Here is a 57,671-nt window from a genome sequence, read left to right as displayed (position 1 = left end):
GACCGCCGTACGCGCCCTGGAACGCGCCTGCCGCGCGCCCGGCGCCCTGCGCACGGCTCGTGAGGCGCGCGTACCCGAACTGCTCGCCGTGGCCGCGCATGTGGAACGCGCCCTGCGCCCCCTCTCACTCGACTGGTACACGGACGACGGCCTCGGCTCGGTCGACCTGTGCCACGCCGCTTCCGGCGGCCCCGCGGCCCTGCCCGGGCTGCTCGCGCACCACTTCTTCGACGTGCCCCTGCTCGTGACCGAGTACGGCGTGCGGCTGCGGACGCACTACCTGGCCGCCACGGACTCCTCGCCCGCGGTACGGGCCATGCTCGCCGCCTTCCACGGCCGACTCGCCGCCGAGATCTACGGCCGGGCCACGCTCGTCACCCATGGCAACACCCACGCCCGCCGCTGGCAGGAACGCTGCGGCGCCGACCGGGCGAAACTGCGCACCGTCTACCCGGGCATGGAGGCCGCCCACTTCGCGGAGGTGGGCGAGTCGGCCGAGTCAGCGGACCCCGACACGCTGGTCTGGGCCGGCCGGGTGGAACCCGCCAAGGACCTGGTGTCCCTGCTGCACGCCTTCGCAGACATCCGCAAGGAGGAGCCGAGGACGCGCCTGCGGATCGTCGGCGCCGCCACCGGTTCCGAGGGCGCCGCCTACCTCGGCCACTGCCGGGCCCTGGCCGCGCAGCTCTTCCCCGACGAGGCGGAGGGCCTGCACTCCGTCGGCGACAACCCCGTCTCCTTCGTGGAGATCGGCAGCGCCGAGGTCCCGACCCCGGCCGACGCGTACGCCTCGGGTTCGGTGACCGTCCTGTCCAGCGTCGTCGAGGGCTTCCCGATCAGCTTGGTCGAGGCCATGTTCTGCGGCCGGGCCACGGTGTCCACCGACGTCGGCGCGGTGGTGGAGGTCATCGGCGGCACGGGTCTCGTCGTGCCCCCGCGCAACCCGCGGGCGCTCGCCGAGGCGTGCGTGTCGCTGCTGCGCGACCCCGAACGCCGCGAGCGCCTCGGTGCCGCCGCCCGCGCCCGAGCCCTCGAACTGTTCACCGTCGAGCAGAACACCGCGGCCTTCCACGGCATTTACCTGGAGATCGTGTCGCACTGCCCGGTCCGCCGGGTCGTCCTCGACGACACCGGAGAACCCCTTCCGTTCGCCGCCCCCGCGGAGGCCCACGTGCCGGGCCACTGGACCGATCCCGGCGTACGGGTCGCGGCCCGCGGCGGCTCCGGCTGGCCGCCGGGACCACCGGTACGGGCCACCGGACCCGCACGGGACGCCGGTCCGGTACCCGCCTCGGAGGGAGCGCGATGAGCGGCCTGGAGGAGCTGGACCGCCCGGGGGAGCCGAGCGGCCCCGGTGAGGCCGGTCCCGGGCGCAGGCAGGCCGCTGCCCGCCGTAGCGCCGTCGACCCCGTCAAGGCGTTGATGCATCGTCATCGCGACCTGTGCGAGCGGGCCGTGGACCCCTTGGAGATCGCGGCCGGCCTGGAGGCCCACGGCGTCACCGACCGGACCGCGGCACGCTTCCGCCACCGGGATGTGTTCTCTCTCGCCGAGGAGTTGTACGCCCGCACGTCCCGCGACGGCGAAACGCCCGCGCGCCCTGCCCCCGTCACCGTTCCCCGGGCACGCCCCTACTGGGCGCTCCTCACCCTGCTCCCCGGCGCGCTGGGCGCCGCCGCCGTGGCGGGAGTCCATCTCACCCACGGCCGACTGCGCCTCGTCGCGGCCGCCGTCGGCGTCCTCGCCGTGACGCTCGGACTGCGCGCGGCCCTCGCCCGCGGCCCACTCGGCGCCAAGGACCGCACACCACCCGGCGTGCTCGCGACCGGCATGTGGACCTGCTGCCTGATCGCCTACGCCCTCCTCGGCGACGGCCTGCTCGACGCCGCCGTCGCCGGAGGCCCTGACGAACTGCCCACCGGAGCCCCCGACGGCCCCTGGCCGGTCGCCGTCGCCCCCGTCCTCGCGCTGGCCCTCTCCTGCGCGCCGGCCGCGTGGAGCGCCCACCTGTTCACGGCGCGGGCCCGCCGCAAGCTGACGTCCAGCCGAGGGCTGGAGGACTTCACCGCCTCGGTGCGTCCCCTCCTGCTGAGCACCTTCGCCCTCTACCTCTCCGCCCTTTGGGCACTGCTCGCCCTGTGCGGTGCGGTCCTGGACGAACCTGCCGCCTACGCCCGCGCCACCACCCTGGGCGCCCTGCTGCTCCTGGCCCGCCTCCTGACCATCCACGGCTTCCCCCACGCCCCCGCCGTCGCGCTCACCGCGACGGCCGCCGCCCAGGTCGCCGCTCCGGCCTCGGTCTTCGCGTCCCGTCTCCCCGGCTGCGGCTTCCTGGCGACCCCCGTCGAGACGGTCGTCGGCGCCTGGGGCGCGGGCGCCGTCCCCACACTCACCTGCGGAGCCGCGGCCCTGGCGCTGCTGCTGCACGCGACCCGCACCCTGACGCGAGCGTCGGCCCACGCACCGACGGACCAGCCATGGTGACCCGCCACACCCCTCGGACCTCCGAAATCTCCCGCACTTTCCAGACGCCCCGAGCAGCCCCCGGGAACGCCCACCCCGCGAGGACGCCCCGAGCAGCCCCCGGGAACGCCCACCCCGCGACGAGTCCGCGGGCGAAGCCCGCCGGCAGCGGGCGCGGATCGCTCGTCACACACCGCCAGAACCAGCCGCAGGCGCCCGGCCGAACCGCCGGAGGCAACCCACCACCCCCTCTGAAGGAGAACCCCAGATGATCACCTCCCGACCCGAAGCCTCGGCCGCGGGAGCCGCCCGATGAGAGTCCTGCTGATCGGAGCCAACGGCTACCTCGGCCGCTTCGTCGCCGACCGCCTCCTCGCCGACCCCGCGGTCCAGCTCACCGCACTCGGCCGCGGCGACGACGCCGATGTCCGCTTCGACCTCGCGTCCGGCAGTCCCGGCGCCCTCACCCGCTTTCTCGACGCGGTCCACCCCGGTGTCGTCGTGAACTGCGCGGGCGCCACCCGTGGCGGCGCCCGTGAACTCACCCGCCACAACACCGTCGCCGTCGCCACCGTCTGCGAGGCCCTGCGCCGCAGTGGTTGCGGTGCCCGTCTGGTGCAGATCGGCTGTGGTGCCGAGTACGGTCCCAGCCAGCCCGGCTCCTCCACGGCCGAGGACGCCGTACCCCGCCCCGGCGGCCCGTACGGCGTCAGCAAACTCGCCGCCACCGAACTGGTCCTGGGCTCCGGCCTGGACGCCGTGGTCCTGCGCGTCTTCTCCCCCGCGGGCCCCGGCACCCCCGCCGGTTCCCCCCTCGGCCGCCTCGCCGAGGCCATGCGCCGTGCCATGCAGTCCGGCGACGGCGAACTCAAGCTCGGCGGCCTCGGCGCCCAGCGCGACTTCGTCGACGTGCGCGACGTGGCCCGCGCCGTCCACGCCGCCTCGCTGTCCGCAGCGCAGGGCGTCATCAACATCGGTTCGGGCCGTGCCGTCCGCCTCCGCGACGCCGCCGCCGTCCTCGCCCGCGTGGCCGGCTTCGGCGGTGCCCTCCACGAGCTCGACGGCCCGCCCGGTCCGCTCAGGGCGTCCATCGGCCACCCGCGCACCGACTCCGACCACGCCGCACCGGTCGCGTACCCGTACCCGGACGGCTGCGGCAACTGGCAGCAGGCCGATGTCCGCACCGCACGCGACCGGCTCGGCTGGCGGCCCCGGATCAACCTCGAGGAGTCCCTCGCGGACATCTGGATGGAGGCGGCATGCCGCATCTGAGCAGTACCAGAGCGGGCACCGCGAGTACCGACGTCCGCACCCGCCTGGGCATCCCCGGCTATGCGCATCCCCTCCTCGCCCCCACCGAATGGGGTGAACTCAGCCGCCCCGGCACACCTCTGAACTGGGTCGTCCTGAACGTTTCGGGCGGCGGCCCCGGCACCCGCCCCGACCCGCACTGTCTGGAGGCGGCCGGCCGGCTGCGCAACGCGGGTGTCCGCGTTCTCGGCCACCTCGACATCCGGTACGGCACCCGAGACGTCGGCGAGGTCGTCTCCGACGCGCACCGCTATGCCGACTGGTACCAGGTCGACGGCTTCCTCCTGGACCACTGCCCCACCGAGCGCACCGCGCTTCCCGTGGTCCGACGGACGGTCGCCACGCTCCGTGCGCTCCGCGACCACGCCCACATCGTGCTCGGTCACGGCACCCACCCGCATCCCGGCTTCGCCGAGTGCGCCGACCAGTTGGTCACCTTCTCCGGCTCGTGGGGCGACTACCGCTGGTCGCAGGTGGCCGAGTGGACCGCGGACCACCCGCCCGAGCGTTTCTGCCACTTCGTCCACGGCGTGCCACGGGGGCATCTGGACGAAGCGCTGCGGATCGCGCGCTGGCAGGGCGCCTCCACGATCTGGTTCACCGACCGCACCGACCGTGACGGCCGCACGGATCCCTTCGAGGCCATGCCCGGCTACTGGGACGACATCGTCTCGCGGATCGGAACGGGTGTCTCGGAATGAAGAAGCCCATGGCAGTGTTACGGGGAGAACAACTGTAGTGATTGACCGACCAACGGAGTCCCCGTGTCGCTGCCACCCCTGGTCGAGCCCGCTTCCGAGCTCACCGTAGACGAGGTCCGCAGGTACTCCCGCCACCTGATCATCCCCGACGTGGGGATGGACGGGCAGAAGCGGCTGAAGAACGCCAAGGTGCTCTGTGTGGGCGCCGGCGGCCTGGGCTCGCCGGCGCTGATGTACCTGGCCGCGGCGGGCGTGGGCACGCTCGGCATCGTGGAGTTCGACGAGGTCGACGAGTCGAACCTGCAGCGGCAGATCATTCACAGCCAGGCCGACATCGGCCGCTCCAAGGCCGCGTCCGCCCGCGACTCCGTCCTGGGCATCAACCCGTACGTGAACGTGGTCCTTCACGAGGAACGGCTCGAGGCCGAGAACGTGATGGACATCTTCAGCCAGTACGACCTGATCGTCGACGGCACGGACAACTTCGCGACCCGCTACCTGGTGAACGACGCCTGCGTGCTGCTGAACAAGCCGTACGTGTGGGGCTCGATCTACCGCTTCGACGGCCAGGCCTCCGTCTTCTGGTCCGAGCACGGGCCCTGCTACCGGTGCCTGTACCCGGAGCCCCCGCCGCCCGGCATGGTCCCCTCCTGCGCCGAGGGCGGCGTCCTGGGTGTGCTGTGCGCGTCCATCGGCTCCATTCAGGTCAACGAGGCGATCAAGCTCCTCGCGGGCATCGGTGAGCCGCTCGTCGGCCGCCTGATGATCTACGACGCCCTGGAGATGCAGTACCGCCAGGTCAAGGTCCGCAAGGACCCCGACTGCGCGGTCTGCGGCGAGAACCCGACCGTCACCGAGCTCATCGACTACGAGGCCTTCTGCGGCGTCGTGTCCGAGGAGGCCCAGGAGGCGGCCGCCGGCTCCACGATCACTCCCAAGCAGCTCAAGGAGTGGATCGACGACGGCGAGAACATCGAGATCATCGACGTCCGCGAGATCAACGAGTACGAGATCGTCTCGATCCCCGGCGCCAAGCTGATCCCGAAGAACGAGTTCCTCATGGGCACCGCCCTGGAGACCCTGCCGCAGGACAAGAAGATCGTCCTGCATTGCAAGACGGGTGTCCGCAGTGCGGAAGTCCTCGCCGTGCTGAAGTCCGCGGGCTTCTCGGACGCCGTGCACGTCGGCGGCGGCGTGATCGGCTGGGTCAACCAGATCGAGCCGGAGAAGCCGGTCTACTGACCCGGCGTCCCGTCCTGGACGGCGGGGGCTTCGCGCACCGACGGTGCCCGGAGCCCCCGCCGTCGTCATGAGCAGACCCTGCCGTCCTTCGGCACCGTCCCGTTCAGCAGATACGCGTTCACCGTGGAGTCGACGCAGTCGCTCCCGCTGCCGTACGCCCCGTGGCCCTCGCCCTTCCAGGTGAGTTCCACGCCGACATCGTCGCCCAGCTCGTCGGCCATCCTGCGGGCCCCCTCGTAGGGCGTCGCCGGGTCGCCGGTGTTGCCGACCACCAGGACCGGTGCGGCACCGGGCGCCTTCACCTCCGGGGTGTCGTGCTGTCCGGCCACCGGCCAGTCGTGGCACCAGCCGGCCGTGTCCCAGCCCAGGAAGCCTCCGAACACCGGTGAGATCTTCTCGAACGTCGGCAGCAGCTTCTTCGTCTCGGCGAGCGTCGGCCGCTGCTTGTCGTCCAGGCACGATATGACCCGTTGCGAGTGGGTCGTCGTGCCGTAGTGGCCGGAGGCGTCACGCTCGTTGTATCCGTCGGCGAGTGTCAGCAGCTCCGAACCGTCCCCGGCATCCGCCGAGTCCAGGGCGCTGGTCAGGGACGGCCAGCTGGCCTTGCTGTAGAGCGGCAGGACGATACCGGTGACCGCGAGCGTCTGGGTCAGCTTCCGTCCGGACGACGTGGACAGCGGGTTCGCGTCGAGCCGCTTCAGCAGGCCCGCGATCTTCTGAGAACCCTGCTCGGGGTTCTGACCGGTCGACTTGAGGTAGTCGTTCAGCGCGCGCTGGAAACCCCGGGCCTGGTTCTCCGCGTGGCCCACCGTGTCGGCGCTCGGGTCGACGACCGCGTCGAGGATCAGCCGCCCCACGTTCTTCGGGAACAGGTGGGCGTACACACCGCCGAGCTCCGTGCCGTACGAGATGCCGAAGTAGTGCATCTTCCGGTCACCGAGGACCTGGCGCATCAGGTCCATGTCGCGGGCGGTGTCGGTGGTCGAGACATGCCCCAGCAGCTTCCCGGCTGCCTTCTGGCAGCCCTTGCCGAAGTCGGTGGCGTCCCGGAAGTACGCCCGCTCCTCGGCCGGGGTGTCCGGTGTGGCGTCCACCGCCTCGGCGGCCTGGATCGCCTTGTCACCACGGCAGCGCAGCCCTTCGCTGGCCGCGACCCCGCGCGGGTCCCAGCTCACCAGGTCGTAGCGCTCGCGCAGCCGCGAGACCGTCGCGGAGTACGCCGGCAGGGTGGACACGCCCGAGGCGCCGGGGCCGCCGAAGTTGAACAGCAGCGAGCCGATGCGGTCGTCGCCCCGGGCCTTGCCGCGGATCAGGGCGATGCCGATGGTCTCGCCGCCGGGCTTCGACCAGTCCAGCGGTACCTTGAGCGTCGCGCACTGCCAGTCGCTGCCCGGTGCGGGGGAGTCCGCGGTGGCCCCGCAGCGTCCCCAGCCCAGCTTCTGCGAGGTCAGCGACGAGGGCAGGGGCGCCGCCGCGGAAGTGCCGCTCGACGGCGAGGCGGCCGACGCGCCGTTCCCGCCCGTCTCCTCGCCGCTCTTGCCGTCGTCGGACGAGCCGCCGCTACAGCCCACCGCCAGCAGTGCGGCGGCGGCCGTCAGGGCCGTCCACCGTACGAATCGCGTCATCGCATTCCCCCCTCGCAGGCCGCCCGCATCGTGCCGCGGATGGCGGTCAGGCCATAGTAGGCGGATCACACGACGCCCGTCGGAGCCTGTGGATAACGCTCTGACCTGTGACTTTCATGGATCGGCGGGCCGCCTCCGCCCTCGCCGCCCGCCTCCGCCGTCGCCGGTCATCGGGCCGACCCACCGGCCCCTGCCGGGTGTCAGGTGCAGACGGTGCCGGCCGCCGGCACCTTCCCGTCCAGGAGATAGCCGTTCACCGCGGCCTGCACGCACTTGTTCTTGCTGTCGTACGCCCCGTGCCCCTGCCCCTTGTACGTCAGCTCGACGCCGACGCCCTTGCCCAGCGCGTCCACCATCTTCCGCGCACCCTCGTACGGCGTCGCGGGATCGCCGGTGTTGCCCACGACGAGGATCGGCGCGGCCCCGGGCGCGCTCACGTCGGGATGGTCGGCGGCACCCGCCACGGCCCAGTCGGTGCAGCTGACCAGGCTCCAGGCCAGGAAGTCGCCGAACAGCGGGGAGGCCGCCCGGAACTCGGGCAGCCTTCCTTCCACGAAGTCGGCGGTGTAGCGCGGCTTGTCGTCGGCGCAGTTGATGGAGACGTTGGCGGCGGTGATGTTGCTGTACTCGCCGTTCTCGTTGCGTCCGTTCATCGAGTCGGACAGCAGCATCAGGACTCTGCCGTCGCCGTCGTACGCCTGCTCGAGCCCCTCGGTGAGGTACGCCCAGAAGTCCTTGGAGTACAGGGCCTGTGCGATGCCGCCGGTGGCGGCGGACTCGGTCAGCAGGCGCGGGAAGACGCCCGGGATCGGCTTGCTGTCGAGGTCCTTGAGCAGCTTGGCGATGCGGTCCTTGACGTTCTGCGCGCTGTCGCCGACCGGGCAGTCCTCGGCCTTCGAGGTGCAGTCCTCGGCGAAGTTGTCGAGCGCCAGCTGGAACCCCCTGGCCTGCCCCAGCGAGCCCTGTTCGGGGTTCTGCGTCGGGTCGACGACCGCGTCGAACACGGCGCGGCCGACGTGCCCGGGGAACAGGTGGGCGTACACGCCGCCGAGTTCCGTGCCGTAGGAGATGCCGAAGTAGGACAACTTGGCGTCGCCGAGGACCTGGCGCATCAGGTCCATGTCGCGGGCCACGTCCGTGGTCCGTACGCGCGGCAGCATCTTCGCGGAGTTCTTCTCACAGGCTCCGTTGAACTCCTTGGTGTTGCCCAGGAACTCGGTGCGTTCGGCGGCATCGTCGGGTGTGGCGTCCTGCTGGAAGTAGGCGTCGAGCTGCTGGTCGTCCTCGCACTCCACGGGCGCGCTGCGGCCGACCCCGCGCGGATCGAAGCTCACCAGGTCGTAGCGGGTGCGCAGGGCCGCGTAGTCCTGACCGAAGGCGGGCAGCGTGGTCACGCCCGAGCCGCCGGGTCCGCCGAAGTTGAACACGAGCGAGCCGATGCGCCTGTCGGCGGCCCCGCTCGCCTTCGCCCGGACCAGCGCCAGACCGATGGTGTCGCCCTTGGGGCTGCCCCAGTCCAGAGGCGCCCGCAGAGTCGCGCACTGCCACGCGTCACCGTCCGGCAGCGGCGATGGCGCGTCACCGCCGCCCTCCGCCGCGGACGGGGCCGGGCAGTCCTTCCAGCTCAGCTTCTGGGCCGTCAGATCCTCGTCCTCGTCCTCGGAGTCGTCGCCGCAGCCCGCCAGCAGGGAGGACAGCAGGAGAGCGGTGGCGGCCACGGCCGCGGCGCGCAGTCGGGAGGGGCTCGGCATGGTTCCATCCTGCGCTCGCGCGCGGGGCGACGCTCGGGGCGCGAGCCGTACGAGGTACGCGCGGCACCAGGCGGCCGTGCCCGCGAACGTCGTACTACAGCGAGCCCTTGCGTGACAGATGGTTGAAGGCGAGCCAGCCGGGCAGAACCGGCAGCCACAGTGTCAACAGGCGGAACAGCAGCACCGCCGGAGCGGCGACCTCCTTGGGAAGGCCCACGGCGATCAGACCGACCGTCAGGGTCGCTTCGACCGCGCCCACCCCGCCCGGGGTCGGGGCGGCCGAGCCGAGCGCGTTGCCGGCGAGGAAGACCACCGCGACGCTGGCGATGCTGAGCGAGGTCGACTCGTCGCCGAAGGCGCGGATCGACGCGTCCAGACACATCACGAAGCAGGCGGTCAGCAGGAGCATGCCGCCGACCCCGGTGACCAGCTTCTGGGGCCGCTGCAGCACGTCCAGCATGCGCGGCACGACACCGGCGAACAGTGACCTCACGCGCGTGACGACGAACTTCCGCAGGAACGGCACCGAGGTCACCACGAGCACGAGCACCGCCACCGTCAGCAGACCCGCGATGACCGTCCGGGAGGGCGACAGCGACGGTGTCTTCTCGGTGCCGGTCAGGTAGCCGAACGACAGAAGCATCAGGATGTGGCAGCCGAGACCGAACAGCTGGGACGCGCCGACGCTCGCCACCGCGAGCCCGGGCCGTACCCCCGAGCGCTGCAGGAAGCGCGTGTTGAGGGCGACACCGCCCACCGCGGCCGGTGCGACGATCTTCACGAAGGACCCGGCGACCTGTGCCGCCACGGTCCGCAGGAACGGCACCCGCTCGGGCACGAAGCCCAGTAGGGCCATCGCCGCCGCGAAATAGCTGAGGGCCGAGAACAGCACGGCCGCGGCGACCCAGCCCCACTCCGCGTTGGCCATCAGCGGGCCGAACTCGATGTGGGTGAGCTGCGTCAGCAGGAAGTACGCACCGATGGCACCGGCGATGAAACTGAGCAGCGTGCGCGGCCGCACCCGCTCCAGGCGGGCCGGCTCGACCGGCGCCTGCGGCCTGATCAGCAGTACCTCGTGGCGGATCTGGGTCAGCAGATCCTCCTCGCGTGCCCCGTCCAGGGCCTCGTCGATGGCACGCTTCTCGGCCCGCTGCTCCGCGCGTACGGCCTTCTTGCCGGGCTTTTCGAGTACGACGGGACCGGCGGCGTCCTCGCCCGCGTCCAGTCGGGCCTGCTTGGCCAGCCGCGACGCCTCCAGGACCGCCTCGCGCTCGCGCTGCCCCCGCTCCCGGGCCAGTTTCCGCAGCGTCGCGCGCGTGGAGCGGCTCAGGGCGATGGGCTGCAGCATCGGCAGGCAGTCGGCCACGGCGTCGGGGCCGAGCATGCTGACCGCCGAGGCGACCGCGCGCTCCGCGCCCACCCGCAGGCCGAGTGTCACCAGCAGCTGGGAGACGTCCATGCGCAGCAGCAGGTCGCCGGTCGCGATCTCGCCGACCCGCAGGTCGGTGAGAATCACCGTGCCGGAACGATCCACCAGAATCGCGTCGCCGACCAGCCTGCGGTGCGCGATGCGCCGCGACTGGAGCGCCCTCACCTGGTGCCAGGTGTCGCGCAGCAGATCGTCGGTGATGGCCTCGTCCGGCAGGGAGTCGAGGGTGCGCCCGCCGGTGTGCTCGTAGACGAGCATGACGGCGTCGGGGCCCAGCTCGGAGGTCGCGATCAGCTTGGGGGCGTTGGCACCGGCCGCGATGGCCGCGTACGCCAGGAGCGCTTCCTGTTCCAGTGCCTGACGCAGCGACTGCAGGCTGCTGCGGGTGGCGAAGCCGCGGAGTGTCAGGTTGCGCCACGTCCGGTAGAAGAAGCCCTGTGCCTGCTGTTCGCGGTCGACGACGGTCACGTCCAGCGGTGGACCGTCCTCGAGCGTCACGAAGTAGCGCCGCCCCCGGTCGCCGGTCTCCGGGGTTTCCGGCACCTCCTCGCGGGCCGCGCTGACGGGGTGGAAGCCGACGGTCCGCAGACCGGCGATCAGGGTTCGTCCGGTGGGACGGACGTTGGGGGAGCCGACCGCGTACAGCGTTCCGTAGGCGACGGTCCAGCCGATCAGCACCGTCAGGATGATCGAGAACGGTGTCGTGTAGCCGGTCACGAGCATCGAGAACGCGTCGAGGAGCAGTACGACCCACAGCACCGAGCGCCAGCGCGGTCGGCGGGACATGCCGACGGCCGTCATGTAGGCGATGACGGGAGCCAGATAGCCGTGCACCGGATCGGTGAGGGCGTGTATGTCGCCGGGCGAGGGCTGGGTGAGTGCTTCCTGGATCGAGCCGGGGGCGCCCTTCGCGACCCACAGGTCGGTGGCGAGCGTCACTCCGTGCGCGAGGACCGCGGCGAGGACTCCGTCGGCGATCCGCAGACCGTCGCGTTTGATCAGCCGTTCGATCGCGAACGCGACCGGCACCAGGAGGATGGCGATGCTGGACGCCAGGCCGGCGATCTTGATCAGGAGGTCGGGCGCCTGCCCGGTGCCCTTGTTGATGTCCTGTTCGAGGCCCGAGGTGGTGCCGTGCGCGAACGCGGCGATCGCGAGGAGCAGCACGACGGCCAGCACACCGACCATGAGCCGCATCAGGTCGGACGGGCGGTGCACGCGCGCGGGGAGCAGCGGTTCGTCGCCCTCGACCTCCTCGACGTGCGTCGTCTCCTCGCACGCGATCTGGTCGGCGGCCGTCTCGTCGGCACGGCCGGCGTCCGGGCGCGACGAAGCGTCAGAGGTGCTTTCAGCGCCCTCGGGCTGCTGCGCGCCCTGCTGCTTCATCGTCTCTTCTTGATCTCGTATCACCGGTCACCGCCCGCACGATGGTGGCATGCCCCACCGACACAGGGGGGCATCAGGGTGCAAATGCGGGGGCGCACAGTCTGCCCGAAGCGCCGCTCGGGGGCGAGGAGTACGCACAGTGGCGACGGCGTCACGCTGTCGGTGGGGTGGGGCAGGATGGGGCGGATGAGCGAGGAGAGCCTTCCGCGGGACGCCCGCGAGGAGCACGTGGACGCCCGCGAGGGGTATGCGGACACCCACCCGGACCGTGCGGACGCCCTGCCGGAGTATGCCGAGCGGGTGCTCGAGGTGGCCGAGCTGATTCCGCCGGGACGCGTCATGACGTACGGGGACGTCGCCGAGTGGCTCGCGGAGGGCGGCCCCCGCCAGGTCGGCCGCGTGATGGCCCTCTACGGGGCCGCCGTCGCGTGGTGGCGCGTGGTCCGGGCGGACGGCGTCCTGCTGCCGGGCCACGAACTGCGGGCGCTCGCCCACTACCGGGCCGAGGGCACGCCCCTGAAGCAGGCGAGCCGGGCCGCCGAGGGCCATGTGCCGCGGCTGGACATGCCACGGGCGCGGTGGGACGGCGGCGAACGCGCGGAGGGTCACACCTGACAGCTTCCGCCATCCGACGGTCCCAGGGGCACCCCGTGATCCGTACGGGGGAATCGGGGCACGACCGTGGCATGACGTACGTTCGTGGGGCGAGGGACGCATGTGTCGTGAGCGTCGCGGGGGAAGAAGAGGAAGCGCTGCTTCCGCACGATCCGGCGGCGTAGCGTCGGCTGCACGTGTCTCTCTCACCCCGCGGCCACCGCCCTCCACGCACGGTGGCCGGCCCGCTCGTGACCCGACCACCACTCTTCGACGACGGCGCTCCGCGCCGGCAGTGACAGATCGCACACCCACCAGGACCGGCGAACCACGTGAGCTCCTCTTCCTCCACCAGGCGCCCGTCGCACCCCGCGGTGCGACGGGGGAACCGTGGCGCTTACCGGCTGGTACGTACCCCGCCGACTCCTGTGAATCCCCCTCGTCTGGACGCCGCACAGCGCACCGTGGTTGAGCACGTGTCCGGTCCGATGCTCGTGCTCGCAGGTCCGGGCACCGGAAAGACCACCACGCTCGTCGAGTCGGTGGCGGCGCGGATCGCCCGGGGCGCGGACCCCGCGCGCATCCTTGTGCTGACGTTCAGCCGCAGGGCGGCCGTCGAACTGCGCGACCGCATGGCGTTGCGCACGGGGGCGGCCCGCGCTCCCCGCGCGACCACGTTCCACTCCTTCTGCTACGCCCTGGTCCGCGCCCACCAGGACGCCGCCCTGTTCGTCGAGCCGCTGCGGCTGCTGTCCGGACCCGAACAGGACGTCACCGTCCGCGGACTCCTCGCGGGCCAGCCCGACCTGGAGCGACTCGGCCTCGCGCACGTGCGCTGGCCGGACGACCTGCGCGCCTGCCTGACCACCCGCGGATTCGCCGACGAGGTCCGCGCGGTCCTCGCCCGCAGCCGTGAACTGGGCCTGGGCCCCGGAGCCCTGGACGCCTTCGCCCGCCGTATCGGCCGCCCCGACTGGCGGGCCGCGGCCGCCTTCCTCGCCGAGTACCTCGACGTGCTCGACATGCAGGGCGTCCTCGACTACGCCGAACTCGTCCACCGCGCGGTGCTCCTCGCCCGTCGCCCCGAGGTCGCCGAGCGGCTCGCCGCGCAGTACGACGCCGTCTTCGTCGACGAGTACCAGGACACCGACCCGGCTCAGGTACGGCTCCTGCACGCACTCGCCGGCGGTGGCCGCACCCTGGTCGCCTTCGGCGACCCCGACCAGTCGATCTACGCGTTCCGGGGCGCGGACGTGAACGGCATCCTCGACTTCCCGGACGCCTTCCCGCGCGTGGACGGCCGTCCGGCCCCCGTCGAGGTCCTCAGGACCTCCCGCCGCTCCGGTGCCGGCGTGCTGACCGCGACCCGGCTGCTGACCCAGCGCATGCCACTGACCCGGCTCCCGGCCGAGAAGGTGCGCGCCCACCGGAACCTCGCGCCGGTCCGGGACGGAGGCCGCGTCGAGGTCTTCACCTACCCGACACCGGGCACCGAACTGGACAACATCGCCGACATCCTGCGCCGGGCGCACCTGGAGGACGGTGTCCCCTGGCGCGAGATGGCCGTCCTGGTACGCGCCGGATCCCGCACGATCCCCACGGTCCGCCGTGCCCTGACCGCGGCCGGCGTCCCCCTGGACATCGACGGCGACGACCTGCCCCTGCGCCACGAACCGGCGGTGGCGCCGTTGCTGACGGCACTGCGGACCGTGGCCAGGGCCGAGGCGTCGGCACGCCCGGAGAGGACCGCTGACGGCGGCCGGGCGGCGGGCGACGCCGATGCCGTGGAGGCCACGGAGGACGACGTCGTACGGGCGGTCGACGAGGGCGGCACCGACGAGGGCGGCACCGACGAGGACGGCACCGACGAGGGCGGCGTCGACGAGGACGGCACCGACGAGGACGGCGTCCACCAGGCGCGGCCCCGCGAGGACGCCGACGGTGCTCAGGTCGGGGCGGAAGCCGAGTCCGGCGTCCATGAGCCGGCGCCCCGGACCTCCTGGCTGGACACCGAGACCGCGCTGACCCTGCTCTCCTCACCCCTGGCCGGCATGGACGCCGCCGACCTTCGCCGCCTCGGCCGCGCCCTGCGCGACGAGGAGCGGGCCGCGGGCAACCCCCTCCCACCGCCCTCGGACGACCTCCTCGCGCGCGCGCTCGCCGAGCCGGAGCGCCTGGTCGCGCACGACCCCACGTACGCGCGCGGTGCCCAGCGCCTCGGCGTGCTGCTCAGGAAGGCCCGTGAGCGTCTCGCGGGCGGCGGCACGGCCGAGGAGGCGCTCTGGGACCTGTGGCAGGGCACGCCCTGGCCCACGCGACTGGAACGCGCGGCGCGGCGCGGCGGCGCGGCGGGCCGCAACGCCGACCGCGACCTGGACGCCGTGTGCGCGCTGTTCGCCACCGCGGCCCGCGCGGAGGAACGCACCGGCGGCCGGGGCGCACTCAACTTCCTGGAGGAGATCGAGGCGGAGGACATCGCCGCCGACACCCTCACCCGGCGCGCGGTACGCCCCGACGCCGTCCGTCTGATGACCGCGCACCGCTCCAAGGGCCTGGAATGGCGCCTGGTCGTCGTCGCGGGTGTCCAGGAGGGACTGTGGCCGGACCTGCGCCGCCGCGGCTCCCTGCTGGAAGCCGACCGCATCGGCCGCGACGGCCTCGCCGAACCGCTCACCCCGGGCGCGCTGCTCGCCGAGGAGCGCCGACTCTTCTACGTGGCCGCCACGCGCGCGCGTGAGCGCCTGGTCGTGACCGCCGTGAAGGCACCCGCGGACGACGGCGACCAGCCCTCCCGCTTCCTCACCGAACTCGGCGTCGAACCGAAGGACGTCACAGGCCGGCCGCGCCGCCCGCTGTCCGTCGCGGCCCTCGTGGCAGAACTGCGCGCCACGACGGTCGACCCGCGCGTGTCCGACCCTCTCAGGGAGGCGGCCGCCCGTCGCCTGGCCCGGCTGGCGGCACTCGCCGACGAGGACGGCCGCCCGCTGGTCCCCGCCGCGCACCCCTACCGCTGGTGGGGCATGTTCGAGTCGACCGAGAACAAGGTGCCGCTGCGCGACCGCGATCAGCCCGTCGTGCTCTCCGGCAGCGCCCTCGACCAGCTCGCCAACACCTGCGCCCTCCAGTGGTTCCTGGGCCGCGAGGTGAAGGCCGACGCGCCCGCCACGGTCGCCCAGGGCTTCGGCAACGTCGTGCACGTCCTCGCCGACGAGGTCGCCTCCGGACACACCCCGGCCGACCTCGCCGTCCTCATGGAACGCCTCGACTCCGTGTGGAACGCCCTCGCCTTCGACGCGCCCTGGAAGTCGGCGCAGGAGAAGGACAACGCGCGCGTGGCCCTCGAACGCTTCCTGAAGTGGCACGTCGACTCCGGTGGGGCCCGCGGCGGGCGGACGCCGGTGGCAGGCGAGCACGGCTTCGACGTCACCCTCGAGGCGGGCGACTTCGAGGTGCGCATCCGCGGCTCGATGGACCGCGTCGAGGCCGACGCCGAGGGCCGCGCCTACGTCGTCGACTTCAAGACCGGCAAACAGGCCCCCAGCGCGGCCGAGGTGGCCCGCCACCCACAGCTCGCCGTCTACCAGCTCGCCGTCCGCGAGGGCGCCGTCGACGAGCTCTTCGACGGTGTACGTCCCGAACCGGGCGGCGCCGAACTCGTCCAGCTGCGCCAGGGCGCCGCCCGGCGTGACGGCGGCGAGGCGTTGCCCAAGGTGCAGGCGCAGGAGCCGATCGACGGAGAGGCGGGGGAGTGGGCCGGCGACCTGCTGGCCACGGCCGCCGGCAAGGTCCTCGACGAACGGTTCACGCCGAGCGTGGGCCAGCACTGCACCCACTGCGCCTTCCGGGCCTCGTGCGGCGCACGCCCCGAGGGACGCCACGTCGTGGAGTGAGACGTCCCGGGCAGCGCGTGCTCGGACGACGCGCCCCTGGAGGGCGCGTGGATCCGCAGCACCTGTGTGATGGACCGCACCACGTGTGTTGACCAGCGTTTCCTCCCGCCCGGCGGCCGATCGGTCCGCCGCTGTCAGTGGTCGCCGCTAGCCTCTGCGACATGCCCGCCCGTATCACCCATCCCGATCAGCTCAAGGAGCTCCTCGGTATCCCGTTCACCCCGGAGCAGACGGCCTGCATCACCGCGCCGCCGGCCCCGCAGGTGATCGTGGCCGGAGCCGGGTCGGGCAAGACGACGGTGATGGCGGCCCGCGTGGTCTGGCTGGTCGGCACCGGTCGGGTCGCCCCGGAACAGGTGCTCGGTCTCACCTTCACCAACAAGGCCGCCGGTGAACTCGCCGAGCGCGTCCGCAAGGCGCTGGTCAGGGCCGGCGTCACCGACCCGGACGTCATCGACCCGGACAACCCGCCCGGCGAGCCGGTGATCTCCACCTATCACGCCTTCGCGGGCCGCCTGCTGACCGACCACGGCCTGCGCATCGGGCTCGAGCCCACGGCCCGCCTGCTCGCCGACGCCACCCGCTACCAGCTCGCGGCCCGCGTACTGCGCGAAGCGCCCGGACCCTACCCGGCCCTGACCCGCTCCTTCGCGGACCTGGTCAGCGACCTGCTCACCCTCGACGCCGAACTGTCCGAGCACCTCGTACGACCCGAGGACCTGCGCGCGTACGACGCCGGACTGCTGCGCGATCTGGAGGGCGCCAAACTCACCAACGCCGACCTGCGCAAGGTCCCCGACACGGCCGCCGCCCGTCGTGAACTCGCCGAGCTCGTGGTCCGCTACCGCGCCGCCAAACGGGACCGCGACCTGCTCGACTTCGGCGACCAGATCGCCCTGTCGGCAACCCTCGCCCGCACCCGCCCCGAGGTCGGCGACATCCTGCGCGAGGAGTTCCGCGTCGTCCTGCTCGACGAGTACCAGGACACGTCGGTGGCCCAGCGCATCCTGCTCGCCGGCCTGTTCGGCGGCGGCACCGGCCACCCGGTGACCGCCGTCGGCGACCCCTGCCAGGCGATCTACGGCTGGCGCGGCGCCTCGGTCGCCAACCTCGACGACTTCCCCGAGCACTTCGCCCACGCCGACGGTCGCCCCGCCGCCCGCCAGGCACTCAGCGAGAACCGACGCAGCGGTGGCCGGCTGCTCGACCTCGCCAACGGCCTGGCGGAGCCGCTGCGCGCCATGCACGCGGGCGTGGAGGCCCTCCGCCCGGCCCCCGGCGCCGAACGCGACGGCATGGTGCGTTGCGCCCTGCTGCCCACCCACGGCGAGGAGATCGGCTGGCTCGCCGACTCCATCGCCCACCTGGTGAACACCGGGAAGGCACCCGCCGAGATCGCCGTCCTGTGCCGTACGGCGACCGACTTCGCCGAGATCCAGGGCGCGCTCGTCGCCCGGGACGTCCCCGTGGAGGTGGTCGGTCTCTCGGGACTGCTGCACCTGCCGGAGGTCGCCGACCTCGTCGCCGTCTGCGAGGTCCTCCAGGACCCCGGCGCCAACGCCTCGCTGGTCCGCCTGCTGACCGGCCCCCGCTGGCGCATCGGCCCGCGTGACCTCGCCCTCCTGGGACGCCGCGCCAGGCTTCTGGTGTCCCACGCGCGCGTGGGCGGCGACGACGACCCGGACCGTCGGCTCGCCGAGGCCGTCGAGGGCGTCGATCCGTCCGAGGTGATCTCCCTCGCGGACGCACTCGACACCTTCCTGGAGACACCGTTCGACGGCCGTGGGGACGACGACGGACTGCCCTTCTCACCGGACGCGCGCGTGCGCTTCGCGCGCCTGGCCACCGAACTGCGCGACCTGCGCCGCTCGCTCTCCGATCCCCTGATGGACGTCCTGCACCGCGTCCTGGCCGTCACCGGCCTCGAGGTGGAGCTCTCGGCGTCCCCGCACGCCCTGGCCGCCCGCCGCCGCGAGACCCTGTCGAACTTCCTGGACGTCGCCGCCTCGTTCGCGGCGGGTGACGGCGAGGCGACCCTGCTGGCCTTCCTGGGCTTCCTGCGTACCGCCGCCCAGTACGAGAAGGGCCTCGACAACGCCCTCCCCGGCGGCGAGAACACCGTGAAGGTGCTCACCGCGCACAGGTCCAAGGGCCTGGAGTGGGATGTGGTGGCCGTTCCCGGCCTGGTCACGGGCACGTTCCCCAGCACCCAGGGCCGTGAGAAGTGGACGTCCCAGGGCAAGGTGCTGCCGCACGAACTGCGCGGCGACACCGCCACCCTGCCCGACGTCGAATCCTGGGACTCCCGCGGCCTGAAGGCCTTCCACGAGGCCATGAAGGAGCACCAGCACACCGAGGAACTCCGGCTCGGCTACGTCACCTTCACCCGCCCGCGCTCCCTGCTCCTCGGCTCCGGCCACTGGTGGGGCCCGAGCCAGAAGAAGCCCCGCGGACCGTCCGACTTCCTGCAGGCACTCCACGACCACTGCGCCGCCGGACACGGCGAGATCGAGGCGTGGGCCGACGAACCCGCCGAGGAGGAGGAGAACCCGGCCCTGCACCGGCAGACCGCCGACGAGGTGTGGCCCCTGCCGCTGGACGAGGCGGCCCTGGTCCGGCGCCGGGCGGCCGCCGAGACGGTCCTCGCCCACCTGGAACACCTCGCCTCCCACCCGGACGACCCTCCCGCGGCCACGCACGACCCGGACACCTACGACGCCCCGGACTGGCCCCTGCCACCTCCGGACGACGAGGCAGCCGCCGAGGAGGACGCCTTCCCAGACGGCGACCCGGCCGACTGGGACACCTGGACCACGGACCGCCCGACCGTCCCGCACCAGGCAACGCCCCCGGACGCCGCGGCGCACTCGGGGACGCCCCCGGGCGCGCGTCCCCACCCCACGGAACCCGAGCGCACCCCCCTCACCCCCGAGGAGGCCCGCACCCTCGCCTCCTGGGACCGCGACCTCGACGCCCTCACCGGCGAGCTCCTGCGCGCGCGCCGGCAGGTCACCGACGTGCCCCTGCCCGCCTCGCTGACCGCCTCCCAACTGCTGCGCCTGGCCGAGGACCCGGACGCGTTCGCGCAGGAACTGGCCCGCCCCATGCCTCGCCCACCGCAGCCCGCCGCCCGCCGCGGCACCCGCTTCCACGCCTGGGTCGAGGCCCGCTTCGAAGAGCTGACGCTTCCGATGCTGGAGCCGGACGATCTGCCCGGCGGTGAGGCGGAGATCGCCGACGAGCGCGATCTCGAGGCGCTCAAGGACGCCTTCGAGCGCACCGAGTACGCCCACCGCACCCCCTACCGCGTCGAGACCTCCTTCCAACTGGCCATCGCGGGACGCGTCGTACGGGGCCGTATCGACGCCGTCTACAAACAAGGGGACGGCGCGGCAGCGACGTACGAGATCGTCGACTGGAAGACCAGCCGCACGTACGCCGCCGACCCGCTCCAGCTCGCCGTGTACCGGCTCGCCTGGGCCGAGCAGCAGGGCGTGCCACTGGAATCGGTCACGGCCGCGTTCGTGTACGTCCGCAGTGGCGAGGTCGTCCGGCCGGACGACCTGCCGGGCCGGTCCGGGCTGGAACGACTGCTTCTGGAGGAGCCGTCGTGTGACGAACCGCCCAACGAGGATGTCGGTGCGGGCCGATAGGCTCGTGACCATGAGCCATCCCGTTGACAGTGCCGTCAGCGCCGTCCGTACGTACGTCGACCAGCACCGCGCCGCCTTCCTCGACGACCTCGCCGAGTGGCTGCGCATCCCGTCCGTGTCGGCCCAGCCCGACCACGCGCCCGACGTACGCCGCAGCGCCGACTGGCTCGCCGCACGGCTCAAGGAGACCGGGTTCACCACGGTCGAGGTCTGGGAGACGGCGGGCGCGCCCGCCGTCTTCGCCGAATGGCCCTCCGACCGGCCCGGCGCACCCACCGTGCTCGTCTACGGCCACCACGACGTGCAGCCCGCCGCCCGCGAGGACGGCTGGGACAGCGACCCCTTCGAGCCCGTGATCCGCGGAAATCGCCTCCACGCGCGCGGGGCGGCCGACGACAAGGGCCAGGTGTTCTTCCACACACTCGGTGTCCGCGCCCACCTCGCGGCCACCGGCCGCACCACCCCGGCCGTCAACCTCAAGCTGCTCGTCGAAGGCGAGGAGGAGTCCGGCTCCCCGCACTTCCGGGCGCTCGTCGAGGAGCACGCCGAGCGTCTCGCAGCCGACGCCGTGATCGTCTCCGACACCGGCATGTGGTCCGAGGACACTCCCACCGTGTGTACCGGCATGCGCGGCCTGGCCGAGTGCGAGATCCGGCTGCACGGCCCCGACCAGGACGTCCACTCCGGATCCTTCGGCGGCGCCGTACCCAATCCGGCCACGGCGGTCGCCCGCCTCGTCGCCGCCCTGCACGACGAGCACGCGCGCGTGACGGTCCCCGGCTTCTACGACGGCATCGTCGAGCTCACCGACCGCGAGCGCGAACTCTTCGCCGAGCTGCCCTTCGACGAGCAGCAGTGGCTGCGCACGGCCACGTCGTACGCCACCTCGGGCGAGGCCGGGCACACCACCCTGGAGCGCGTCTGGGCCCGCCCCACCGCCGAGGTCAACGGCATCGGCGGCGGCTACCAGGGCCCCGGCAGCAAGACGATCATCCCGTCCTCCGCCATGGTCAAGCTCTCCTTCCGGCTGGTCGCAGGCCAGGACCCCGACCACATCGAGAAGGCCGTCCGGGACTGGGCCGCCGAGCAGGTGCCCGCCGGGATCCGGGCCGAGATCGTCTTCGGCGCGGCCACGCGCCCGTGTCTGACGCCGCTGGACCACCCCGCCCTGCGGTCCCTCGTCCGCGCCATGGGCCGCGCCTTCGACAAACCCGTCCGCTACACGCGCGAGGGCGGCTCCGGACCGGCCGCCGACCTCCAGGACGTCCTCGGCGCACCCGTGCTCTTCCTGGGCATCTCCGTCCCGTCCGACGGCTGGCACGCACCGAACGAGAAGGTCGAGCTCGACCTGCTCCTCAAGGGCGTCGAGACCACCGCCTACCTGTGGAGCGACCTGGCGGAGAACTGGCGTCATGCGCCCTGATCGTCCCGTGCCGTCCGGATCCGCGTCGCGCGCGGGGGACACTGAGAGGACCGCCCCGCACCCAGGCTCCGCCGGACCCGGCGCCCTCCTGCCCTACGTCCCGCCGAACCGCAGTCCGAAACGCCCGTTCCACCGGGGGAGTTGGAAGCACCCGTGACCACCTGGACCGACCACACCGCCGACCGACCCATCTCGCTCACCGCCCCGAGCGGCATCGACCGAGCCGCCCACCACCGGCTCGACGAGGCCTGGCTCGCGGCGGCCTGGAGCCACCCCACCACCCGCTGCTTCGTGGTCTCCGGCGGTCAGGTCCTCATAGACGAGACGCCTGACGGGCGCACCGAACTCGTCATGACCCCCTCCTTCGAAGCCCCCCTCACCGAGGCACACCGTTACTTCCTCGGCTCCGACGAGGACGGCGTCAGCTACTTCGCCCTCCAGAAGGACGCGCTGCCCGGCCGCATCGACCAGTCCGCGCGCCCGGCCGGACTGCGCGAGGCCGGCCTGCTCCTGTCACCCCGTGACGCGGGTCTGATGGTGCACGCGGTCGCCCTGGAGAACTGGCAGCGCCTGCACCGCTTCTGCTCCCGCTGCGGCGAGCGCACGGTCATCGCCGCGGCCGGTCACATCCGCCGCTGCCCCGCGTGCGGCGCCGAGCACTACCCGCGCACCGATCCCGCCGTGATCATGGCCGTCACCGACGAGGACGACCGCATCCTCCTCGGCCGCCAGGTCCACTGGCCCGAAGGACGCTTCTCCACGCTCGCCGGCTTCGTCGAGCCCGGCGAGTCCATCGAGCAGTCCGTGCGCCGCGAGGTCTTCGAGGAGGCCGGCGTCACCGTCGGCCGGGTCGAGTACGTCGCCAGCCAGCCCTGGCCCTTCCCGTCCAGCCTCATGCTGGGCTTCATGGCCCGCGCCACCTCGACCGACATCAACGTGGACGGCGACGAGATCCACGAGGCCCGTTGGTTCTCCCGCGACGACCTGGGCGCAGCCTTCGAGTCGGGCGAGGTCCTGCCGCCGTACGGCATCTCCATCGCGGCCCGGCTGATCGAGCTCTGGTACGGCAAGCCCCTGCCGACACGCGGTTTCGTCTGAGGCACGACAGCAGGAAGGGCGGCCCCTGAGACACCTCAGGGGCCGCCCTTTCCGCGAACCGCGCGGCGGTTCAGACGCTGATCTTCTGCTTGACCTGGGCCAGCGAAGGGTTCGTGAGCGTCGAGCCGTCCGGGAACAGCACGGTCGGAACCGTCTGGTTTCCGCCATTCGCCTTCTCCACGAACGCCGCGGAATCCGGGTCCTGCTCGATGTTGATCTCGTTGTACGTGATGCCCTCGCGGTCCATCTGGCTCTTCAGCCGACGGCAGTAGCCGCACCACGTGGTGCTGTACATCGTCACAGTGCCCGGCATGTCGCTCGCGCTCCTTTGCGGCTTGGGGTGTGGGGTCGCAGTCAGGGAACGTATGTGAAAGTGCCACCATTCCCGCGCGCGGGACCGGGGCACGTGACGCCGGCCGCATCGGCGGACCCGGTGGCACGTGACGCCGGCCGCATCGGCGGACCCGGTGGCACGTGACGCCTGCCGCATTAGTACGACTACGGGGGTCCGCCTGTGGACAACCGGCTCACCTGTCTCCGTCGACCTGGCAGCATGGCGGTGTGACAGCAGCAACGCACTCCACGCTCTTCCCGCAGGTACCGGACTCGGCCGACGCGGTGCTCGAAGGGCTCGACCCCGAGCAGCGCGAGGTGGCCACCGCCCTGCGCGGCCCGGTGTGCGTGCTGGCGGGCGCCGGCACGGGCAAGACGAGGGCGATCACCCATCGCATCGCCTACGGGGTGCGGTCCGGCATCCTGCAGCCCTCCAGCGTGCTCGCCGTCACCTTCACCAACCGCGCGGCCGGAGAGATGCGCGGCCGGCTGCGCCAACTCGGCACCGCCGGCGTCCAGGCCCGCACCTTCCACTCGGCCGCACTGCGCCAGCTCCAGTACTTCTGGCCGAAAGCCATCGGCGGCTCCATGCCCCGGCTCGTCGACCGCAAGATCCAGCTCGTCGCGGACGCGGCCGCCGCCTGCCGCATCCGCCTGGACCGGGGCGAGCTGCGCGATGTGACGGGCGAGATCGAATGGTCGAAGGTCACCCAGACCGTCCCCGCCGACTATCCGCTCGCGGCCGTCAAAGCCGGCCGAGAGGTCCCGCGCGACCCGGCCGAGATCTCCCAGCTCTACTCCGCCTACGAGGACCTCAAGCGGGACCGCGCCGTCATCGACTTCGAGGACGTCCTGCTGCTGACCGTCGCGGTTCTCCAGGACCGGCACGACATCGCCGAGCAGGTCCGTTCCCAGTACCAGCACTTCGTGGTCGACGAGTACCAGGACGTCAGCCCGCTCCAGCAGCGTCTGCTGGACCTGTGGCTCGGCGACCGGGACAACCTGTGTGTGGTCGGCGACGCCAGTCAGACCATCTACTCGTTCACGGGAGCAACTCCCGACCACCTGCTCGACTTCCGTGCCCGCCATCCCGGCGCCACCGTCGTCAAGCTGGTCCGCGACTACCGCTCCACCCCCCAGGTCGTCCACCTGGCCAACGGTCTCCTCGCCCAGGCCCGGGGCCGCGCCGCCGACCACCGCCTGGAGCTGGTCTCCCAGCGCGCCGCCGGGCCCGAGCCCGTCTACTGCGAGTACCCCGACGAACCCGCCGAGGCCGAAGGTGCGGCCCGCCGTATCCGCGAGCTCATCGACTCCGGGGTCCCGGCGAGCGAGATCGCCGTCCTCTTCCGCACCAACTCCCAGTCCGAGACCTACGAGCAGGCCCTCGCCGATGCCGGGGTGGCCTACCAGCTGCGTGGCGCCGAGCGGTTCTTCGACCGGCCCGAGGTGCGCAAGGCCGGTGTCGCGCTGCGCGGCGCGGCCCGCTTCGGCGCCAACGACTCCCTGCTCGACGACGCCGTCGACCTGCCCTCCGAGGTGCGCGCCGTGCTGTCGGGCGAGGGCTGGACCACCTCGCCCCCGGCCGGCTCCGGCGCCGTGCGCGAGCGCTGGGAGTCGCTGGCCGCCCTGGTGCACCTCGCGCAGGACTTCGCCGCCGCCAAACCCGGCGCCACCCTGAGTGACCTGGTCGCAGAGCTGGACGAACGGGCGAACGCCCAGCACGCCCCGACCGTCCAGGGCGTCACGCTCGCCTCTTTGCACTCGGCCAAGGGCTTGGAGTGGGACGTCGTCTTCCTGGTCGGCGTGGCCGAGGGCATGATGCCGATCACCTACGCAAAGACCGACGAGCAGATCGAGGAGGAGCGCCGGCTCCTCTATGTCGGCGTCACCCGGGCCCGGGAGCGACTCCACGTCTCCTGGGCCCTCGCCCGCTCGCCCGGCGGCCGCGCCAGCCGCCGCCCCAGCCGCTTCCTCGACGGGCTGCGCCCCGGTTCGACCGCCGCTGCCGGACGGACCGGCGCGCTCGGCACCGGAGGCGTCGAGCGCGGCTTCCCGAGCAGACCGGGCGCCGTTCCGCGCCGGACCCAGCGCAGACCGGCCCGCTGCCGGGTGTGCGGGCGCACCCTCACCGACGCCGGTGAGCTGAAGCTGATGCGCTGCGAGGACTGTCCCACCGACATGGACGAGGGACTCTACGAGCGGCTGCGCGAGTGGCGCGCGGTGATGGCGCAGCGCAGCGGACAGCCGGCCTTCTGCGTCTTCACCGACAAGACCCTGATGGCGATCGCCGAGGCGGCCCCCGACGAGGAGGGGGAACTGGCGCGGATCCCCGGTGTCGGCGTCCGCAAGCTCAACCGCTACGGAGCCGATGTGCTGGCCCTCTGCGCCGGTCAGGAGCCCGCGGAACAGGACGAAGGGGACTGACGCGAACTCGTCGAAAAAATAGTTTGCGCATGCCCCGGCAATCCCCATAGGTTCTTAGCCACGGGGACGGAGGCCTTCTCGAAGGCCCCGATTCCGTGCTGTACTTGCATATCCGTCGGACTGGCTCACCCCCAGTCCCCCGATACGCCGAGAGGAGGCGATTCCAGTGATCACCATCAACACCAGCTCCGCCAGTGTCGTCAAAATGACCGATCGCTCGGTCGCCTCCGTGTGCCTGCTCGGCGTTTCGAGCCTGGGCACCAGTGTGTCCGGCATCCCCGCCGGCCGTCTGGCGTCCTCCGTGTCTCTGGCGGGTCTTCCCGTCCGTGAGCGCAATGAGCGACCGACCAAGGCACTGGAAGCAGTAGCGGCCAAGGCGCATGCCTATGCCTTTACGGCAGTCGGTGCCGGAAACCGGGAGCAGACGCAGCACCACCTGATGTGGGCCTTCCGTGGGCCAGAACCCTGGAGTGATCCAGCCTGATCTTGATCAGGCCGGCGCCTTCAGGGCCGCGGAACCCCACCCGGGATCCGCGGCCCTTCTGTTTTCCCCGAACGGGGACGACGGAGCGAAGGGGCTTCGGAACAAGAAAAGAACCCGGTACCACGCCGCCAACCGGCCCAACAGGGCCGGCACGACCAGACGAGGAAAACCAACCGTGCAACTCGAAGCGCACGCCCCGTCCGTACCGCCTTCCGAAACGATCCCCCCGCCCGGCCTCACGGAGGACTGCACCTTGATCCCGCTCACGGCGCTCACCGCGCTCGACGACGCCATCGAGAACCTCGGCGTACCCGTCCCCTGCCGTTCCTACGACCCGGAGGTCTTCTTCGCCGAGTCGCCGGCCGACGTCGAGTACGCCAAGTCCCTCTGCCGTACCTGCCCGCTGGTCGAGGCGTGCCTCGCCGGTGCCAAGGAGCGGCGCGAGCCCTGGGGTGTCTGGGGTGGCGAGCTGTTCGTCCAGGGTGTCGTCGTCGCCCGGAAGCGGCCGCGTGGCCGCCCGCGCAAGAACCCGGTCACGGCATGAACACCGCAGGAACGATCGACCGTCCCTTCACGCACGACCCCAAGAAGCAGGCCCCGATGAAGCCGTTCACCCACGAGCCCGCAGGCTTCGCGCCTGAAGACCTCACCACCAGGGGCGCGAACGACTCGCGCCAGAACAGGACCCGAGAGATGCAACTCATTCCAGAAGCCCTGGCTCGTGCGCATATGCACGACCGGCTGCACGAGGCCGAGCAGGAACGCCGGGCCATCCGCCTGGTGACCGCTCGCCGGATGCAGCGCCGGGCCGAGCGCGCCTCGCTGCGTGCCCGTCGCGCGCTCGCGATCGCGGTCATGCAGTAACAGAGCCACAGAAGTGGCGGCCTCCCGGTCGGTAGGCCCAACACCTCTCCCGCGGGGGCCGGTCCGTACACACGGACCGGCCCCCGCGGGGCGTTGTGCCCGCGGATCGGCGAGATCCGGCGTTATCGTCGCCGGGTGACGAGTCCTCCCGGAGGCAGTGACGAAGGCGGCCGTGTCGCGCAGCCGCAGCTCCTCGTGTGCGCCCGCTGCGGCATCACGGCCGAGGCTCCGCGGCCCACCTGGGTCTGTTCCGTGGAGAACGGCAGCCGCCAGTACTTCTGCGACGCCTGCTCCCGGGAGAACCTCAGGGCGATCGAGGGGCGGCTCGACTCGGCCTGGTGGTAGGCACGGCAACACCGGACGCACGCGATGCGGTGGATCGCGCGCGCCCCGCCGGTGTCACGCCTCCACGGCCGACTCCCCTGCCGTCTCCACTTCGGTTTCCTCCGGCACGAATCCCGGCAGCCACTCCTCCAGCTCCTCACGAAGACGCACCGTGGCGCCCAGCTGGCACAGCACGCCGATCGTGCTCAGCGTCACGCGGTGAATGAGGAGGTAGGACGGCGGCAGGTTGAGCTGCTTGCCCAGTTGGTGGGCGGGGGAGCGGGGGTCCGCGATGCGGCCCGCCTGGCTGCGCATCCAGCCGCGGGTGAAGGTGAACTCGTCCGCCTGCGCCGGTTCGATGATCGGCAGGAGGTAGTCGAGGACCGCGTCGGGGTCCAGCTTTATGGATTCCTTGACGAACCCCTCCGCGCGGAGAAGGTCGTAGACCGCCTCCGCCTCGCCGTCGAGGGTCATGCGCAGGGAGGCGCCGATGGTGGCCGGCAGGCCGCCCGGGAGGCGGTCGACCGTGCCGAAGTCCAGGACGCCCAGACGCCAGTCGTCCTTTCCCGCCGGGCCGCCGGGCAGGAGCCGGAAGTTGCCGGGATGCGGATCGGCATGGAGGAGCCCGGTGCGGGCCGGGCCCGAGAAGAGGAAGCGGGCCAGAAGCTGGCCGGCGCGGTCGCGCTGTTCCTGGGTGCCGTCGGCGATCACCTCCGACAGCGGGGTGCCGTCGATCCACTCGGTGACCAGGATCTGGTCGCACTGGTGGACCACGCCGGGCACGACGACGTCGGGGTCGTCCGTGAACTCCTCGGCGTGGGCTTGCTGGGCCTGGGCCTCCAGGCCGTAGTCCAGTTCCTCCGAGACCCGGTCACGCAGCTCCGCGATCAGCGGCTTGATGTCCATACCGGGGATGAGGGGGCCCAACAGCCGGGCGAAACGACCCAACTGGTTCAGGTCGGAGAGCAAGGCCTCGCCCGCTCCCGGGTACTGCACCTTGACCGCCACCTCGCGGCCGTCGTGCCACACCCCGCGGTGCACCTGTCCGATCGACGCGGCCGCGGACGGCTTGTCCTGGAACTCCAGGAACAGGTCCTGCCAGTCCGCGCCGAGCCGCTCGCGCAGCACGGTGTGCACGGTGCGCGTCGGCATCGGAGGGGCCGCCTCCTGCAACTTCGTCAGCGCCGCCCGGTAGGGCCCCGCGACCTCTTCGGGAAGCGCCGACTCGAAGACGGACAGGGCCTGGCCGAACTTCATCGCCCCGCCCTTGAGCTCGCCGAGCACCTTGAACAGCTGCTCCGCCGTGCGCTGTTGCAGCTCCCGGCCGACGATCTCCGCGGACTCCCCGACGATTCTCTTGCCGAGCCCCCAGGTGGCCCGCCCGGCGAAACCGAGCGGGAGCGCGGCGAGCTTGGCGGTCCGGGTGACCGCCTTCCGGGGAAGATCAGACATGCGCCCTCCAAGTCCCAGCCGACCGCACCGAGTGTGCCTTACGGCGAGACCCCGTCGACGGCCGTTGCTCCGCCATTGTCTCGTGCGATCCCCCCTCCATGGCGGTGTGTTTCCCCTTACCTTTCTGCGCCGCCCCGCACGGGCACGCGGAGTGCGGCCGGACCGGGCGCGCATGCCAGTGCAGAGCGGGCAGGGAGACCTCCCAGCACACGCCCGCGCTGGACGGAACCCGACCGTCGAGAAAGGCGAGCGCGTGGGCCGCGGCCAGCCCCGCGACCGTCGTGGCCAACGCCACATCGCAGGGCCGTACCGGGCGGGGTCCGCCGGAGTTCCACTGCGCGACCAGGCGGGGCCAGGCGGGATCCCGGTCGGTGCGCTCCTCATGCAGACAGCCCGCGCAACCCGTCTCGCCGGGCAGGACGAACGGACCCACCATCCCGGTGGCCTCCACGACGCCGGCGTACAGGTGGGGGGTGCCGGCGGCGATGAGGGATTCGGCGGCGGAAGGGACGGGCGCGTACACCGCGACGTCGTCGCGTGGGGCGAGGATCACCAGGGACAGACCCGGGTCGTCGTTCCCGGCCGCCGCCCGGGTACCTCGGCGTGGCGGACGGTCGGGCGCCGCCCGGCGTACGGCCTGCCGGGCGGCCTCGTCCCTGCGGTCACCGACGGACTCGGCGGGCAGCCCGCCGGGAGCGACGTCCCACGGTTCGACCCGGCCACCGTCGCGCACCTCGACCTCGCCGATCCCCGCCCCCGACAGCAGCGCGGCCAGGACGGCGCCCACCCGGCCGGCGCCTTGGACCTGTACGCGCAGCGAACGCCGGGCGGCCAGCAGCCTGAGCCCGTCGCCCGGTTCGGAGGTGGTCAGGGACAGTGAGGCCAGATCCGGGCGCAGCCGGTCCATGACTCCCTTCTTCTCGCGCAGGGCGTCGGCGGCCGGTCCGCCGCCCCGGGCGTCGTCGAGCAGCCCGGCTTGCGCCAGCCGCTCGACGAGCCCGTCGACATGGCTGCCGGGCAGGTCCATGCGCCGCCCCTCTTCGCGCAGGAGGGCCGGCGCGCGGGTGCCGTTGAGCAGGTCGAGGAAACTGCCTGTCGCCGTGTCCATCGGGCCCAGCGTCATCGCGTGGGCCGGTGTCATCCCGAACTGCACGGTGTTGAGATCGCGCCAGCCGCGCCGCAGCGCGTTCTTCACCATTGGAACCATCGCATGCATGACAGGCCCCCGTAGCCCTGGTCGCCCACGTTGAAAGGTGCCGTCCGCCGGTGGAGGCGGGACGGAGGCCGGGCGGACGTCGGACGGAGTCGTTCGCAGTTCCGCCGGCCAGAGCCAGCATGCCTGTCCGTGCCGAGGGGTGCCGAAAGTTATCCACAGGCTGTGGGTATTCGTCGTACGAATCAGACGCTGGGTGGCGGATCAGCAGCGAACCGTCCCGGAGTCGGGACTTCTCCCGTGTGCAGAGGGTAACGTCGGGGCGTGTCCGCCGACCCACTGCACCGCGCCGGAACACCCCAGCGCAGCACGACGAGCCAGCCGCCCAGCGGCTCGGGGGCGAGCGCGATCGAGGTACGCAGGAGCGCCCGCCGACGCCGGACGGTCTCCGCGTACCGCGAGGGCGATCGCACCGTCGTACTCATTCCTGCCCGGATGTCCGAGGCGGAGGAGCAACGCTGGGTGAGCGTCATGCTCGACAAGCTGGCCGCGCAGGAGAGCAAGCGGGTCCTCGGGGACGCGGAGCTGGCGGAGCGCGCGCAGCGACTTTCGGCACAGTACTTCGACGGCCGGGCCCGGCCCGCCTCGGTCCGCTGGGTCACCAACCAGAACACGCGCTGGGGCTCGTGCACCCCCTCGGAGGGCAGCATCCGGCTGTCGCACCGACTGCAGGGCATGCCGGAATACGTCGTCGACTACGTTCTCGTCCACGAGCTCGCGCATCTGCTGGTGCCCGGCCACGGGCCCCGGTTCTGGCGGCTGCTGGAGGCTTACCCGCGCACCGAGCGGGCCCGCGGCTACCTTGAGGGCGTGGTCGCCGCCGACCGGCTGCCCCATCCGCCGGGCGCCCGCGGCGAGTGACGGCCGCCGGGCGGGAGCGGCGCCCGGACCCGGCCGGCGGGGGATTGTGTACCGGCTCTGTACCGACCTCGTCCGATGTCCGAGTTTGCCGTTAGCCTGACGCGACGCAATCGCATTCCGGATGGGGGACGGTCGTTACGCATGGCCAGGGAATTCCAACGCGGCCACAAGGCCAAGATCAGTGACCTCACCTCGGGCACGGATCTGTACGTAGGTGTGCAGATCGGCGGCCCCGGGCTGACCTTCGACATCAGCTGCTTCGGCCTCGACGCCGACGAGCGGCTTTCGGACGACCGGTACTTCGTCTTCTTCAACCAGCCGAAGTCCCCCGAGGAGTCCATCCAGCTCCTGGGCGCGCAGGCGGGCGACACGGAGTCCTTCCGGGTCACGCTCGACCGGATCCCGCCGCAGATCCAGAAACTGTCGTTCACGGCGACGCTCGACGGCGCCGGGCAGATGTCGCAGATCGCTCCCGGATACGTCCGCATCGTGGCCGGCGGCGAGGAGGTGGCCCGCTACTCCTTCAACGGGTCGGAGTTCTCCACCGAGCGGGCCGTCATGCTGACCGACCTCTACCTGAAGGACGTGTGGCGGTTCGCCGCGGTCGGACAGGGCTTCGACGGCGGCCTCGACGCGCTGCTGAAGAACTTCGGCGGCGAGGTCGCCGAGGAGGAGACGCCCGCCCCGCAGCAGCAGTCCCAGGCCGGCGCCGCTCCCGGCTTCGCGCCCCCCGCCCAGGCCGCGGCGCCGCCGGCGTTCGGTGCGCCGGCCGCTCCGGCCCCCGCGCCGCAACCGGCCCAGGGCTTCGCGCCGCCTCCGGCCCCGGCACCCTCGGTGCACGCGGCGCCCACGATCATCGCGCCTTTGGCACCGCCCGGCGGCGGCCAGGTGCCGCCCCCCGCTCCGGCGCCCGCGCCCTACGGACAGCAGGGCCACCAGCAGGCCCCGTACGGCCAGGCGCCGGGCCAGACCGCCCCGATGCCGCCCGGCTACGGACAGCCGCCGGCGCCCCACGCACCGACCGCGCCCCCCGGCTACGGCCAGCAGCCGACTCCGCCTCCGGGTTACGGCCAGCAGCCGACCCCGCCTCCGGGTTACGGCCAGCAGCCCCCGTTCGGGCAGGTCCCCGGCCAGCAGGCGGCCCCCTACGGGGCGCCGCAGGGAGTCCCCCAGGGTGCCCCGCAGGGCGCCGGTGTCACGGCCGCGCTCCAGCAGTTCAAGGAGACGCCGACCGGGCAGCGCTGGACGCAGCAGAACAAGAAGCTCGTACGGGTCGACCTGGGCGTCGGCGGCCAGCCCGTGCTCGCCCGGCAGGGCAGCATGGTGCTCTACCAGGGCAAGGTCGACTTCAGCTACAAGGGCGCCGGGTTCTCCGGCCGGATCGTGGGCAACGCGACCGGTCAGGAGATGCAGCTGATGCGCTGCACCGGCCAGGGCCAGGTGTTCCTCGCCGAGAACTCCACCCATCTGCACCCCGTCGAGCTCCAGGGCGACGCGATCTGCGTCTCCGCCGAGAACGTTCTCGCCTTCGACGAGAGCCTCCAGTACGAGGTCCGTCGCGTCGAGGGACACGGCATCCCCGGTGGCGCGCTGTTCACGATGCAGTTCCAGGGCACCGGCACGATCATCGTCAAGACGCACGGCACGCCCGTGGTGCTGCCGGTCACGCCCACGACCTTCGCCGACTGCAACGCCGTGGTCGCCTGGTCTGCCGCCTCGCAGGTGGTGGTCTCCAGCCAGGTACGGATGCGCCGCAACGCCTACCCCGGCGACACCGGAGAGAGCGTCAACCTCCAGTTCCGGGGCGCGCCCGGCAACTTCATCGTCGTCCAGCCGTACGAGGTCTAGGGGAGCCCGTCATGAACCAGCCGCTCGCGGGCTACGCTCCCGCACCCGTCACCGCCCGCATGGAGAACCACGGCAACCACATGCTGAAGGTCGCCATGCAGACCGGAAGCGACCTCCTCGCGCGCGTGGGGTCGATGGTCGCCTACGAGGGTTTCGTCCAGTACGAACCGAACCCGCCGGCCGTCCGCCAGATCGCCCGTGACTGGGTCACCGGCGAGGGCGCGCCGCTGATGAAGTGCTCCGGCGACGGCCTGCTCTACCTTGCCGACTACGGCGCGAACGTCGTCGTGATCAACCTCAACGGCGACGGGATCTCCGTCAACGCCACCAACCTGCTCGCCTTCGACGCGCACCTCACGTGGGGCGTCGAGCGGGTCAAGGGTCTCGCGAAGTTCGCCGGGCAGGGCCTGTGGAACACGAAGATCTCCGGGCAGGGCTGGGTCGCGCTGACCTCCCGGGGCAAGCCGATCGTCGTCGACTGCGGCGGTGGCGACGACGAGACGTACGTCGATCCGGACGCCCTCGTCGCCTGGTCCCCGAACCTCAAGGTGAAGGGCAAGCGCAGCTTCAAGGCGCAGTCGCTCATCGGCCGGGGCAGCGGCGAGGCCTACCAGATGGCCTTCTCCGGTCAGGGCATCGTCGTCGTCCAGCCCAGTGAGGACAGCACCGACCGTCTCCGGCTCCGGGGCTGAGGGGATCACCACCATGCAGAGCCCGCTTTTCGCCTTCAACGACCAGCAGACCCAGGAGCGCTGGAGTCTGCAGAGCAAGCAGATGCTGCGCGTCGTCATGGAGGGCCACGACGACATCCTCGCCCGCAAGGGCACGATGGTCGCCTACCAGGGTCTCGTCGAGTTCGACGCCGAGTACCAGAGCAACAACCAGGGCCGCGCGCGTGCGTACACGGGTGAGGGCCTCGACCTGATGCGCTGCCACGGGCAGGGCACGGTGTACCTCGCCAACCTCGCCCAGCACGTCCACGTGGTGGACGTGGAACAGGACGGGCTGACGGTCGACAGCAGTTACGTGCTGGCGATGGACTCCTCGCTGCACCACGAGGTGATCGCGGTCGACAGCCTGTACGGCATCTCCGGCTCGGGGAAGTACCAGCTCAACATCACCGGCCGGGGCAGGGTCGCCCTGATGACCTCGGGCGCGCCGCTGATGATGCAGGTGACGCCCGACAAGTACGTCAACTGCGACGCCGACGCGATCGTCGCCTGGTCGACCGGCCTGCGTGTACAGATGCAGGCCCAGACGCACACCTCCGGGGTGTGGCGGCGCCGCGGCAACACCGGTGAGGGCTGGGAGCTCAGCTTCATGGGCAGCGGCTATGCGCTGGTCCAGCCCAGTGAGCTGCTGCCGCCGCAGAACGCCCAGGTCGGGCAGGGTGCGGCCGCCCAGTTCGGGATGGGGCAGCACGGGGTCCGGGCACAGAACCAGGGCAACGCCTGGAGCTGACCGTTCAACGGCATGGGTAAGGGGCGACCACCTTGGCGGTCGCCCCTTACCCATACCCGCTCCCCGGACCTGCCCGGGGTTCACAGCCTCGCTCGCGCCGCCTCGAGCAGTCGTACCACCGACTCGTCGGCCACGTCCGCCACCTCGTCGTATGCGAACCAGCGCAGGTCGAGCGACTCGTCACTGATCTCCTGGACCGCTCCGGGCGGGGCCACGACCGCGTACTGGACGTCCAAGTGGCGGTGACAGGGCGGCGGGATCGGGTGCCGGTCCAGGCGCACCGGCCCGCCAGGCAGCAGGGACAGCCCGGCGATGCCCGACTCCTCCGTCGCCTCGCGCAGAGCCGCCGCCGCCAGTGTGGCATCGCCCGGCTCGCAGTGGCCGCCCATCTGGAGCCACATCCGCAGCTTCCGATGGAGGGTGAGCAGCACGCGCCCGCGCTCCGGGTCGAGCACCAGCGCGCTCGCCGTGATGTGCCCGTCCGCGCAGGCCTTCCACAGGCCGTCCGGGTGCGTCTCGAGATGCTCCAGGTAGGCCTGGCGCAGCTCTTCCTGGTCCTCGTAACCCTTCAGCACGAGGACGGTGTCGTCGTACAGGCTCACTCGGTGTCGTCGCCCTTGGCCTCGCCGTCGTCCTTCTTCCTGAGGTCGGGCTTGTCCGCCGCCTCGCCGAGCATCTTGTCCCACTCGGAGAAGTCGGACTGCTCGCGGTGCACGAAGCCGTCCGGGTCGTCCAGGTCGGACGCCGTCGGCAGCATGTCCGGATGGGCCCACAGGCCGTCACGGCCGTCGACACCGCGCGCGTCCGTGAGGGACGCCCACAGGCGCGAGGCGTCGCGCAGCCGGCGCGGGCGCAGCTCCAGACCGATCAGCGTCGCGAACGTCTGCTCGGCCGGGCCGCCCGTGGCACGACGACGGCGCAGCGTCTCGCGCAGCGCGTCGGCGGAGGACAGACGCGGCTTCGCGGCCGCGTGGACCACTGCGTCCACCCAGCCCTCGACGAGCGCCAGAGCCGTCTCCAGACGGGCCAGGGACGCCTTCTGCTCCGGCGTGTCCTCCGGCTGGAACATGCCCTGCTGGAGGGCGTCCTGCAACTGCTCGGGGTTCTGCGGGTCAAACTGACCGACCACGTCCTCCAGCTTGGCCGTGTCGACCTTGATCCCGCGCGCGTAGCCTTCGACCGCGCCGAACAGGTGCGAGCGCAGCCACGGCACGTGCGCGAAGAGGCGCTGGTGGGCGGCCTCGCGCAGGGCGATATACAGCCGCACCTCCTCCTGCGGCACGCCGAGGTCCTTGCCGAACGCCTCGACGTTCAACGGCAGCAGCGCCGCCTTGCCGGCCGGTCCGAGCGGCAGGCCGATGTCGCTGGAGCCGACCACTTCGCCCGCCAGCACGCCGACAGCCTGTCCGATCTGCGTGCCGAACATGGCGCCGCCCATCGACCGCATCATGCCGATCAGCGGGCCGGCCATGGCCTGCATCTCCTCCGGCAGGACATCGCCCATGGCGTTGCCGACGCGCTCGGCGACCGGGTCGACGAGTTCCTTCCACGCGGGAAGGGTCGCCTCGACCCACTCCGCGCGGCTCCACGCCACCGCGGAGCCGGCGCCGGACGGCAGGGAGGTCGCGTCGTCGAGCCACAGGTCGGCCAGGCGGAAGGCCTCCTGGACGGAGTTGCGCTCGGCGGGGCCGACGCTCGCGTCCTTCGTGCCGTCCGCAGTGCCCTGGGAGACGGTCTGACGGGCGATCTGCTTGGCCATGTCCCAGTTCACCGGGCCGCCCTCGTAAGAGAGCATCTGGCCGAGCTGCTGGAAGGCGGCGCCCAGGTCGGTGGGGTTCAGCGAACCGAACATGGCGGCGAGCGGATTGTCCGCACCGGGGCCGCCAAAGCCTCCGGCACCGGGCAGCCCGCCGAAACCGAACGGGTTGGCCGGTCCCTGACCACCACCGCTCTCCTGGTCCTTCTTCTTGCCCTCGTCGCCGTCGTCCGGCTCCTCCGGCGGAAGGCCGAATCCGAATGGGGTGTCACTCACGGGAATCCTCGGCTGGTAAGGCCGCCGGTTCTCTCCGACGGCGCGACTGCCCGACAACACCACCCAGCGTAGACACCGAGAGCGGTTCGGGCCTCGGTGCTTCGCCGACTCTCGGCCTGCGGCAGGATGGATGCCACCTGGTACGTACGCGTCACGCGCGCTCGTACTGAAGACAACCGCTGGAGACGCCCGGTGAGTTCCCCAGATCCGCAGGTTCGCGCAGCGCGAAACCAGTCAACCACTCCCGCCGCGCGCGGGCCTGTCGTCGCGGTCACCGGTGCCGCTTCCGGCGTAGGCGCGCTGCTCACCGAGCGGCTCGCCGCGTCGGACGAGATCAAGCAGGTCATCGCCATCGACGAGCGGCGCGGCGAGTGCGCGGACGCCCAGTGGCACATCCTGGACGTGCGTGATCCCGCCATCGCCGAGAAGCTGCGCGGGGCCGACGTGGTGGTCCATCTGGCGCTCGATCTCGATCTGGAGACCGACGCGGCCGCCCGAACGGCCTACAACGTACGGGGGACACAGACCGTACTGACCGCCGCCGCGGCGGCCGGGGTGCACCGGGCGGTGCTGTGCACCTCCGCGATGGTCTACGGGGCGCTGCCCGACAACGAGCTGCCGCTGTCGGAGGACGCCGAACTGCGGGCCACGGCGGAGGCCACCGGAGTCGGGGACCTGCTGGAGATCGAGCGGCTCGCACGGCGGGCCCCGCGGGCGCATCCGGGCCTCAACGTCACCGTCGTGCGGCCCGGGGTACTCGTGGGTGGCGGCACCGACACCGCGCTGACCAGGTACTTCGAATCGCCTCGGCTGCTCGTGGTGGCCGGGTCGCGGCCGGCTTGGCAGTTCTGCCACGTCGAGGACCTGTGCAGCGCTCTGGAGTACGCCGTCCTCGAGAAGGCGGACGGGGAACTCGCTGTCGGATGCGACGGCTGGCTGGAGCAGGAGGAGGTCGAGGAGCTCAGCGGAATCCGGCGGATGGAGCTGCCGTCGGCCGTCGCGCTGGGGGCCGCGGCCCGGCTGCACCGGATCGGGCTCACGCCCTCTCCTGCCGGGGACCTCGCGTACACGATGTACCCGTGGGTGGTGAGCGGCAGCCGGCTCCACGACGCGGGGTGGCGGCCGCGGTGGACCAACGAGGAGGTCCTCGCGGAGCTGCTGGAGGAGGTCTCCGGCCGGCACACGGTGGCCGGGCGGCGGCTGGGGCGGAAGGACGCGACTGCCGCCGGGGCCGCGGGGGCGACGGTCGCTCTGCTGGGTGCGGCGGCGGTGGTGCGGCGGGCCCGGAAGGCGCGGCGGCGGATCTGACGGGGTGGGTGGCGGCTCCGGGAGGCGATGCCGGGACGGGTTTTTTTGCCCCCGCCGCCCCGCCGCCCCGCCGCCCCCGGGCCCCCGCTTCCCCCCGACGGACCTCGTCCTCGAACGCCGGACGGGCTGGGTGCGGCCGCACGGTCTCGTCGTATGGCATGTAGGAGGCTACAAACCGGTACGCGCGCGTGCCGGGGCATCGTGCCATTTCCCGTGGTTCCCGGTGTGCGGCACGATGGGCGTATGGCACCTACCAACGATCATCCGGGTGAGCAGGGCGCGCAGGATCCCATCAAGCTGCTCGGTATTCGGGAGACGCCCCTCTCCCTGGACGAGGTCTTCCGGGCCGTCGGGGACGACGCTGCCGGGGGGACCGCCCTGTTCGTGGGGACCGTGCGGAATCACGACGGCGGAGTCGACGTCGACGAGCTCGGGTATTCCTGCCATCCCAGTGCCGAGGCCGAGATGCGGCGGATCGCGGAGAAGATCGTCGCGGAGTACCCGGTCCGGGCGCTGGCGGCCGTGCACCGGGTCGGCGATCTCAGGGTCGGCGACCTCGCCGTCGTCGTGGGCGTGTCGTGTCCGCACCGGGGGGAGGCCTTCGAGGCCTGCCGGAAGCTGATCGACGACCTCAAGCACGAGGTGCCCATCTGGAAGCACCAGAAGTTCTCCGACGGCACCGAGGAGTGGGTCGGCGCCTGCTGACCTCCCCCGGCCACCCCTTCCGGTTGCGTAACCGCACCCCTGCCGTGAGCGTTGTCCTTGCGGATGGTTAATCTGCTGATCAGTCAGTTGCGGTGGTTCGTCGGGGTTGGGAGGTCGGCATGGCTGCACTCGCCTGGTTGCTGATTCCGTTCGCGGCCGCGATCGGCGCCGGTCTGTGGGGCAGTTGGGCCAACCGGACGCACAGGGCGCGCGGTGACGGCCCCGAGCTCGACGGCTACGCCCGTTTCCGCGAGGCCATGGAGAAGTCGCACACCGGCACCTGACCGGGCGGCCCTGACGGTGCGCTGACAGGAGCGTCCCGTACTGTCGTGGCATGCCACGCCGCACCGCGACGATGCTCGCCTCCACCCTGATGCTGATCGCGCTTCTGTGCGCTGGAGTGTTCATCCCCGTGCCCTACGCGGAGATGTCTCCGGGGCCGACGGTGAACACGCTGGGCGACCACGCCGGCGAGCCGGTGCTGCAGATCTCCGGACGCAAAACCTACGCGGCGAGCGGACACCTCAACATGACCACCGTCCGGGTCACCAGCGCCGACTACCGGATGAACCCCGTCGAGGCTGTCTACGGGTGGCTCGCGCACGACAGCAAGATCGTCCCGCACGACACGCTCTACCCCAACGGCAAGACCGAGGAGCAGTCCACCCAGGAGAACGCCGAGGAGTTCAGCCAGTCCCAGGAGAGCGCCAAGGTCGCCGCCCTGAAGGAGCTGGACATCCCGGTGCGGTCCTGGGTGATCGTCTCGACGGTCGTCAAGGGAGACCCGGCCGAGGGCCGGCTGCACGCCGGTGACGTGATCAAGGCCGTCGACGGAACAACGGTCAAGGAGCCGACCGACGTCGCCGACCTGGTGACCAAGCACAAGCCCGGCCAGAAGGTCGTCTTCACGGTCGTGCCCGCCAAGGAGCAGGCCGCCGCGGAGAAGGCGAACAAGACGGCCACGAAGACCGAGGACGTCACGATCACCACCGCGGTCTCCGACGACAGCGAGAAGCGCGCCATCGTCGGGATCTCCGCCGGTACCGACCACACGTTCCCGTTCACCATCGACATCAAGCTGGCCGACGTCGGCGGGCCGAGCGCCGGACTGATGTTCGCGCTCGGCATCTACGACAAGCTGACGCCTGGCGACCTGACCGGCGGCAAGTTCGTGGCCGGCACCGGCACGATCGAGGACGACGGCACGGTGGGACCGATCGGTGGCATCGCGCTGAAGACCGTCGGCGCCCGCAACAAGGGCGCCCAGTACTTCCTGACGCCCGCCGACAACTGCGCGGCCGCCGCCAAGGACACCCCCGGGGGACTCACCCTCGTCAAGGTGAAGACCATCGACGACGCGCTGAAGGCCCTCAAGGACATCCGCGGCGGCAACACCTCCGACCTGCCGAAGTGCGGCTGACGCCGGTCCGGACGGCTACTCCTCGAACGTCGCCGACAGTGCCTCGGCCAGGCCCGGGACCAGCGCACCGCCGGTGAGGACCTCCGTCGGGGTGTCCTTCTCGCGCAGGCGCAGGGCCGAGTCGCGGGAGCCGTCGCGCAGCACCGCGACCGTCATACGGACCTCCTGGCGGTCCGGGTGCTCGGCCACCCACTGCGCGAGCTTCTTCTCGTTCAGCCCCTCCGGGACGGACGCCTCGGCGGACGGCGGCAGCATCAGGCGCTCCACGGTGAGCGCGCAGCCGGCCACCGCGTCGGGCCAGGCGATCGTGGCGAGGAACTCGTCCAGCGGCTTTCCGGCCGGGATCTCCTCCTGCTCGATGGGCGTGAGAGCGGCGGCCGCCGGCTCGTCCTGAAGGCCGAGCTGGGCCGCGAGTGCGGGTTCCTGGGTGCGCAGCCGCGCGGTGTCTACGAGGGCGAAGAGGCGGGCGGGCTGGTCCCAGCCGAGGCCGGAGGCGTACTCGTCGATCTCGAGTACGGCCCGGGTGAGCGGGCTCGCCGCCATGGGTGTGTTGGACATGGTCACAATCCTGCCTCGTTCATGGCCGGAATCGGGAACCGAGTAAAGCGTGAGTAAGTTGCATAGGTGTGGGCCTACGATCACGAGGCCCCCCGACGGCCCGCCTGGACAGGGGCCTGACGGACCGACAGCGAACTTCTTGGGGTGCGCACCTTGGCTTTCCAGATGCCGGACCGCGGCGGAGGCCCGACGGGGCCGCGGATGAGAGTGGGCCGCCCGTCCCGGCGCGTCCGGACCCTGCTCATGACACTGGGAGTGCTTGCCGTCCTCGGCATGGCGTTCACCATGTTCGCGGGCTTCTGGACGGACTGGCTCTGGTACCGGTCGGTGAACTACTCGTCCGTGTTCACGACGACTCTGTGGACCAAGATCGGACTCTTCTTCGTCTTCGGTCTGCTGATGGCGCTCGCGGTCGGCTTCAACATCTGGCTGGCGCACCGGCTTCGGCCGCCGCTGAGCGCCATGTCGATGGAGCAGCAGAGCCTCGACCGCTACCGGATGGGCATCGCGCCGTACAAGCGGTGGCTGCTGTTCGGGATCACCGCGCTGGTCGGTCTGATCGCCGGTGCCTCGGCGTCGAGCCAGTGGCGGACCTGGCTGATGTGGGTCAACGGCGTGCCCTTCCACCAGAAGGACCCGCAGTTCCACCTCGACGTGTCCTTCTACGCCTTCGACCTGCCCTGGTACCGCTTCCTGCTGGGCTTCGGCTTCGCCGCCGCGATCCTCTCCCTGATCGCCGCCGCGCTGACCCACTATCTGTACGGCGGGCTGCGCGTCACCAGCCCCGGCGCGCGCGCCACGGCCGCGGCCACCGGACACCTGTCGGTCCTGTTGGGCATCTTCGTCGCGCTGAAGGCGGTCGCGTACTGGCTCGACCGGTACGGTCTCGCGGTCAAGTCCAGCGACTTCAAGGCGACCGACAACTGGACCGGTCTCAGGTACGTCGACGCCAACGCCTACCTGCCGGCCAAGACGATCCTGTTCTGCATCGCCGTCATCTGCGCCCTGCTGTTCTTCGCCACGCTGTGGCGGCGCACCTGGCAGCTGCCCGTGATCGGCTTCGGTCTGATGGTGCTGTCCGCGATCCTCATCGGCGGCCTCTACCCGGCGATCGTGCAGAAGTTCCAGGTGCAGCCGAACGAGCAGGCCAAGGAAGCGCCGTACGTCGAGAAGAACCTCAAGGCGACGCGTGAGGCGTACGGCATCGACGGCGCCAAGGTCACCGAGTACTCGGGCAAGAGCACGACCAGCGACAAGACCGAGCTGCGCGACGACGTCGACTCCACGGCGAGCATCCGCATCATGGACCCGAACGTCGTGTCGCCGACCTTCCAGCAGCTCCAGCAGATCCGGAACTACTACGCGTTCCCGACCAACCTGGACGTCGACCGGTACAGCAAGGACGGCAAGGACCAGGACACGGTCATCGGTCTGCGTGAGCTGAACCTCAACGGCATCCCGAAGAACAACTGGATCAACGACCACTTCCGCTACACCCACGGCTACGGCGCGGTCGCGGCCAAGGGCACCGAGGCCGACGCCGAGGGCCGCCCGGTCTTCACCGAGTCCGACCTGCCGTCCAAGGGCGACCTCGGCTCGTACCAGCAGCGGATCTACTACGGCGAGAAGACCAATACGTACTCGATCGTCGGCGGTCCCCAGAAGGAGATCGACTACTCCGACGACAACGGCGAGAAGACCACCAGCTACGAGGGCACCAGCGGGGTCAACCTCTCCAACCCGATCAACCGGGCCGCGTACGCGGTGGCGTTCAGCGAGCCGCAGATCCTGTACTCCGGGGCGATCGGCGAGGGCTCGCGGATCCTGTACAACCGCACGCCGAAGGAGCGCGTCGAGGCGGTCGCACCCTGGCTGACCATCGACGGTGACGCCTACCCGGCGGTCGTGGACAACAAGATCCAGTGGATCGTCGACGCCTACACGACGACCAACGGATACCCGTACGCCTCCCGTACGACCCTCGGTGACACGACGGCCGACTCGCTGACGGCGACCAACAACAACCGCACGGTGGTCGCCCAGCAGAACCAGGTCAACTACATCCGCAACTCGGTGAAGGCGACCGTCGACGCGTACACCGGCGCCGTCAAGCTCTACCAGTGGGACACCGAGGACCCGGTCCTCAAGACCTGGATGAAGGCGTTCCCGGGCACGGTGGAGTCCCGGAGCGACATCTCGGCCTCGCTGATGGCCCATCTCCGGTACCCGCAGGACCTGTTCAAGGTCCAGCGCGAACTGCTCACCCGCTACCACGTGAAGGACCCGACCACCTTCCTCAGCGGCAGCGAGGTGTGGCAGGTGCCCGACGACCCGGCCACCAAGTCGGGCAACGCGGTGCCGCCGTACTACCTGAGCATGAAGATGCCCGACCAGGCGGCGCAGGCCTTCTCGCTGACGACGACCTTCACGCCCAACGGCCGTGACAACCTGAGCGCGTTCATGTCGGTCGACGCGGAGGCGGGCACACCGGACTACGGCAAGATCAGAATCCTGAAACTGCCGACCAACACGACGGTCAACGGGCCCAAACAGGTCCAGAGCACCTTCAACTCCGAACAGCGGATCGCCGAGGCCATCAAACTGCTGCAGGGCGGCGACTCCGACGTCGAGTACGGAAACCTGCTGACGGTGCCACTCGACGGAGGACTGCTGTACGTGGAGCCGGTCTACGTACGCGGTGGTGGACTCAAGTACCCGCTGCTGCGGAAGGTGTTGGTGACCTACGGCGGTGCCACCGCCTTCGAGAACACCCTCGACGAGGCCCTCAACAAGGTGTTCGGAGCCTCGGGTCCCACCACCCGGCCACCGGACGACACCACCACCAACCCACCACCGACATCGACCAGTCCGACGGTCCAGGACGCGTTGGACGACGCCCAGAAGGCCTTCGACGCCGGCCAGGAAGCTCTCAAGAAGCCCGACTGGGAGGCGTACGCGGCGGCGCAGAAGGATCTCGAGGCGGCGCTCAAGCGGGCCGAGGACGCGCAGGCCAAGGCCGACAAGAGCAGCGGCAGCAGCAAGCCCAGCAGCAGCCCCAGCCCGAGCGGCAGTCCCAGCAGCAGCGCGAGCAGCGGGTGACGCGATAAGCGATCAAGTGCCCACCCCGCGCCGTGATACGGTTGGCTCACAACGGCGCGGGGTGGAGCAGCTCGGTAGCTCGCTGGGCTCATAACCCAGAGGTCGCAGGTTCAAATCCTGTCCCCGCTACTGATTGCGAAGGCCCGGATCCTCCAAGGATCCGGGCCTTCGTGGTGTGCGAACGCATGTGCCGAGGGGTTGGATGGCCGCGCCGCCGTGGGGAGTTGGGCGATCTGTGTTTGACTTGTCTCTCTGTGGGCAAGTCGACAAAACGCTGAAGTGACCTCACTGGCTGCGGTATACCAGGTGTACCCAGGTTGCAGGTGGTGCGACGATGGACGTTATGGGGGACAAGGCAACTCTGTTCGAGACAGGGCGATTTGTGCAGCCTTCCGGACCGGGCGAGGCCGGTGAGGTCGCGGAGGACGCGGCCGAAGAGGTGCGGCAGAGGCTTGCCGCCGAAGCGGGCGACGCCGGGGCGATGAGCGTCCTCGGGGCCCTGCTGCTGCGCCGTGGCGATCTCGACGGAGCCGAGCCCCATCTGCGTGCCGCCACGGCGGCGGGGGACCGCGCGGCCGCCAACAACCTGGGAGTCCTGCTCCACCAGCGGGGATACGCGGACGAGGCCGCGGGATGGTGGCGTATCGCCGCCGTCGCCGGGTCGGCCGCCGCCGCACACGCACTGGGCCGGCACCACCGCGAGCGCGGGGACGAGCCGGCCGCCGAGTACTGGCTGAAGCAGTCCGCCGAGCAGGGACACGCGCTCGGCGCGTACGCGCTCGCCGACCTGCTCGAGCACCGGGGCGATGCCGGGACCGAGCGGTGGATGCGGGCCGCCGCCGAGCGCGGACACCGGGAGGCCGCCTACCGGCTGGCGCGCGCTCTGGACCGGCGCGCCACCCAGGAGGAGGGCCGTGACGGTGACGACAGTGTCGGCGCCGCCGGGACGGAGGCCGAGCAGTGGTACCGGCAGGCCGCCGCGCGTGGGCACCGGCGGGCCGCGCTGCACCTCGGGGCGATCCTGGAGCGGCGCGGTGCGCTCAAGGAGGCCGGGCGCTGGTATCTGACGTCCGCCAAGGACGGAGAGGCGCGCGCCGCGTGCGCGCTCGGGTTCCTGCTGCGGGACGCGGGCGACACCGAGAGCGCCGCCGTGTGGTGGCTGCGCGCCGCGCAGGACGGCGACGGCAACGCCGCCAACGCGCTGGGCGCGCTGCACGCCGAGCGGGGCGAGCCGCAGACCGCCGAGCGGTGGTACCGGGCGGCGATGGACGCGGGTGACGTCAACGGCGCGTACAACCTCGGGCTGCTCTGCGCCGAGCAGGGGCGCACCGCGCAGGCCGAGCAGTGGTACCGGCGCGCGGCGTACGCCGGGCACCGGGAGGCGGCGAACGCGCTGGCGATCCTGCTGTTGCAGGGCGGCGACACGGCGGGAGCCGAGCCGTGGTTCTCCAAGGCGGCCGAGGCGGGGAGCGTGGACGCCGCCTTCAACCTCGGCATCCTGCACGCCGGACGCGGCGAGGAGCGGCCCGCGCTGCGCTGGTACGAGCGGGCCGCGGCCGCCGGGCACACGGAGGCGGCGCTCCAGGTCGGGATCGCGCGGCTGCGGGACGGCGACGAGCCGGCGGCGGAGCGGCATCTGCGGTGCGCGGCGGGCGGCGGGAGCCCCGAGGCGGCGTACCGGCTGGCGACCGTGCTGGACGCGCGGCGACCGCCGGTGCCCGAGCACGAGCTGGGGGAGTCCGTGCACGAGAAGAGCGAGTGCGAGGAGTGGTACGAGCGGGCGGCGTCCCAGGGACACCGGCGGGCGCAGGTGCGGGTCGGGATGCTGGCCGCGGCCCGGGGCGATGTCGTCGAGGCGGCGCGCTGGTACCGGGAGGCGGCCGAGGCGGGGTCCCGCAACGGCGCGTTCAACCTGGGGCTGCTGCTGGCCCGGGAGGGCAGCGAGCCCGAGGCGGCGGTCTGGTGGACGCGTGCGGCCGACGCCGGGCATGGGCGGGCGGCGCTCCGGCTCGCCCTGGTCTACGCGCGTCGCGGCGAACTGGCGGAGGGGCAGCGGTGGGCCGACCGGGCGGTGACGCTCGGACCGGCCGAGGTGTCGGAGCGGGCCACCCGACTGAGGGACGCGCTGCGGCAGGAACTGTCGGCCTGACGCCAGGGCGGCGGGGCCGGGCGGCTGGAACCCGGCCTCGCGCGTCCCGGGCCGCCCGCCCCGGCCCCGCGCGCCCTGGACCGTCCGCCGCTGACTTGTGCGCCTCGGCCCCGCCCGTCCCGGCCTCGCGCGCTCTGGACCGTCCGCCTCGGCCTCGCGCGCCCCGGCCCGCGCGCCCTGGACCGTCCGCCGCTGACCTGTGCGCCCCGGACCGCCCACCTTGGCCCCGGCCCCGCCCGCCCCGGCCCCACCCGTCCCGGACCGCCCGCCCCGGCCCCGTGTCCCCGACCGCCCGCCGCTGACCTGGGCCGGAAGCGATTTGCTTCTGTCGGCGTCCTTGACGTAACGTTGCATTCATCGCCGCGGGGTGGAGCAGCTCGGTAGCTCGCTGGGCTCATAACCCAGAGGTCGCAGGTTCAAATCCTGTCCCCGCTACTGAAGGCCGAGGGCCGGAATCCGAAAGGGTTCCGGCCCTCGGTGCGTTTGGGGGATCGCGTCACGCGCCCGTACCTGTCGCATCACGTGCCCGCCCCTGCCACGACGCGCCCGCCCGCACCTTTCGCGGAGCAGGCAGCGCGAAGCCCCGGCACCCAAGGGGCCGGGGCTTGCGTGGTCGGCTCTGAGGCGGTGCCGGACGATTCGGTGCTTGACGAGTCCGTGCTCTACGCCGCGGCGCAGTTCGGGCACACGCCGCGGTAGGTCACCTCGACGTCCGACACCGTGAAGCCGAAGCGCTCGGAGTCGGGGAGGTCGGACAGCGGGTTGCCCGTGGGGTGGACGTCGCGGATCGCCCCGCACTGGGCGCACACCAGATGGTGGTGCGGGCGGTGTGCGTTGGGGTCGTACCGCTTGGCGCGGCGGTCGGTGGCGACCTCGAGCACCTCACCGAGGGAGACCAGCTCGCCCAGGGTGTTGTAGACGGTCGCCCGGGAGATCTCGGGCAGCCTGACGACAGCCCTCGAGTGGACCTCGTCGGCCGTCAGGTGGACGTGCTCGCCGTCGAGGACCTCGGCCACGACACGTCGCTGCGCGGTCATACGCCATCCGCGTCCGCGCAGCCGTTCCAGAAGGTCGCTCATGGGCTCAGCCTAACAGAAGGGGACCAGAATCCGAACAGGTGTGACTTTGGAGCCTGGCTTGACTTAGATAATGTCTAATATAGGATCGAACTCGACTCTGGTCAGAAAACAGGACTGGCAGGGAATGACGCAGGAGGCGCACGTGACGCAGGGACCGCTTACGACGGAGGCCGGCGCGCCGGTGGCCGACAACCAGAACAGCGAGACCGCGGGCGTCGGCGGCCCGGTTCTCGTCCAGGATCAGCTTCTGCTCGAGAAGCTCGCCCACTTCAACCGTGAGCGCATCCCGGAGCGCGTCGTCCACGCGCGCGGTGCGGGCGCCTACGGCACCTTCACGGTGACCGCCGATGTGACGGCGTACACGCGCGCCGCCTTTCTCTCCGAGGTGGGCAAGCAGACCGAGACCTTCCTGCGGTTCTCGACCGTGGCCGGCAACCTCGGTGCCGCGGACGCCGTCCGTGACCCGCGCGGTTGGGCGCTGAAGTTCTACACCGAGGAGGGCAACTACGACCTCGTCGGCAACAACACCCCGGTGTTCTTCATCAAGGACGCCATCAAGTTCCCCGACTTCATCCACACCCAGAAGCGCGACCCGTACACCGGCTCGCAGGAGGCGGACAACGTCTGGGACTTCTGGGGGCTATCGCCCGAGTCCACCCACCAGGTGACCTGGCTGTTCGGCGACCGCGGCATCCCCGCCTCGTACCGCCACATGAACGGCTACGGCTCGCACACCTACCAGTGGAACAACGAGGCCGGCGAGGTCTTCTGGGTCAAGTACCACTTCAAGACGGACCAGGGCATCAGGAACCTGACCACCGAGGAGGCCGTCCGCCTCTCCGGCGTCGACCCCGACTCGCACCAGCGCGATCTGCGCGAGTCCATCGAGCGCGGTGACTTCCCGACCTGGACCGTGCAGGTGCAGATCATGCCGGCGGGCGACGCGGCCGCCTACCGGTTCAACCCCTTCGACCTCACCAAGGTGTGGCCGCACGAGGACTACCCGCCGGTCGAGATCGGCAGGCTGGAGCTCAACCGCAACCCGGAGAACATCTTCGCCGAGGTCGAGCAGTCGATCTTCAGCCCCGCCCACTTCGTGCCGGGCATCGGCCCCTCCCCGGACAAGATGCTCCAGGGTCGCCTCTTCGCGTACGGCGACGCTCACCGCTACCGCGTCGGCGTCAACGCCGACCACCTGCCGGTGAACCGCCCGCACGCGACCGAGGCGCGCAACAACTCCCGTGACGGCGCCCTCTACGACGGCCGTCACAAGGGCGCGAAGAACTACGAGCCGAACAGCTTCGGCGGCCCCTTCCAGACGGACCGCCCGCTGTGGCAGACGTTCAACGGCTTCACCGGCGCGACCGGCAACCACGAGGCGCCGGTGCACGCCGAGGACAACGACTTCGTGCAGGCGGGCAACCTCTACCGCCTGATGTCCGAGGACGAGAAGGGCCGTCTGATCGAGAACCTGTCCGGCTTCATCGCCAAGGTCACGCGGGACGACATCGCCGAGCGCGCGATCAACAACTTCCGCCAGGCTGACGGAGACTTCGGCAAGCGGCTGGAGGCCGCGGTCCAGGCCCTGCGCGGCTGACACCAGCACTGGACCGCTTGTCGTGGGAGGTGGGCCGGTTCCTCCGGGGACCGGCCCACCGGCGTGCCCGGGGTGCTCAGGCGGGGACCTGCTGTCGCAGCGGTGCCCAGCAGCGGATGATGTCGCGGACCGAGACGATGCCGACGGGCTCGCCGCGGTCGAGGACGATGAGGTGACGGAAGCCGCCGTGAGCCATGGCGGCGGCCGCCTCCTCCAGGGTCCAGGCGGGGGAGGCGAACACGACGTCGTTGGTGGTGTGGTCCTGGGTGCGTTCCGCGTCCGGGCTCTGGCCCAGGCCCACGGAGTTCAGGATGTCGCGTTCGGTGAGGATGCCGACGCCGCCGGCGTCGGGGTCGAGGACCACGGCCGCGCCGACGCGGCGGGCGGACATCAGGGCTGCGGCCTGACGGAGGGTATGGGCGGGGCCGATGGTGAGGACCACCGTGCTCATGGCGTCACGGACGAGCATGGGATGGAGCCACCTCCTAGAGAACCCACTTTGTTCATGTATTCACAAATGCACAAGTGGGTGGACTCTCAGAGTCGCAGGTAAAGCGCGGGTCAACAAGGGGGCGCGTGCGGCCGGAGCACGGCGCGCGCGGTCACCTCGGTGTCCTCAGTAGCGCTGGTTGAGATACCCCAGGAACTCGTCGTGGAGCAGGCCGTTGGAGGCCGCCGCGTTGCCGCCGTGGGGGCCGGGGCGTCCGTCGAGGCCGGTGAAGGTGCCGCCGGCCTCCGTCACGATGATCGCGTTGGCCGCCATGTCCCACAGGGACAGCTCGGGCTCGGCGCAGATGTCCACGGAACCCTCGGCGACCATCATGTAGGGCCAGAAGTCGCCGTACGCGCGGGTGCGCCAGACCTCGCGGCTCAGGTCCAGGAATCCGCCCAGCCGGCCCTGGTCGTCCCAGCCGGTGAGCGAGGAGTAGGCGAAGGAGGCGTCGGAGAGCCGGGAGACGTTGGAGACGCGCAGCCGGCTCGCCGAGGAGAGGCTCCGGCCGGAGAACGCGCCGTGCCCCTTCGCGGCCCACCAGCGGCGGCCCAGGGCCGGGGCGGAGACCACGCCGACGACGGGCTGGAAGCCGCCCTCGGCGGCCTCCATGAGCGAGATCAGGGTCGCCCAGACGGGCACACCGCGGACGTAGTTCTTGGTGCCGTCGATCGGGTCGATGACCCAGCGGCGGGGACCGGTGCCCTCGATGCCGTATTCCTCGCCGAGGATCGCGTCGCGCGGGCGGGCGCGCTGGAGCTGGCCGCGGATGATTTCTTCCGACGCCTTGTCCGCCTCGCTCACCGGGGTCATGTCCGGCTTCGTCTCGACCTTGAGGTCGAGGGCCTTGAAGCGGGCCATCGTCGCGGCGTCGGCGGCGTCCGCGAGGACATGGGCGAGACGCAGGTCGTCGTGGTAGTCGGGCATGTGGTGAACGGTATCTTCCGGGGTCGCGGCGGGGCTACAGCGGACCGGGTCCCTTGTGGGCCGGGGAGTGGGGGGCCGGGGGCACGGGGCTTCGCCGTGAGGGTAGTGCGCGGAGGACGGGGCTTCGTCGTGGGGGCGGTGTGCGGGACACCGGGCTTCGTCGTGGGAGCGCGGTGTGCGGGGCACGGCGAGGGTCAACGCCCCGCGCGCGACGGGCTCCTGGCGCCCCCCGGCACCGCCGCGAACCCTTGACAGTGCTCGTGTGCGCGTCAAATCTGGGGCGAAGCCGCTCGCCCAGGGAGGCGATGATGCCTGCAGCGCGGGAATCCCTGCTGGACTCCGCTTACACGGCGCTGGCGCGCCGGCCGTGGTCCGCCGTGCGGATGGTGGACGTGGCCGCGGCCGCCGGAGTGTCCCGGCAGACGCTGTACAACGAGTTCGGCAGCAAGGAGGGCCTCGCCCGGGCGCTCGTCCGCAGGGAGGCCGACGGTTACCTCGCCGGGATCGACCGCGCGCTCGCCCAGCCGCTGGACGCCCGTGAGCGGCTGACCGCGACCGCCGAGTGGACAGCGTCCGCGGCCCGCGAGAACCCGCTGGTACGGGCCATGGTCACCGGCTGCTGGAGCGAGCGCCTGCCCGCGCCGACGCTGACTGCGGTCCCGTCCTCCTCGGCCGTACCGGCGCAGCGCCGGGCCGACGGGCCGCTGCCGTCACCCGGTGACTTCGTGGCGCTCGTCCGCGAGCGGGCCGTGGCCGCCCTGTCCGGCTCCGGTACGGCCAAGCCGGAGAGCGCCGAGCTGGTCCGTGCCTGTGAACTCGTCGTCCGTCTCGCCCTGTCCTGCGTCGCGGCCCCGCCTGGCGAGGAAGGCGTCGGCGAACTCGTACGGGCGGCTCTCTACCGGCAGTTGACGACCTAGAGATGGTCTGGAGGACGTGCGAGGACTTCGCAGGGCGGCTCAGTGCGCGGAGCCCGAGAGCTGGAGTCCGATGACCCCGGTGATGACCAGGCCGATCGAGACGATCTTCAGCGTCGACACCAGGTCGCCCAGGAAGATCATGCCGTAGATGGCGGTGCCGGCCGCGCCGATGCCGGTCCACACGGCGTAGGCGGGTCCCACGTCCAGTTTGCGCAGGGAGAGGGTCAGCAGCCCGAAGCTGCCGAGGGCGAAGACACAGAAGGCGACGGTCGGCCAGAGTCTGGTGAAGCCGTGCGACAGCTTCAGACAGACGGCGAACCCGGTCTCGAGCATCCCGGCGACGACGACCAGCAGCCACGCCATGTGCTGTCCTCCCGTATGTTCACGTGTCCCGTGTTCACGTGTCCCAGCATCCGGTGACCGTTTCGTCGGGTTGTGGCCGGGCTTGAATCCGGCTCGGTGCGAGTATGCCCTTACCGGACCCGCGTGGGGACAAACAACGCGCAGGTCAGCCGCCCTCCCCAGGTGCCCCTTAGCGTGCGGCCGCCCTCAGTCGCCCTCCGTGCGTTCGCGCGTGGCCAGCAGCCGGCGCAGGGAGTACAGGCGCGCGGGGTCGGCGTGCCCCTCGGCGACCCAGGCGTCCAGCGCGCAGTCCGGCTCGTCGTGGCTGCACGCGCGCGGGCAGCCCTCGGTGCCCGGCTCCAGGTCGGGGAAGGCGAGGATCACCCGGGACGGGTCGATGTGGGCGAGACCGAAGGAGCGGACGCCCGGGGTGTCGACGACCCAGCCGGCGTCCCCGCTCAGCGGCAGGGCCAGGGCGGAGGTCGTGGTGTGGCGGCCGCGGCCGGTCACCGCGTTCACATGACCGGTCAGCCGGCGCCGGTCCTCCGGGACGAGCGCGTTGACCAGGGTCGTCTTGCCGACGCCCGAGTGCCCGACGAAGGCCGTGATCTTGCCGTCGAGCTGCTCGCGCACCCGGGCCGCCGCGTCGCCGTTCTCCAGTTCCTCGCGGCTGGTCACGACGTACGGGATGTCCAGGTGGCCGTACAGCTCCAGCAGCTTGTCGGGCTGCGTCAGGTCCGACTTGGTCATGACCAGGAGGGGTTCCAGGCCGGCGTCGAACGCCGCCACCAGGCAGCGGTCTATGAGGCGCGGGCGGGGTTCCGGGTCGGCCAGGGCCGTGACGATCGCCAGCTGGTCGGCGTTGGCGACCACCACGCGCTCGTAGGGGTCGTCGTCGTCGGCCGTGCGACGCAGGACCGACTTCCGTTCGTTGATGCGGACGATTCGCGCGAGGGTGTCCTTCTTGCCGGTCAGGTCACCGACGATCGCCACCTGGTCGCCGACCACCGCGGCCTTGCGGCCGAGCTCGCGGGCTTTCATCGCCAGCACGATCTGGCCGTCGACCAGGCAGGTCAGGCGGCCCCGGTCGACGGTGAGGACCATGCCCTCGACCGCGTCCTCGTGCTTGGGGCGGATGTGCGTACGGGGTCGGTTGCCCTTGCGGTTCGGGCGGGAGCGGATGTCGTCCTCGTCGGTGTTCTTGCCGTAACGGCGCATGGCGAAGTCCTCAGGCCCCGAGCATCCCGGCCCACAGGTCGGGGAAGTCCGGCAGGGTCTTGGCCGTCGTCGCCACGTTCTCGATCTGCACGCCCTCCACCGCGAGGCCGAGGATCGCGCCGGCCGTGGCCATGCGGTGGTCCTCGTACGTGTGGAAGATGCCGCCGTGCAGTCGGCGCGGACGGATGTGGAGGCCGTCGGCCGTCTCGGTCACGTCACCGCCGAGCTCGTTGATCTCCTTGGTGAGCGCGGCCAGCCGGTCCGTCTCGTGCAGGCGCAGGTGGGACACGCCCCGGAGGGTCGACGGGGAGTCGGCGAGGGCCGCGACCGCCGCGATGCCCGGGGTCAGCTCGCCGACCTCGCCCAGGTCCACGTCGATGCCGTGGACCGAGCCCGATCCGGTGAACACCAGGCCGTGTTCGGTGAGTTCACACGCACCGCCCATTTCGGTGAAGATCTCCCGCAGCCGGTCACCCGGCTGGGTGGTGCGGGACGGCCAGTCGGGGACGACGACCTTGCCGCCGGTCACCAGGGCCGCCGCCAGGAAGGGCTGGGCGTTGGAGAGGTCCGGCTCGACCGTCAGGTCCCGGCCGAGCAGGGCACCGGGCGTGACCCGCCAGACGTTCGGCTCGCCGCCCGACTCCGGGGTGTCCACCTGCGCGCCGACCGCGCGCAGCATGTCGACGGTCATGCGGATGTGCGGCAGGGAGGGCAGGGAGGAGCCGGTGTGGCGGACCTCGACGCCCTGGTTGAAGCGGGGAGCGGACAGCAGCAGCGCGGAGACGAACTGCGAGGACGAGGAGGCGTCGATCTCGACCGGGCCGCCGTCCAGGGCGCCGCCGCCGTGCACCGTCAGCGGGAGCGAGCCGCGGCCGTCGTCGTCGATGCGGGCGCCGAGGGCGCGCAGCGCGTCGATCACGCCGGTCAGGGGGCGCTCGTACGACCTCGGGTCCCCGTCGAAGCGGATGGGGCCGTCGGCGAGCGCGGCGACCGGCGGCAGGAAGCGCATCACCGTGCCGGCGTTGCCGACGTCGACCGTGGCCGGGCCGCGCAGACCCGACGGGATGATCCGCCAGGCCTCCCCGGAGCCGCCCGGGGTGCCCGCGCCGGAGGAACTCGACGACACCGTCTCCTCGATGCCGACGCCCATCTCGCGCAGCGCGCCCGCCATCAGCAGGGTGTCGCGGGAACGCAGGGGGCGCCTCAGCCAGCCGGGCTCCGAGGCGAGGGCGGCGAGCACCAGGGCACGGTTGGTGACCGACTTGGACCCGGGCACGTGGACCGTCGCGTCGACGGCTCCGCTCGCGTGCGGGGCGGGCCAGAGGGCGGTGTGTGCGGGGTTAACGGGCATGGACCCACTTTAGTGGGGGTTCGCTGTGGCGGGCCTGGCCGGGGACCGCGGGTCGGTGGTCGGCCGGGGGCGCGTTGTGGCTGGTCGGGCCCGCGCGGCGGAGCCGCACCTCAGGACGGGTCTCACACCCCTGTGGGGGACTTCGCCACCGCGGGTCTCACACCTCCAGCAGCCACCGCCCGCCGCCTATCAGCGAGCACAGGGACACCGCGTGGAACAGGAACAGCCACAGCCCCGCCGGTACGTGGGTGAGCCGGGACAGCTGGTCGGCGTCCGAGTCGCCCGCGCCTCCCCGGGTCCGCTTCGCCTGCAGTTCGAAGGCCGGGCGCACTCCGCCGACCAGCAGGAACCACACCACCGCGTAGGCGAACGCCGCCTGCACCTGGGGGCCGGCCAGCCAGGACACCAGCACGAACGTGCCACCGGTGAGGATCACGGTGAGCGCGCCGTACGCGTTGCGGATCATCACCAGCATCGCCACCAGCAGCGCCGTAGCCAGCCACAGCAGCGCGGTGATGTGTCCGGCGGCGAGCAGTGCGGCGGCGCCGAGGCCGAGCAGCGGGGGAGCGGTGTAGCCGGCGGCCGCGGTCAGGATCATGCCGATTCCGTACGGCTTGCCGCGACTGACCGTGAGGCCACTGGTGTCCGAGTGCAGCCGGATGCCGGTGAGGGTACGGCCGGTGCACAGCGCGACCAGGCCGTGGCCGCCCTCGTGGGCGATGGTGATGGCGTTGCGTGAGACCCGCCACAGGCTGTGCGGCACGACCAGGGCGAGCGCCGCCGCGAGGGTCGCGATCACCACCCACAGGTCGGGGTCGGGCTGGCTGCCGAAGACCTCGTCCCAGAGGGAGGCGAGCGGTTCGGTTGCGGTGGTGAGCATGTTCGGCGGTGGCTCCCTCTGCGCGTGGCGAATCTGGCAGTCTGGCACGTATGTGCGGACGGTATGCGGCGAGTCGTAGGCCAGAGGATCTCGCAGGAATCTTTGAGATCGAGAAGTGGGAGCCCGAGGAGGCTTTGGCGCCCGACTTCAACGTGGCCCCCACCAAGGAGGTCTACGCGGTCCTGGACCGTCCACTGAAGGACGCCGACGACCCGAAGCCGGTTCGCCAGTTGCGCAAGCTCACCTGGGGCCTGGTCCCGTCCTGGTCGAAGACGCCCGAGGGCGGCGCCCGGATGATCAACGCCCGCGCAGAGACGGTGCACGAGAAGCCGTCGTTCCGCCGGGCCCTCACCGCCCGCCGCTGTGTCATCCCCGCCGACGGCTACTACGAGTGGGTCACCGGCACCCAGGAACGGGACCTGGAGGTCGAGGGCAGGAAGAAGCGGCCGCGCAAGCAGCCCTACTTCGTGCTCCCCGCCGACGGGTCGGTCTTCGCGATGGCCGGCCTGTACGAGTTCTGGCGGGACAAGACCCTGCCCGACGACCATCCGCGGGCCTGGTGGGTGACATGCTCCGTGATCACCACGGAGGCCGAGACGACCCCGCTGGCGGTGGCCCCCGAGCAGGGCCCGCACGCGCTGGCGGACATCCACCCCCGGATGCCGCTGATGCTGACGCCGGACCGGTGGGACGCGTGGCTGGACCCGGCGCGGACGGACGTCGACGACATCCGCTCACTGCTGGAGCCGCCGCCCGCGGGCATGATGCGCGCCTACCCCGTGTCCACCGCGGTCAGCAACGTCCGCAACAACGGGCCGGAGCTGTTGAAGGAGCTGGAGGGGCCCGAGGAGGGCACACTCTTCTGACGTGACCCATGCGACGGACGTGACCAGCGAGACCATCGAGACCGACGCGGGAACCGCCCGCGTCACCTGGCACCGGGTGAGGAAGGCGCGCTTCGTCCTGGCGGTGAGCCACGGCGCCGGCGGCGGCATCGAGGCGCGCGACCTCCAGGCGCTGGCGGCGGTGCTGCCCGGGCACGGAGTGAGCGTCGCGCTCGTCGAGCAGCCCTGGCGGGTGGCCGGCCGCAAGGTCGCGCCCGCGCCCAGGACACTGGACGTGGGCTGGCGGGGCGTGTGGCCCGCGCTGGCCGCCGCCGGACCGCCCGTGATCTCCGGCGGGCGCAGCGCCGGCGCCCGGGTCGCCTGCCGTACGGCCGTCGAGCTCGGCGCGCACGCCGTGCTCGCCCTCAGCTTCCCGCTGCACCCGCCGGGGAAGCCCGAGAAGTCCCGGGCCGGCGAACTGCTCGGGGCCGGGGTGCCCACCCTCGTCGTGCAGGGCGGCAACGACCCGTTCGGAAAGCCGGAGGAGTTCCCCGAGGGGACGTACGAACTGGTCGGGGTGCCGTACGGCGACCACGGTTTCGCCGTACCGAAGCGGGCGGAGCTCACCCAGGATCGGGCCGTGGCGCTCGTCACCGACGCGGTGGTGCGGTGGAGCGGGTCACTCGGGTAAAGCTTCGGGAATGCCGTGCACGGGCCCACTGTTGATGCGGACAGAAGTGCTGAACCACCAGCGCCGACGCCGTAGGAGAGGAAGTCCGCCGCATGGGTTCGACCATCTGCCCCAGCCGCACCGACCTGGACTGGACGGTGCTGCACGCGGCGAAGACCGTGCCTGTTCGAGCGGCGGGCGGACCGGATCGTCGTCTATCCTCCGATTCTGATGGGACCGGTTTCGGTCCCCTCCGGACATTCGAGGAGGTGGGTCCGGTCACTGGGACCGACGCAGGGACCGAACACGGCCAGGCGGAGCAGCCCGAGGGCCAGGGCACGAGCGAGGCGACGACGGAAACGTCCTCCGAGCGCAGCGCGCGCTTCGAGCGGGACGCGCTCGAATTCCTCGACCAGATGTACTCGGCCGCGCTGCGCATGACGCGCAACCCTGCCGACGCCGAGGACCTGGTGCAGGAGACGTACGCCAAGGCGTACGCGTCCTTCCACCAGTTCCGCGAGGGCACCAACCTCAAGGCGTGGCTGTACCGGATTCTGACCAACACGTTCATCAACTCGTACCGCAAGAAGCAGCGCGAGCCCCAGCGCAGTGCGGCCGAGGAGATCGAGGACTGGCAGCTGGCGCGCGCCGAGTCGCACATGTCGACCGGTCTGCGCTCCGCGGAGTCGCAGGCGCTCGACCACCTGCCCGACTCGGACGTGAAGTCGGCGCTGCAGGCGATCCCCGAGGAATTCCGCATCGCCGTCTATCTCGCGGACGTCGAGGGCTTTGCGTACAAGGAGATCGCGGACATCATGGGGACACCCATCGGTACGGTGATGTCCCGGCTGCACCGGGGCCGCCGTCAACTGCGCGGCATGCTCGAGGACTACGCCCGTGACCGCGGGCTGGTCCCGGCCGGTGCCGGAGAGTCGAACGAAGCGAAAGGCTCGGGCTCATGAGCTGCGGAGAGCCGCACGAGACGGACTGCGGCGAGATCCTGGATCATCTCTACGAGTTTCTCGACCACGAGATGCCCGACGCCGACTGCACCAAGTTCGAGCACCACTTCGAGGAGTGCTCGCCGTGCCTCGAGAAGTACGGCCTGGAGCAGGCGGTGAAGAAGCTCGTCAAGCGCTGCTGCGGGCAGGACGACGTGCCCACCGATCTGCGCGCCAAGGTCATGGGGCGGATCGACCTGATCCGCTCCGGGCAGGCCGTGCCGGAGCACGACGTCACCGCCGCACCGGCTCCGCAGGAGTCCTGAACTCCCGCCCCGCAGTGGGCTGTCGTCACTCGAACGTGCTAATCCGTCGGGCTTGAGCCCGCGGACCCCCCTCGCGCCGTCCTAGGCTCCGACCCTGAGCCGCGACGGCCGGGGGAGGCACGTGATGGAGACCGTTCCGCCACGGGCACGCGTGTACGTCTCCTGTGTCGCCGTCGGCGCATTGCTCTGTCTGCGTCCGCTGCCGGCCGCACACACCCCCTGGTGGGCCGTCCTCCTGCTCGCCGCGTTGTACGGCGGCTGCGAGCGGGTCGCCGCCAGGTGGCGCGTCGCCGGAACCTTTTTCCCCGTGCTGCTCGCCGCCGCCTTTCTGCTGCCCCCGGCCGCCGCTGCGCTCGTGCCGCTGCCCGGGGCCCTGCTCTCCCCGGTCGACCGGCGGCCGCGGGGCCTGCGGCGGGTCTGGCGGGCCGCCCAGCTCGCGATCGCCGTGTGGGTGGCGGCGCGGGTGCACGGGGCGCTGGGCGGAGGGGACGCCGTCGCCGTGTCCGACTTCCCGTACGCGCTGGCACCGGCCGGGGCCGCGGTGGTGGCGTTCTGCCTGGTGCTCTGCCTGCTGGACGGCGGGATCCTGGCGCTGGCCGAGCGGGTGCCGGTGCGGCGGGCATGGCGGGGACTGTTCCCGAGGTCGCTGGCGCCGGTCTTCGTGCACGGGCTCGCCGGGCTGATGATGGCCGTGCTGTGGCGCAGCCCCTACGGGCCCGTCGCCGCGCTGCTCGTGCTGTGCCCGATGGGTGTCTCGTGGTGGGCGTTCGCCCAGTACCACCGCGAACGTGCGGCGCACCGGGCCACCATCCGCGCGCTGGTGCAGGCCGTCGACATCAAGGACGGATACACCCGCGGGCACAGCGAGCGGGTCGGACAGGCGTCCATGATGATCGCGCGTGAGCTCGGGATGGACGACGAGCGGGTCGAGGTGCTCCGCTTCGCCGGAATCCTGCACGACGTGGGAAAACTCGGCGTACCCACCCGGCTGCTGCGCAAGGACGGGCC

The 57,671-nt window shown here is 71.6% G+C and carries 48 protein-coding genes and 2 tRNA genes (2 of these 50 running past the window's edge); 34 read left to right on the top strand and 16 right to left on the bottom strand.

From position 1 onward, the window contains the following. The 5 genes from OG985_RS17430 to moeZ all read left to right on the top strand — a co-directional run. Nucleotides 1-1,309, top strand: partial view of a DUF3492 domain-containing protein gene (locus OG985_RS17430; protein WP_371669262.1) — the 3' portion only. It extends 410 nt beyond the left edge of the window; only the last 1,309 of its 1,719 coding nucleotides appear in the window; its start codon lies off the left edge, out of view; it ends in the stop codon at nt 1,307-1,309. Further along, a complete protein-coding gene (locus OG985_RS17425) occupies nt 1,306-2,484 on the top strand; it encodes a hypothetical protein (protein WP_371669261.1) in 1,179 nt (392 codons plus the stop codon). Before OG985_RS17430 ends, OG985_RS17425 begins: the two co-directional genes overlap by 4 nt. 291 nt (nt 2,485-2,775) lie before the next feature. After that, entirely contained in the window at nt 2,776-3,735 is a 960-nt protein-coding gene (locus OG985_RS17420; RefSeq protein WP_371669260.1) for an NAD-dependent epimerase/dehydratase family protein, read from the top strand. Then, entirely contained in the window at nt 3,723-4,475 is a 753-nt protein-coding gene (locus tag OG985_RS17415) for a spherulation-specific family 4 protein (protein ID WP_371669259.1), read from the top strand. The genes OG985_RS17420 and OG985_RS17415 overlap by 13 nt, the downstream gene beginning before the upstream one ends. Before the next feature lie 63 nt (nt 4,476-4,538). Then, the gene (gene moeZ / locus OG985_RS17410) at nt 4,539-5,717 is read left to right on the top strand and encodes an adenylyltransferase/sulfurtransferase MoeZ (protein WP_371669258.1); all 1,179 of its coding nucleotides are present in this window, start codon (nt 4,539-4,541) and stop codon (nt 5,715-5,717) included. A 65-nt stretch (nt 5,718-5,782) separates the two neighbouring features. Here moeZ and OG985_RS17405 read toward each other — a convergent pair whose 3' ends face one another. The 3 genes from OG985_RS17405 to OG985_RS17395 form a co-directional block, all read right to left on the bottom strand. Then, complete coding sequence (locus tag OG985_RS17405; RefSeq protein WP_371669257.1) at nt 5,783-7,342, bottom strand: alpha/beta fold hydrolase; 1,560 nt, start codon at nt 7,340-7,342, stop codon at nt 5,783-5,785. Between the two features lie 200 nt (nt 7,343-7,542). Continuing rightward, on the bottom strand, nt 7,543-9,093 hold the full coding sequence (locus OG985_RS17400; protein ID WP_371669256.1) for an alpha/beta hydrolase: 1,551 nt from the start codon (nt 9,091-9,093) through the stop codon (nt 7,543-7,545). 94 nt (nt 9,094-9,187) lie between these two features. Beyond that, entirely contained in the window at nt 9,188-11,908 is a 2,721-nt protein-coding gene (locus OG985_RS17395) for a lysylphosphatidylglycerol synthase domain-containing protein (RefSeq protein WP_371669255.1), read from the bottom strand. Between the two features lie 186 nt (nt 11,909-12,094). Between OG985_RS17395 and OG985_RS17390 the strand changes: the two genes are divergently transcribed. The 5 genes from OG985_RS17390 to nudC all read left to right on the top strand — a co-directional run bounded on the left by OG985_RS17390 (nt 12,095) and on the right by nudC (nt 22,566). Beyond that, nucleotides 12,095-12,523 (top strand): MGMT family protein, encoded by a 429-nt coding sequence (locus OG985_RS17390; protein WP_371669254.1) that lies wholly within the window; start codon nt 12,095-12,097, stop codon nt 12,521-12,523. A gap of 311 nt (nt 12,524-12,834) precedes the next feature. Further along, the gene (locus OG985_RS17385) at nt 12,835-16,392 is read left to right on the top strand and encodes an ATP-dependent helicase (protein WP_371669253.1); all 3,558 of its coding nucleotides are present in this window, start codon (nt 12,835-12,837) and stop codon (nt 16,390-16,392) included. A gap of 161 nt (nt 16,393-16,553) precedes the next feature. Further along, nucleotides 16,554-20,045, top strand: coding sequence for a UvrD-helicase domain-containing protein (locus OG985_RS17380; RefSeq protein WP_371669252.1), 3,492 nt, complete (start codon nt 16,554-16,556; stop codon nt 20,043-20,045). 10 nt (nt 20,046-20,055) lie between these two features. Further along, nucleotides 20,056-21,468, top strand: coding sequence for a dipeptidase (locus OG985_RS17375; RefSeq protein WP_371669251.1), 1,413 nt, complete (start codon nt 20,056-20,058; stop codon nt 21,466-21,468). Nucleotides 21,469-21,621: 153 nt separating this feature from the next. Next, the gene (gene nudC, locus OG985_RS17370; protein ID WP_371669250.1) at nt 21,622-22,566 is read left to right on the top strand and encodes an NAD(+) diphosphatase; all 945 of its coding nucleotides are present in this window, start codon (nt 21,622-21,624) and stop codon (nt 22,564-22,566) included. 70 nt (nt 22,567-22,636) lie between these two features. Here the strand turns inward: nudC and OG985_RS17365 are convergent, their stop codons facing one another. Continuing rightward, nucleotides 22,637-22,879 (bottom strand): mycoredoxin, encoded by a 243-nt coding sequence (locus OG985_RS17365; protein ID WP_371669249.1) that lies wholly within the window; start codon nt 22,877-22,879, stop codon nt 22,637-22,639. A 248-nt stretch (nt 22,880-23,127) separates the two neighbouring features. On the opposite strand from OG985_RS17365, the gene OG985_RS17360 reads away from it, so the two are divergent. The 5 genes from OG985_RS17360 (at nt 23,128) to OG985_RS17340 (ending at nt 27,016) form a co-directional block, all read left to right on the top strand. Next, nucleotides 23,128-25,323, top strand: a complete 2,196-nt coding sequence (locus OG985_RS17360; protein ID WP_371669248.1) for an ATP-dependent DNA helicase UvrD2 — start codon at nt 23,128-23,130, stop codon at nt 25,321-25,323. A gap of 166 nt (nt 25,324-25,489) precedes the next feature. Beyond that, nucleotides 25,490-25,807, top strand: a complete 318-nt coding sequence (locus OG985_RS17355) for a hypothetical protein (protein WP_371669247.1) — start codon at nt 25,490-25,492, stop codon at nt 25,805-25,807. A 175-nt stretch (nt 25,808-25,982) separates the two neighbouring features. Then, the gene (locus OG985_RS17350; RefSeq protein WP_371669246.1) at nt 25,983-26,351 is read left to right on the top strand and encodes a WhiB family transcriptional regulator; all 369 of its coding nucleotides are present in this window, start codon (nt 25,983-25,985) and stop codon (nt 26,349-26,351) included. Then, a complete protein-coding gene (locus OG985_RS17345; RefSeq protein WP_371669245.1) occupies nt 26,348-26,671 on the top strand; it encodes a hypothetical protein in 324 nt (107 codons plus the stop codon). The genes OG985_RS17350 and OG985_RS17345 overlap by 4 nt, the downstream gene beginning before the upstream one ends. Nucleotides 26,672-26,806: 135 nt before the next feature. Next, a complete protein-coding gene (locus OG985_RS17340) occupies nt 26,807-27,016 on the top strand; it encodes a hypothetical protein (protein ID WP_371669244.1) in 210 nt (69 codons plus the stop codon). A 54-nt stretch (nt 27,017-27,070) separates the two neighbouring features. Here OG985_RS17340 and OG985_RS17335 read toward each other — a convergent pair whose 3' ends face one another. Next, nucleotides 27,071-28,447 carry an ABC1 kinase family protein gene (locus tag OG985_RS17335; protein WP_371669243.1) on the bottom strand — a complete coding sequence of 459 codons (1,377 nt, stop codon included), beginning with the start codon at nt 28,445-28,447 and terminating at the stop codon, nt 27,071-27,073. Beyond that, the gene (locus OG985_RS17330; RefSeq protein ID WP_371669242.1) at nt 28,440-29,654 is read right to left on the bottom strand and encodes a TOMM precursor leader peptide-binding protein; all 1,215 of its coding nucleotides are present in this window, start codon (nt 29,652-29,654) and stop codon (nt 28,440-28,442) included. Before OG985_RS17330 ends, OG985_RS17335 begins: the two co-directional genes overlap by 8 nt. 270 nt (nt 29,655-29,924) lie before the next feature. On the opposite strand from OG985_RS17330, the gene OG985_RS17325 reads away from it, so the two are divergent. The 4 genes from OG985_RS17325 to OG985_RS17310 all read left to right on the top strand — a co-directional run bounded on the left by OG985_RS17325 (nt 29,925) and on the right by OG985_RS17310 (nt 33,830). Continuing rightward, nucleotides 29,925-30,521, top strand: coding sequence for a M48 family metallopeptidase (locus tag OG985_RS17325; RefSeq protein WP_371669241.1), 597 nt, complete (start codon nt 29,925-29,927; stop codon nt 30,519-30,521). A gap of 141 nt (nt 30,522-30,662) precedes the next feature. After that, complete coding sequence (locus tag OG985_RS17320; protein ID WP_371669240.1) at nt 30,663-32,369, top strand: TerD family protein; 1,707 nt, start codon at nt 30,663-30,665, stop codon at nt 32,367-32,369. 11 nt (nt 32,370-32,380) lie between these two features. Then, the gene (locus tag OG985_RS17315) at nt 32,381-33,061 is read left to right on the top strand and encodes an AIM24 family protein (protein ID WP_371669239.1); all 681 of its coding nucleotides are present in this window, start codon (nt 32,381-32,383) and stop codon (nt 33,059-33,061) included. A gap of 13 nt (nt 33,062-33,074) precedes the next feature. Continuing rightward, entirely contained in the window at nt 33,075-33,830 is a 756-nt protein-coding gene (locus OG985_RS17310) for an AIM24 family protein (protein ID WP_371669238.1), read from the top strand. An 80-nt stretch (nt 33,831-33,910) separates the two neighbouring features. Here the strand turns inward: OG985_RS17310 and OG985_RS17305 are convergent, their stop codons facing one another. Beyond that, nucleotides 33,911-34,432 (bottom strand): NUDIX hydrolase, encoded by a 522-nt coding sequence (locus OG985_RS17305; RefSeq protein WP_371669237.1) that lies wholly within the window; start codon nt 34,430-34,432, stop codon nt 33,911-33,913. After that, nucleotides 34,429-35,862 carry a zinc-dependent metalloprotease gene (locus tag OG985_RS17300; protein WP_371669236.1) on the bottom strand — a complete coding sequence of 478 codons (1,434 nt, stop codon included), beginning with the start codon at nt 35,860-35,862 and terminating at the stop codon, nt 34,429-34,431. The genes OG985_RS17305 and OG985_RS17300 overlap by 4 nt, the downstream gene beginning before the upstream one ends. Nucleotides 35,863-36,054: 192 nt before the next feature. On the opposite strand from OG985_RS17300, the gene OG985_RS17295 reads away from it, so the two are divergent. The 4 genes from OG985_RS17295 to OG985_RS17280 all read left to right on the top strand — a co-directional run bounded on the left by OG985_RS17295 (nt 36,055) and on the right by OG985_RS17280 (nt 39,295). After that, the gene (locus tag OG985_RS17295; RefSeq protein ID WP_371669235.1) at nt 36,055-37,170 is read left to right on the top strand and encodes an SDR family oxidoreductase; all 1,116 of its coding nucleotides are present in this window, start codon (nt 36,055-36,057) and stop codon (nt 37,168-37,170) included. Nucleotides 37,171-37,413: 243 nt separating this feature from the next. After that, nucleotides 37,414-37,875: a molybdenum cofactor biosynthesis protein MoaE gene (locus tag OG985_RS17290; protein ID WP_371669234.1), complete on the top strand. Its 462-nt coding sequence runs from the start codon at nt 37,414-37,416 to the stop codon at nt 37,873-37,875. A gap of 119 nt (nt 37,876-37,994) precedes the next feature. Beyond that, complete coding sequence (locus OG985_RS17285) at nt 37,995-38,159, top strand: hypothetical protein (protein WP_371669233.1); 165 nt, start codon at nt 37,995-37,997, stop codon at nt 38,157-38,159. Nucleotides 38,160-38,209: 50 nt separating this feature from the next. After that, nucleotides 38,210-39,295: a PDZ domain-containing protein gene (locus tag OG985_RS17280; RefSeq protein WP_371669232.1), complete on the top strand. Its 1,086-nt coding sequence runs from the start codon at nt 38,210-38,212 to the stop codon at nt 39,293-39,295. 15 nt (nt 39,296-39,310) lie between these two features. On the opposite strand, the gene OG985_RS17275 is transcribed toward OG985_RS17280, so the two are convergent. Then, complete coding sequence (locus OG985_RS17275; RefSeq protein WP_371669231.1) at nt 39,311-39,853, bottom strand: PPA1309 family protein; 543 nt, start codon at nt 39,851-39,853, stop codon at nt 39,311-39,313. 165 nt (nt 39,854-40,018) lie between these two features. On the opposite strand from OG985_RS17275, the gene OG985_RS17270 reads away from it, so the two are divergent. The 4 genes from OG985_RS17270 to OG985_RS17255 all read left to right on the top strand — a co-directional run bounded on the left by OG985_RS17270 (nt 40,019) and on the right by OG985_RS17255 (nt 45,536). After that, entirely contained in the window at nt 40,019-42,952 is a 2,934-nt protein-coding gene (locus tag OG985_RS17270) for a UPF0182 family protein (protein ID WP_371674401.1), read from the top strand. A gap of 55 nt (nt 42,953-43,007) precedes the next feature. Next, nucleotides 43,008-43,081, top strand: a tRNA-Met gene (locus OG985_RS17265). Between the two features lie 205 nt (nt 43,082-43,286). Next, a complete protein-coding gene (locus OG985_RS17260; RefSeq protein ID WP_371669230.1) occupies nt 43,287-45,101 on the top strand; it encodes a sel1 repeat family protein in 1,815 nt (604 codons plus the stop codon). Nucleotides 45,102-45,462: 361 nt separating this feature from the next. Then, nucleotides 45,463-45,536: transfer RNA gene (locus OG985_RS17255), tRNA-Met, on the top strand. 227 nt (nt 45,537-45,763) lie between these two features. Here the strand turns inward: OG985_RS17255 and OG985_RS17250 are convergent. Beyond that, nucleotides 45,764-46,180 (bottom strand): Fur family transcriptional regulator, encoded by a 417-nt coding sequence (locus OG985_RS17250; RefSeq protein ID WP_371669229.1) that lies wholly within the window; start codon nt 46,178-46,180, stop codon nt 45,764-45,766. Between the two features lie 124 nt (nt 46,181-46,304). Between OG985_RS17250 and OG985_RS17245 the strand changes: the two genes are divergently transcribed. Next, nucleotides 46,305-47,777, top strand: a complete 1,473-nt coding sequence (locus OG985_RS17245; RefSeq protein WP_371669228.1) for a catalase — start codon at nt 46,305-46,307, stop codon at nt 47,775-47,777. A 76-nt stretch (nt 47,778-47,853) separates the two neighbouring features. On the opposite strand, the gene OG985_RS17240 is transcribed toward OG985_RS17245, so the two are convergent. Further along, entirely contained in the window at nt 47,854-48,246 is a 393-nt protein-coding gene (locus tag OG985_RS17240; protein WP_371669227.1) for a cyclic nucleotide-binding/CBS domain-containing protein, read from the bottom strand. 147 nt (nt 48,247-48,393) lie between these two features. After that, nucleotides 48,394-49,194 carry a histidinol-phosphatase gene (gene hisN / locus OG985_RS17235; protein WP_371669226.1) on the bottom strand — a complete coding sequence of 267 codons (801 nt, stop codon included), beginning with the start codon at nt 49,192-49,194 and terminating at the stop codon, nt 48,394-48,396. Between the two features lie 305 nt (nt 49,195-49,499). Between hisN and OG985_RS17230 the strand changes: the two genes are divergently transcribed. Continuing rightward, a complete protein-coding gene (locus OG985_RS17230) occupies nt 49,500-50,111 on the top strand; it encodes a TetR/AcrR family transcriptional regulator (RefSeq protein WP_371669225.1) in 612 nt (203 codons plus the stop codon). A gap of 39 nt (nt 50,112-50,150) precedes the next feature. Here OG985_RS17230 and OG985_RS17225 read toward each other — a convergent pair whose 3' ends face one another. From OG985_RS17225 to OG985_RS17210, 4 genes are all read right to left on the bottom strand, one after another. Next, the gene (locus OG985_RS17225; RefSeq protein WP_371669224.1) at nt 50,151-50,474 is read right to left on the bottom strand and encodes a multidrug efflux SMR transporter; all 324 of its coding nucleotides are present in this window, start codon (nt 50,472-50,474) and stop codon (nt 50,151-50,153) included. A gap of 186 nt (nt 50,475-50,660) precedes the next feature. After that, a complete protein-coding gene (gene rsgA / locus OG985_RS17220; RefSeq protein ID WP_371669223.1) occupies nt 50,661-51,671 on the bottom strand; it encodes a ribosome small subunit-dependent GTPase A in 1,011 nt (336 codons plus the stop codon). 10 nt (nt 51,672-51,681) lie between these two features. Further along, on the bottom strand, nt 51,682-53,022 hold the full coding sequence (aroA, locus tag OG985_RS17215; protein WP_371669222.1) for a 3-phosphoshikimate 1-carboxyvinyltransferase: 1,341 nt from the start codon (nt 53,020-53,022) through the stop codon (nt 51,682-51,684). A 157-nt stretch (nt 53,023-53,179) separates the two neighbouring features. Next, nucleotides 53,180-53,902 (bottom strand): M50 family metallopeptidase, encoded by a 723-nt coding sequence (locus OG985_RS17210; RefSeq protein WP_371669221.1) that lies wholly within the window; start codon nt 53,900-53,902, stop codon nt 53,180-53,182. Between the two features lie 50 nt (nt 53,903-53,952). Between OG985_RS17210 and OG985_RS17205 the strand changes: the two genes are divergently transcribed. The 5 genes from OG985_RS17205 to OG985_RS17185 all read left to right on the top strand — a co-directional run. Next, nucleotides 53,953-54,768 carry an SOS response-associated peptidase gene (locus OG985_RS17205; RefSeq protein ID WP_371669220.1) on the top strand — a complete coding sequence of 272 codons (816 nt, stop codon included), beginning with the start codon at nt 53,953-53,955 and terminating at the stop codon, nt 54,766-54,768. Nucleotide 54,769: 1 nt separating this feature from the next. Beyond that, nucleotides 54,770-55,417, top strand: a complete 648-nt coding sequence (locus tag OG985_RS17200; RefSeq protein WP_371669219.1) for an alpha/beta family hydrolase — start codon at nt 54,770-54,772, stop codon at nt 55,415-55,417. A gap of 248 nt (nt 55,418-55,665) precedes the next feature. Beyond that, on the top strand, nt 55,666-56,358 hold the full coding sequence (gene sigR, locus OG985_RS17195) for an RNA polymerase sigma factor SigR (RefSeq protein WP_371669218.1): 693 nt from the start codon (nt 55,666-55,668) through the stop codon (nt 56,356-56,358). Next, nucleotides 56,355-56,663 carry a mycothiol system anti-sigma-R factor gene (gene rsrA, locus OG985_RS17190; RefSeq protein ID WP_371669217.1) on the top strand — a complete coding sequence of 103 codons (309 nt, stop codon included), beginning with the start codon at nt 56,355-56,357 and terminating at the stop codon, nt 56,661-56,663. Before sigR ends, rsrA begins: the two co-directional genes overlap by 4 nt. A gap of 124 nt (nt 56,664-56,787) precedes the next feature. Continuing rightward, nucleotides 56,788-57,671 carry the 5' portion of an HD-GYP domain-containing protein gene (locus OG985_RS17185; protein ID WP_371669216.1) on the top strand. 424 nt of this gene lie beyond the right edge of the window, so the window shows 884 of its 1,308 coding nt (coding positions 1-884); the start codon lies at nt 56,788-56,790; its stop codon lies off the right edge, out of view.

This window comes from Streptomyces sp. NBC_00289 (genome assembly GCF_041435115.1).
Classification (GTDB): Bacteria; Actinomycetota; Actinomycetes; order Streptomycetales; family Streptomycetaceae; genus Streptomyces.
This window is presented reverse-complemented; position numbering and strand designations above follow the sequence as displayed.

Coding starts and splice junctions, on each gene's coding strand:
- OG985_RS17250 (WP_371669229.1), bottom strand. CDS start 46,180: ATGAGCGACCTTCTGGAACGGCTGCGCGGACGCGGATGGCGTATGACC.
- OG985_RS17375 (WP_371669251.1), top strand. CDS start 20,056: ATGAGCCATCCCGTTGACAGTGCCGTCAGCGCCGTCCGTACGTACGTC.
- rsrA (WP_371669217.1), top strand. CDS start 56,355: ATGAGCTGCGGAGAGCCGCACGAGACGGACTGCGGCGAGATCCTGGAT.
- OG985_RS17275 (WP_371669231.1), bottom strand. CDS start 39,853: ATGTCCAACACACCCATGGCGGCGAGCCCGCTCACCCGGGCCGTACTC.
- OG985_RS17245 (WP_371669228.1), top strand. CDS start 46,305: ATGACGCAGGAGGCGCACGTGACGCAGGGACCGCTTACGACGGAGGCC.
- OG985_RS17260 (WP_371669230.1), top strand. CDS start 43,287: ATGGACGTTATGGGGGACAAGGCAACTCTGTTCGAGACAGGGCGATTT.
- aroA (WP_371669222.1), bottom strand. CDS start 53,022: ATGCCCGTTAACCCCGCACACACCGCCCTCTGGCCCGCCCCGCACGCG.
- OG985_RS17345 (WP_371669245.1), top strand. CDS start 26,348: ATGAACACCGCAGGAACGATCGACCGTCCCTTCACGCACGACCCCAAG.
- OG985_RS17395 (WP_371669255.1), bottom strand. CDS start 11,908: ATGAAGCAGCAGGGCGCGCAGCAGCCCGAGGGCGCTGAAAGCACCTCT.
- OG985_RS17205 (WP_371669220.1), top strand. CDS start 53,953: ATGTGCGGACGGTATGCGGCGAGTCGTAGGCCAGAGGATCTCGCAGGA.
- hisN (WP_371669226.1), bottom strand. CDS start 49,194: ATGCCCGACTACCACGACGACCTGCGTCTCGCCCATGTCCTCGCGGAC.
- OG985_RS17365 (WP_371669249.1), bottom strand. CDS start 22,879: ATGCCGGGCACTGTGACGATGTACAGCACCACGTGGTGCGGCTACTGC.
- OG985_RS17390 (WP_371669254.1), top strand. CDS start 12,095: ATGAGCGAGGAGAGCCTTCCGCGGGACGCCCGCGAGGAGCACGTGGAC.
- OG985_RS17405 (WP_371669257.1), bottom strand. CDS start 7,342: ATGACGCGATTCGTACGGTGGACGGCCCTGACGGCCGCCGCCGCACTG.
- OG985_RS17285 (WP_371669233.1), top strand. CDS start 37,995: ATGGCTGCACTCGCCTGGTTGCTGATTCCGTTCGCGGCCGCGATCGGC.
- OG985_RS17380 (WP_371669252.1), top strand. CDS start 16,554: ATGCCCGCCCGTATCACCCATCCCGATCAGCTCAAGGAGCTCCTCGGT.
- OG985_RS17335 (WP_371669243.1), bottom strand. CDS start 28,447: ATGTCTGATCTTCCCCGGAAGGCGGTCACCCGGACCGCCAAGCTCGCC.
- OG985_RS17320 (WP_371669240.1), top strand. CDS start 30,663: ATGGCCAGGGAATTCCAACGCGGCCACAAGGCCAAGATCAGTGACCTC.
- OG985_RS17240 (WP_371669227.1), bottom strand. CDS start 48,246: ATGCTCGTCCGTGACGCCATGAGCACGGTGGTCCTCACCATCGGCCCC.
- OG985_RS17290 (WP_371669234.1), top strand. CDS start 37,414: ATGGCACCTACCAACGATCATCCGGGTGAGCAGGGCGCGCAGGATCCC.
- rsgA (WP_371669223.1), bottom strand. CDS start 51,671: ATGCGCCGTTACGGCAAGAACACCGACGAGGACGACATCCGCTCCCGC.
- OG985_RS17315 (WP_371669239.1), top strand. CDS start 32,381: ATGAACCAGCCGCTCGCGGGCTACGCTCCCGCACCCGTCACCGCCCGC.
- OG985_RS17225 (WP_371669224.1), bottom strand. CDS start 50,474: ATGGCGTGGCTGCTGGTCGTCGTCGCCGGGATGCTCGAGACCGGGTTC.
- OG985_RS17210 (WP_371669221.1), bottom strand. CDS start 53,902: ATGCTCACCACCGCAACCGAACCGCTCGCCTCCCTCTGGGACGAGGTC.
- OG985_RS17330 (WP_371669242.1), bottom strand. CDS start 29,654: ATGGTTCCAATGGTGAAGAACGCGCTGCGGCGCGGCTGGCGCGATCTC.
- OG985_RS17400 (WP_371669256.1), bottom strand. CDS start 9,093: ATGCCGAGCCCCTCCCGACTGCGCGCCGCGGCCGTGGCCGCCACCGCT.
- OG985_RS17280 (WP_371669232.1), top strand. CDS start 38,210: ATGCCACGCCGCACCGCGACGATGCTCGCCTCCACCCTGATGCTGATC.
- OG985_RS17310 (WP_371669238.1), top strand. CDS start 33,075: ATGCAGAGCCCGCTTTTCGCCTTCAACGACCAGCAGACCCAGGAGCGC.
- OG985_RS17270 (WP_371674401.1), top strand. CDS start 40,019: ATGCCGGACCGCGGCGGAGGCCCGACGGGGCCGCGGATGAGAGTGGGC.
- OG985_RS17420 (WP_371669260.1), top strand. CDS start 2,776: ATGAGAGTCCTGCTGATCGGAGCCAACGGCTACCTCGGCCGCTTCGTC.
- OG985_RS17415 (WP_371669259.1), top strand. CDS start 3,723: ATGCCGCATCTGAGCAGTACCAGAGCGGGCACCGCGAGTACCGACGTC.
- OG985_RS17230 (WP_371669225.1), top strand. CDS start 49,500: ATGATGCCTGCAGCGCGGGAATCCCTGCTGGACTCCGCTTACACGGCG.
- OG985_RS17425 (WP_371669261.1), top strand. CDS start 1,306: ATGAGCGGCCTGGAGGAGCTGGACCGCCCGGGGGAGCCGAGCGGCCCC.